Source organism: Rossellomorea sp. RS05 (assembly GCF_039822645.1).
Lineage (GTDB): Bacteria > Bacillota > Bacilli > Bacillales > Bacillaceae_B > Rossellomorea > Rossellomorea marisflavi_B.
Genome location: NZ_JBDKWY010000001.1, coordinates 1 through 57,671 on the forward strand (window position 1 = coordinate 1; position 57,671 = coordinate 57,671).

At 47.7% G+C, this 57,671-nt stretch carries 53 protein-coding genes, 16 tRNA genes, 2 rRNA genes and 1 other annotated feature (1 of these 72 running past the window's edge); of the genes, 60 read left to right on the top strand and 11 right to left on the bottom strand.

The window, feature by feature from the left end; all coding sequences use genetic code 11:
• From ABJ225_RS00005 to ABJ225_RS00140, 28 genes are all read left to right on the top strand, one after another.
• Window positions 1–110, top strand: a 23S ribosomal RNA gene (locus ABJ225_RS00005); the annotation flags it as partial.
• Between the two features lie 296 nt (window positions 111–406).
• Window positions 407–523: ribosomal RNA gene (gene rrf / locus ABJ225_RS00010) — 5S ribosomal RNA — on the top strand.
• Window positions 524–530: 7 nt separating this feature from the next.
• Window positions 531–605, top strand: a tRNA-Asn gene (locus ABJ225_RS00015).
• Between the two features lie 6 nt (window positions 606–611).
• Window positions 612–704 (top strand) — tRNA-Ser (locus ABJ225_RS00020).
• A gap of 5 nt (window positions 705–709) precedes the next feature.
• Window positions 710–784, top strand: a tRNA-Glu gene (locus tag ABJ225_RS00025).
• Between the two features lie 22 nt (window positions 785–806).
• Window positions 807–882 (top strand) — tRNA-Val (locus ABJ225_RS00030).
• A gap of 91 nt (window positions 883–973) precedes the next feature.
• Window positions 974–1,047 (top strand) — tRNA-Met (locus ABJ225_RS00035).
• Window positions 1,048–1,147: 100 nt separating this feature from the next.
• Window positions 1,148–1,224, top strand: a tRNA-Asp gene (locus ABJ225_RS00040).
• Between the two features lie 28 nt (window positions 1,225–1,252).
• Window positions 1,253–1,328 (top strand) — tRNA-Phe (locus tag ABJ225_RS00045).
• Between the two features lie 9 nt (window positions 1,329–1,337).
• Window positions 1,338–1,413: transfer RNA gene (locus ABJ225_RS00050), tRNA-Thr, on the top strand.
• Window positions 1,414–1,428: 15 nt separating this feature from the next.
• Window positions 1,429–1,512 (top strand) — tRNA-Tyr (locus tag ABJ225_RS00055).
• 8 nt (window positions 1,513–1,520) lie between these two features.
• A tRNA-Trp gene (locus tag ABJ225_RS00060) sits at window positions 1,521–1,594 on the top strand.
• Between the two features lie 2 nt (window positions 1,595–1,596).
• Window positions 1,597–1,672: transfer RNA gene (locus ABJ225_RS00065), tRNA-His, on the top strand.
• A gap of 41 nt (window positions 1,673–1,713) precedes the next feature.
• Window positions 1,714–1,785, top strand: a tRNA-Gln gene (locus ABJ225_RS00070).
• A gap of 4 nt (window positions 1,786–1,789) precedes the next feature.
• A tRNA-Gly gene (locus ABJ225_RS00075) sits at window positions 1,790–1,864 on the top strand.
• Between the two features lie 9 nt (window positions 1,865–1,873).
• A tRNA-Cys gene (locus tag ABJ225_RS00080) sits at window positions 1,874–1,947 on the top strand.
• A gap of 18 nt (window positions 1,948–1,965) precedes the next feature.
• Window positions 1,966–2,050, top strand: a tRNA-Leu gene (locus tag ABJ225_RS00085).
• 3 nt (window positions 2,051–2,053) lie between these two features.
• Window positions 2,054–2,127: transfer RNA gene (locus ABJ225_RS00090), tRNA-Gly, on the top strand.
• A 129-nt stretch (window positions 2,128–2,256) separates the two neighbouring features.
• Entirely contained in the window at window positions 2,257–3,009 is a 753-nt protein-coding gene (locus ABJ225_RS00095) for an alpha/beta hydrolase (protein WP_347317821.1), read from the top strand.
• Between the two features lie 155 nt (window positions 3,010–3,164).
• On the top strand, window positions 3,165–4,106 hold the full coding sequence (locus ABJ225_RS00100; RefSeq protein ID WP_056538318.1) for a carbohydrate ABC transporter permease: 942 nt from the start codon (window positions 3,165–3,167) through the stop codon (window positions 4,104–4,106).
• On the top strand, window positions 4,106–4,933 hold the full coding sequence (locus tag ABJ225_RS00105; RefSeq protein WP_218247873.1) for a carbohydrate ABC transporter permease: 828 nt from the start codon (window positions 4,106–4,108) through the stop codon (window positions 4,931–4,933). Before ABJ225_RS00100 ends, ABJ225_RS00105 begins: the two co-directional genes overlap by 1 nt.
• A 96-nt stretch (window positions 4,934–5,029) precedes the next feature.
• Complete coding sequence (locus tag ABJ225_RS00110; protein ID WP_347317823.1) at window positions 5,030–6,274, top strand: ABC transporter substrate-binding protein; 1,245 nt, start codon at window positions 5,030–5,032, stop codon at window positions 6,272–6,274.
• A 148-nt stretch (window positions 6,275–6,422) separates the two neighbouring features.
• Window positions 6,423–8,219, top strand: coding sequence for a cache domain-containing sensor histidine kinase (locus tag ABJ225_RS00115; protein WP_056538312.1), 1,797 nt, complete (start codon window positions 6,423–6,425; stop codon window positions 8,217–8,219).
• Entirely contained in the window at window positions 8,197–9,774 is a 1,578-nt protein-coding gene (locus tag ABJ225_RS00120) for a response regulator transcription factor (protein WP_347317825.1), read from the top strand. The genes ABJ225_RS00115 and ABJ225_RS00120 overlap by 23 nt, the downstream gene beginning before the upstream one ends.
• Window positions 9,771–10,502 (top strand): ThuA domain-containing protein, encoded by a 732-nt coding sequence (locus ABJ225_RS00125; RefSeq protein ID WP_347319266.1) that lies wholly within the window; start codon window positions 9,771–9,773, stop codon window positions 10,500–10,502. The genes ABJ225_RS00120 and ABJ225_RS00125 overlap by 4 nt, the downstream gene beginning before the upstream one ends.
• Window positions 10,499–11,521 carry a Gfo/Idh/MocA family protein gene (locus ABJ225_RS00130; protein WP_347317827.1) on the top strand — a complete coding sequence of 341 codons (1,023 nt, stop codon included), beginning with the start codon at window positions 10,499–10,501 and terminating at the stop codon, window positions 11,519–11,521. Before ABJ225_RS00125 ends, ABJ225_RS00130 begins: the two co-directional genes overlap by 4 nt.
• A 17-nt stretch (window positions 11,522–11,538) precedes the next feature.
• Window positions 11,539–12,579 carry a Gfo/Idh/MocA family protein gene (locus tag ABJ225_RS00135; RefSeq protein WP_079515703.1) on the top strand — a complete coding sequence of 347 codons (1,041 nt, stop codon included), beginning with the start codon at window positions 11,539–11,541 and terminating at the stop codon, window positions 12,577–12,579.
• Window positions 12,580–12,591: 12 nt separating this feature from the next.
• A complete protein-coding gene (locus tag ABJ225_RS00140) occupies window positions 12,592–13,560 on the top strand; it encodes a sugar phosphate isomerase/epimerase family protein (protein ID WP_347317829.1) in 969 nt (322 codons plus the stop codon).
• 484 nt (window positions 13,561–14,044) lie between these two features.
• Here the strand turns inward: ABJ225_RS00140 and ABJ225_RS00145 are convergent, their stop codons facing one another.
• Window positions 14,045–14,722, bottom strand: a complete 678-nt coding sequence (locus tag ABJ225_RS00145) for a B3/B4 domain-containing protein (protein ID WP_347317831.1) — start codon at window positions 14,720–14,722, stop codon at window positions 14,045–14,047.
• Window positions 14,723–14,805: 83 nt separating this feature from the next.
• On the opposite strand from ABJ225_RS00145, the gene queG reads away from it, so the two are divergent.
• The 13 genes from queG to ABJ225_RS00210 all read left to right on the top strand — a co-directional run bounded on the left by queG (window position 14,806) and on the right by ABJ225_RS00210 (window position 26,900).
• The gene (gene queG / locus ABJ225_RS00150) at window positions 14,806–15,939 is read left to right on the top strand and encodes a tRNA epoxyqueuosine(34) reductase QueG (protein WP_347317833.1); all 1,134 of its coding nucleotides are present in this window, start codon (window positions 14,806–14,808) and stop codon (window positions 15,937–15,939) included.
• A 70-nt stretch (window positions 15,940–16,009) separates the two neighbouring features.
• Complete coding sequence (locus tag ABJ225_RS00155) at window positions 16,010–16,873, top strand: amidase domain-containing protein (protein ID WP_347317835.1); 864 nt, start codon at window positions 16,010–16,012, stop codon at window positions 16,871–16,873.
• Window positions 16,874–16,933: 60 nt separating this feature from the next.
• The gene (trmL, locus tag ABJ225_RS00160) at window positions 16,934–17,407 is read left to right on the top strand and encodes a tRNA (uridine(34)/cytosine(34)/5-carboxymethylaminomethyluridine(34)-2'-O)-methyltransferase TrmL (RefSeq protein ID WP_347317837.1); all 474 of its coding nucleotides are present in this window, start codon (window positions 16,934–16,936) and stop codon (window positions 17,405–17,407) included.
• Window positions 17,408–17,494: 87 nt separating this feature from the next.
• Window positions 17,495–18,244: an oxygen-insensitive NADPH nitroreductase gene (gene nfsA / locus ABJ225_RS00165; protein WP_053427697.1), complete on the top strand. Its 750-nt coding sequence runs from the start codon at window positions 17,495–17,497 to the stop codon at window positions 18,242–18,244.
• A 329-nt stretch (window positions 18,245–18,573) separates the two neighbouring features.
• Entirely contained in the window at window positions 18,574–20,469 is a 1,896-nt protein-coding gene (locus ABJ225_RS00170; protein ID WP_056538275.1) for a PrkA family serine protein kinase, read from the top strand.
• Between the two features lie 109 nt (window positions 20,470–20,578).
• On the top strand, window positions 20,579–20,746 hold the full coding sequence (locus tag ABJ225_RS00175; protein WP_201303138.1) for a hypothetical protein: 168 nt from the start codon (window positions 20,579–20,581) through the stop codon (window positions 20,744–20,746).
• Window positions 20,747–20,809: 63 nt separating this feature from the next.
• Window positions 20,810–20,980: a hypothetical protein gene (locus tag ABJ225_RS00180; protein ID WP_156183351.1), complete on the top strand. Its 171-nt coding sequence runs from the start codon at window positions 20,810–20,812 to the stop codon at window positions 20,978–20,980.
• 662 nt (window positions 20,981–21,642) lie between these two features.
• Complete coding sequence (gene yhbH / locus ABJ225_RS00185; protein WP_481900600.1) at window positions 21,643–22,803, top strand: sporulation protein YhbH; 1,161 nt, start codon at window positions 21,643–21,645, stop codon at window positions 22,801–22,803.
• A 167-nt stretch (window positions 22,804–22,970) separates the two neighbouring features.
• Window positions 22,971–23,456 (top strand): STAS domain-containing protein, encoded by a 486-nt coding sequence (locus tag ABJ225_RS00190; RefSeq protein WP_347317842.1) that lies wholly within the window; start codon window positions 22,971–22,973, stop codon window positions 23,454–23,456.
• Window positions 23,457–23,542: 86 nt separating this feature from the next.
• The gene (locus ABJ225_RS00195) at window positions 23,543–24,274 is read left to right on the top strand and encodes an alpha/beta fold hydrolase (protein ID WP_347317844.1); all 732 of its coding nucleotides are present in this window, start codon (window positions 23,543–23,545) and stop codon (window positions 24,272–24,274) included.
• Between the two features lie 87 nt (window positions 24,275–24,361).
• Entirely contained in the window at window positions 24,362–25,381 is a 1,020-nt protein-coding gene (locus ABJ225_RS00200; RefSeq protein WP_347317846.1) for a phosphotransferase enzyme family protein, read from the top strand.
• A gap of 185 nt (window positions 25,382–25,566) precedes the next feature.
• On the top strand, window positions 25,567–26,379 hold the full coding sequence (gene proC, locus ABJ225_RS00205) for a pyrroline-5-carboxylate reductase (RefSeq protein ID WP_252266327.1): 813 nt from the start codon (window positions 25,567–25,569) through the stop codon (window positions 26,377–26,379).
• 2 nt (window positions 26,380–26,381) lie between these two features.
• Window positions 26,382–26,900, top strand: a complete 519-nt coding sequence (locus ABJ225_RS00210) for an NAD(P)H-dependent oxidoreductase (RefSeq protein ID WP_218247867.1) — start codon at window positions 26,382–26,384, stop codon at window positions 26,898–26,900.
• 38 nt (window positions 26,901–26,938) lie between these two features.
• Here the strand turns inward: ABJ225_RS00210 and ABJ225_RS00215 are convergent, their stop codons facing one another.
• The 3 genes from ABJ225_RS00215 to ABJ225_RS00225 form a co-directional block, all read right to left on the bottom strand.
• The gene (locus ABJ225_RS00215; protein WP_159129514.1) at window positions 26,939–27,571 is read right to left on the bottom strand and encodes an SIMPL domain-containing protein; all 633 of its coding nucleotides are present in this window, start codon (window positions 27,569–27,571) and stop codon (window positions 26,939–26,941) included.
• 4 nt (window positions 27,572–27,575) lie between these two features.
• Entirely contained in the window at window positions 27,576–28,013 is a 438-nt protein-coding gene (locus ABJ225_RS00220; protein ID WP_048004482.1) for a hypothetical protein, read from the bottom strand.
• A 62-nt stretch (window positions 28,014–28,075) separates the two neighbouring features.
• A complete protein-coding gene (locus tag ABJ225_RS00225) occupies window positions 28,076–29,023 on the bottom strand; it encodes an L-lactate dehydrogenase (RefSeq protein WP_218247869.1) in 948 nt (315 codons plus the stop codon).
• A gap of 176 nt (window positions 29,024–29,199) precedes the next feature.
• Here ABJ225_RS00225 and ABJ225_RS00230 point away from each other — a divergent pair, with 176 nt between their 5' ends.
• Together ABJ225_RS00230 and ABJ225_RS00235 are read left to right on the top strand one after the other, a co-directional pair.
• Complete coding sequence (locus tag ABJ225_RS00230) at window positions 29,200–29,739, top strand: GNAT family N-acetyltransferase (protein WP_347317850.1); 540 nt, start codon at window positions 29,200–29,202, stop codon at window positions 29,737–29,739.
• A 15-nt stretch (window positions 29,740–29,754) separates the two neighbouring features.
• Window positions 29,755–30,234, top strand: coding sequence for a tetratricopeptide repeat protein (locus ABJ225_RS00235; RefSeq protein WP_218247871.1), 480 nt, complete (start codon window positions 29,755–29,757; stop codon window positions 30,232–30,234).
• A gap of 53 nt (window positions 30,235–30,287) precedes the next feature.
• On the opposite strand, the gene ABJ225_RS00240 is transcribed toward ABJ225_RS00235, so the two are convergent.
• Both ABJ225_RS00240 and ABJ225_RS00245 read right to left on the bottom strand, forming a co-directional pair.
• Entirely contained in the window at window positions 30,288–31,589 is a 1,302-nt protein-coding gene (locus ABJ225_RS00240; RefSeq protein WP_053427686.1) for an NCS2 family permease, read from the bottom strand.
• A 931-nt stretch (window positions 31,590–32,520) separates the two neighbouring features.
• A complete protein-coding gene (locus ABJ225_RS00245; RefSeq protein ID WP_218245661.1) occupies window positions 32,521–32,958 on the bottom strand; it encodes an Lrp/AsnC family transcriptional regulator in 438 nt (145 codons plus the stop codon).
• A gap of 121 nt (window positions 32,959–33,079) precedes the next feature.
• On the opposite strand from ABJ225_RS00245, the gene ABJ225_RS00250 reads away from it, so the two are divergent.
• From ABJ225_RS00250 to cydC, 7 genes are all read left to right on the top strand, one after another.
• A complete protein-coding gene (locus ABJ225_RS00250; protein ID WP_218245662.1) occupies window positions 33,080–33,496 on the top strand; it encodes a carboxymuconolactone decarboxylase family protein in 417 nt (138 codons plus the stop codon).
• 47 nt (window positions 33,497–33,543) lie between these two features.
• Window positions 33,544–33,749 (top strand) — a binding site (T-box leader).
• 57 nt (window positions 33,750–33,806) lie between these two features.
• Window positions 33,807–35,048 (top strand): tyrosine--tRNA ligase, encoded by a 1,242-nt coding sequence (tyrS, locus tag ABJ225_RS00255; RefSeq protein ID WP_347317853.1) that lies wholly within the window; start codon window positions 33,807–33,809, stop codon window positions 35,046–35,048.
• Window positions 35,045–35,845 (top strand): MerR family transcriptional regulator, encoded by an 801-nt coding sequence (locus tag ABJ225_RS00260; protein WP_347317855.1) that lies wholly within the window; start codon window positions 35,045–35,047, stop codon window positions 35,843–35,845. Before tyrS ends, ABJ225_RS00260 begins: the two co-directional genes overlap by 4 nt.
• Before the next feature lie 71 nt (window positions 35,846–35,916).
• The gene (locus ABJ225_RS00265) at window positions 35,917–37,119 is read left to right on the top strand and encodes a multidrug effflux MFS transporter (protein ID WP_347317857.1); all 1,203 of its coding nucleotides are present in this window, start codon (window positions 35,917–35,919) and stop codon (window positions 37,117–37,119) included.
• Window positions 37,120–37,255: 136 nt separating this feature from the next.
• On the top strand, window positions 37,256–37,780 hold the full coding sequence (locus ABJ225_RS00270) for a DinB family protein (RefSeq protein ID WP_347317859.1): 525 nt from the start codon (window positions 37,256–37,258) through the stop codon (window positions 37,778–37,780).
• 233 nt (window positions 37,781–38,013) lie between these two features.
• Entirely contained in the window at window positions 38,014–39,699 is a 1,686-nt protein-coding gene (gene cydD / locus ABJ225_RS00275) for a thiol reductant ABC exporter subunit CydD (protein WP_347317861.1), read from the top strand.
• Entirely contained in the window at window positions 39,696–41,399 is a 1,704-nt protein-coding gene (cydC, locus tag ABJ225_RS00280; protein WP_347317863.1) for a thiol reductant ABC exporter subunit CydC, read from the top strand. The genes cydD and cydC overlap by 4 nt, the downstream gene beginning before the upstream one ends.
• 101 nt (window positions 41,400–41,500) lie before the next feature.
• Here the strand turns inward: cydC and ABJ225_RS00285 are convergent, their stop codons facing one another.
• Entirely contained in the window at window positions 41,501–42,112 is a 612-nt protein-coding gene (locus ABJ225_RS00285; RefSeq protein ID WP_079515724.1) for a nitroreductase family protein, read from the bottom strand.
• 307 nt (window positions 42,113–42,419) lie between these two features.
• Between ABJ225_RS00285 and ABJ225_RS00290 the strand changes: the two genes are divergently transcribed.
• The 4 genes from ABJ225_RS00290 (at window position 42,420) to ABJ225_RS00305 (ending at window position 45,987) form a co-directional block, all read left to right on the top strand.
• A complete protein-coding gene (locus tag ABJ225_RS00290) occupies window positions 42,420–43,373 on the top strand; it encodes a LacI family DNA-binding transcriptional regulator (protein WP_347317865.1) in 954 nt (317 codons plus the stop codon).
• Window positions 43,374–43,438: 65 nt separating this feature from the next.
• Entirely contained in the window at window positions 43,439–43,636 is a 198-nt protein-coding gene (locus tag ABJ225_RS00295) for a hypothetical protein (RefSeq protein ID WP_347317867.1), read from the top strand.
• 66 nt (window positions 43,637–43,702) lie between these two features.
• Window positions 43,703–44,626, top strand: a complete 924-nt coding sequence (locus ABJ225_RS00300) for an ATP-grasp domain-containing protein (protein ID WP_347317869.1) — start codon at window positions 43,703–43,705, stop codon at window positions 44,624–44,626.
• Window positions 44,627–44,739: 113 nt separating this feature from the next.
• Window positions 44,740–45,987, top strand: coding sequence for an ATP-binding protein (locus ABJ225_RS00305; RefSeq protein WP_347317871.1), 1,248 nt, complete (start codon window positions 44,740–44,742; stop codon window positions 45,985–45,987).
• A 29-nt stretch (window positions 45,988–46,016) separates the two neighbouring features.
• On the opposite strand, the gene ABJ225_RS00310 is transcribed toward ABJ225_RS00305, so the two are convergent.
• On the bottom strand, window positions 46,017–46,640 hold the full coding sequence (locus ABJ225_RS00310) for an HAD-IA family hydrolase (RefSeq protein ID WP_347317873.1): 624 nt from the start codon (window positions 46,638–46,640) through the stop codon (window positions 46,017–46,019).
• 242 nt (window positions 46,641–46,882) lie between these two features.
• Between ABJ225_RS00310 and helD the strand changes: the two genes are divergently transcribed.
• Both helD and ABJ225_RS00320 read left to right on the top strand, forming a co-directional pair.
• Window positions 46,883–49,141, top strand: a complete 2,259-nt coding sequence (gene helD, locus ABJ225_RS00315; protein WP_347317875.1) for an RNA polymerase recycling motor HelD — start codon at window positions 46,883–46,885, stop codon at window positions 49,139–49,141.
• Window positions 49,142–49,208: 67 nt separating this feature from the next.
• Window positions 49,209–50,039: an aldo/keto reductase gene (locus ABJ225_RS00320; protein WP_347317877.1), complete on the top strand. Its 831-nt coding sequence runs from the start codon at window positions 49,209–49,211 to the stop codon at window positions 50,037–50,039.
• 278 nt (window positions 50,040–50,317) lie between these two features.
• Here ABJ225_RS00320 and ABJ225_RS00325 read toward each other — a convergent pair whose 3' ends face one another.
• Window positions 50,318–51,214: an RluA family pseudouridine synthase gene (locus tag ABJ225_RS00325; protein WP_347317879.1), complete on the bottom strand. Its 897-nt coding sequence runs from the start codon at window positions 51,212–51,214 to the stop codon at window positions 50,318–50,320.
• A 179-nt stretch (window positions 51,215–51,393) separates the two neighbouring features.
• Here ABJ225_RS00325 and ABJ225_RS00330 point away from each other — a divergent pair, with 179 nt between their 5' ends.
• Window positions 51,394–51,789, top strand: a complete 396-nt coding sequence (locus ABJ225_RS00330; protein ID WP_056538186.1) for a YhcU family protein — start codon at window positions 51,394–51,396, stop codon at window positions 51,787–51,789.
• A gap of 150 nt (window positions 51,790–51,939) precedes the next feature.
• Here the strand turns inward: ABJ225_RS00330 and ABJ225_RS00335 are convergent, their stop codons facing one another.
• Both ABJ225_RS00335 and ABJ225_RS00340 read right to left on the bottom strand, forming a co-directional pair.
• Window positions 51,940–52,410, bottom strand: a complete 471-nt coding sequence (locus ABJ225_RS00335) for a thioredoxin family protein (protein ID WP_056538181.1) — start codon at window positions 52,408–52,410, stop codon at window positions 51,940–51,942.
• Window positions 52,411–52,836, bottom strand: a complete 426-nt coding sequence (locus ABJ225_RS00340; protein ID WP_056538178.1) for a disulfide formation protein C — start codon at window positions 52,834–52,836, stop codon at window positions 52,411–52,413.
• A 247-nt stretch (window positions 52,837–53,083) separates the two neighbouring features.
• Here ABJ225_RS00340 and ABJ225_RS00345 point away from each other — a divergent pair, with 247 nt between their 5' ends.
• From ABJ225_RS00345 to ABJ225_RS00355, 3 genes are all read left to right on the top strand, one after another.
• A complete protein-coding gene (locus ABJ225_RS00345) occupies window positions 53,084–54,625 on the top strand; it encodes a bifunctional GNAT family N-acetyltransferase/carbon-nitrogen hydrolase family protein (protein ID WP_056538175.1) in 1,542 nt (513 codons plus the stop codon).
• 502 nt (window positions 54,626–55,127) lie between these two features.
• On the top strand, window positions 55,128–56,879 hold the full coding sequence (locus ABJ225_RS00350) for a phospho-sugar mutase (RefSeq protein WP_347317882.1): 1,752 nt from the start codon (window positions 55,128–55,130) through the stop codon (window positions 56,877–56,879).
• Between the two features lie 118 nt (window positions 56,880–56,997).
• A protein-coding gene (locus ABJ225_RS00355) for a GAF domain-containing sensor histidine kinase (protein ID WP_347317884.1) crosses the window boundary here: on the top strand, window positions 56,998–57,671 show its 5' portion. The gene runs 436 nt beyond the window's last position; the window shows 674 of its 1,110 coding nt (coding positions 1–674); it begins with the start codon at window positions 56,998–57,000; its stop codon lies beyond the right edge, outside the window.

Sequence of the window (57,671 nt, forward strand, 5' to 3'; positions counted from 1 at the left end):
TCACTTTATGTGAGTAAGATCCCTGAAAGATGATCAGGTAGATAGGTCAGAGGTGGAAGTGTGGCGACACATGGAGCTGACTGATACTAATCGATCGAGGACTTAACCAAATGAAAAAGCGGAGGCGGCTCGTTCAGAGACGACAAGCATTTCTGAGCCAGCAGTTGACGGTGTTCCTTACCGTCGGCTGATGGATCCGAAATGACCTCGAGTCTCTAGCCGCCGGAGCTGGATTAATAGCGCAGGCGCATCGCGTCTCCCGGACTGGACGATACGCCGGTAATGATTGACTATCAACCCTTTATCTAGTTTTCAGGGAATAAGTATACATAAAGTATAAAAAAACCTTGAAATTACCGCGAAGATGCGGTATAATAATACTTGTCCTTTTGAAGGACGCACATAGTCTGGTGACATTGGCGAAGAGGTCACACCCGTTCCCATGCCGAACACGGAAGTTAAGCTCTTCAGCGCCGATGGTAGTTGGGGGATCTCCCCCTGCGAGAGTAGGACGTCGCCAGGCGGTACATTCCACAGTAGCTCAGTGGTAGAGCTATCGGCTGTTAACCGATCGGTCGCAGGTTCGAGTCCTGCCTGTGGAGCCATTATATGGAGAGCTGTCCGAGTGGCCGAAGGAGCACGATTGGAAATCGTGTAGGCGGTTTATAGCTGTCTCAAGGGTTCAAATCCCTTGCTCTCCGCCATATAAGGCCCGTTGGTCAAGCGGTTAAGACACCGCCCTTTCACGGCGGTAACACGGGTTCGAATCCCGTACGGGTCACCATTTTCAAACAGAAAGAATCAGTGGAGGATTAGCTCAGCTGGGAGAGCATCTGCCTTACAAGCAGAGGGTCGGCGGTTCGATCCCGTCATCCTCCACCATTGTTTTTTCACGAAGCGAAGCGTAGTGAAAATAACGTTCCATGCGTTCTTGAACTTAACAGGTTAAAGAATGGAATCAAACTTTTATTGTCGCGGGGTGGAGCAGTTCGGTAGCTCGTCGGGCTCATAACCCGAAGGTCGCAGGTTCAAATCCTGTCCCCGCAATACCGTTTTGATCCGAGAGGATTGGGATGTAGTGACATTGATAGCATATTTGCTATTAAAAGAACATTGATCTTTATTTTCGCTAATGCGAAAAAAAGTTGGTCCGGTAGTTCAGTTGGTTAGAATGCCTGCCTGTCACGCAGGAGGTCGCGGGTTCGAGTCCCGTCCGGACCGCCATTTTTCATTTTTAATAAAAATATGCAATGGCTCAGTAGCTCAGTTGGTAGAGCAATGGACTGAAAATCCATGTGTCGGCGGTTCGATTCCGTCCTGAGCCACCATTTTTTTGTGCCGGTGTAGCTCAACTGGTAGAGCAACTGACTTGTAATCAGTAGGTTGGGGGTTCAAGTCCTCTTGCCGGCACCACTGATTTTTTTAGCTGGAGGGGTAGCGAAGTGGCTAAACGCGGCGGACTGTAAATCCGCTCCTTCGGGTTCGGCAGTTCGAATCTGCCCCCCTCCACCATTTAGTACAGGGGCATAGTTTAACGGTAGAACGAAGGTCTCCAAAACCTTTGGTGCGGGTTCGATTCCTGCTGCCCCTGCCATGGCGATTGTGGCGAAGTGGTTAACGCACCGGATTGTGGTTCCGGCATTCGTGGGTTCGATTCCCATCAGTCGCCCCATATTTTTGTCACATTTTTCTCTGTGTGTCATATACTAACAGTGGGCTATAGCCAAGCGGTAAGGCATCGCACTTTGACTGCGACATGCGTTGGTTCGAATCCAGCTAGCCCAGTAGTGCGGAAGTAGTTCAGTGGTAGAACACCACCTTGCCAAGGTGGGGGTCGCGGGTTCGAATCCCGTCTTCCGCTCCATAGAAAAATGGCGGCATAGCCAAGTGGTAAGGCAGAGGTCTGCAAAACCTCTATCACCGGTTCAAATCCGGTTGCCGCCTCCATATTGTTTTTAGACGCTTGCCGGTGTGGCGGAATAGGCAGACGCGCACGACTCAAAATCGTGTTCCGTAAGGAGTGCCGGTTCGACCCCGGCCACCGGTACCATAAGCGGGTGTAGTTTAATGGTAAAACCTCAGCCTTCCAAGCTGATGTCGTGGGTTCGATTCCCATCACCCGCTCCATCTTACATATTCAGACTTCCAACAGATTTGTTGGAAGTCTTTTTTTGTAATGCAGGAGAGAATATCTGGAAACCCCATCCGTCTCCTTATATACTGGACATAACGTATAGATCATTAGGGGGAAAACGTATGAACATTCAATCTATCCAGTTGAGCAGCAACCCGCAATCGACGCTTACAGCTTATTTATTGGATACAACCAAGCGTATGAAAAACATTACCACCCGTCCTGCCGTTCTGATCCTGCCGGGAGGAGGGTATTACTATACATCCGACCGGGAGGCAGAGCCTGTAGCCATGGCATACTTGTCAGAAGGCTATCATGCATTCACCCTACGTTATTCGGTAGGAGAAGCCAAGAGGTTTGAAGATTCATTCAGGGATGCTGAGGAAGCTTTAGCTTATATCAGGAATCATGCCTCTGAATTAGGAGTGGATCCTGAGCGTATCGCGGTAGTCGGCTTTTCCGCTGGGGGGCATCTGGCCGCTTCGCTGGGTACCATGGGTACCTACAGACCGAGAGCCCTGATCCTTGGGTATCCTTGTATTCTTTCAAACCTTGAGGATGTGCTGGCATTCTCGGTGCCATCCCTCGAAGAGAAAGTTGATGGGAACACACCTCCTAGCTTTTTGTTTTCAACTTTTGAAGACCGGATTGTACCAGTTGAACATACGGTGGAATTCATAAGGGCCCTCACCCGTGCTGGCGTCCCCTTTGAATCTCATATTTTTCAGCATGGTGTACACGGACTTTCCCTAGGGAAGCCTTTGTCATCGGCTGGACAGCGTTCAATGGTAGACGATGATTTCTCACAGTGGTTCCAGCTCAGCATCTCCTGGCTCCACCGATTGATGGGAGACTTCCCCCTAGACCGTGAATAATAGATATAACTCACTCCCGCTTTACTCAGGCGGGGGTCTTTTTTTTGATCCCTAAAGAGGTCAATATCGTGCCCCATCCATGTCAACTCAGTTGACTATAAAAAGTAAGCGTTTACATTATAATGAAAAAAAGCGCGACCGAAGGGGGAGAAGAGATGGAACCAAAGATAGAGACGGGACCGGTCAGGCCAGAAGCACAGCTGAAGCCTGTTCCTAAAAAAGGACTTAAATGGAAGAACATATTGACCTATAGTGCCTTCGTGGGTCCGGCACTAGTGTTCTTCCTGGTTATTCAGATCATCCCATTCTTGATGGGACTGTATTATTCATTTACATCTTGGAACGGGGTCAGTTCAGCTGTGGAGTGGGTTGGATTCGATAATTATATCCGGATATTCACCGATGATCAGGTGTTCTTCCAATCCTTTATGTTCACAACGAAGTTCATGTTTGCCGCAGTGGTGATCAGCAATGTGATCGGGTTCGGGTTTGCCCTTCTCTTGAATGCCGCCTTGAAGACGAGGAATATCCTGAGGACCGTATTCTTCTTGCCGAATGTCATCGGAGGCCTGCTGCTTGGATTCATCTGGCAGTTCATCTTTGTAAAAGGGTTTGCTTCGTTGGGAAATGCAACCGACCTTTCTCTGTTCAAGATGCCTTGGCTTGGAGATGAGAAGACCGCTTTCTGGGGCATCGTCATCGTCTTCGCTTGGCAGATCAGCGGTTATATGATGGTCATATATGTAGCAGCCCTGCAAGGTGTCGATACATCTTTGTTGGAAGCAGCAAAAATTGATGGTGCATCGAACTGGACGCTGTTGACAAGGATCATTGTTCCCCTCATCCTGCCGGCTTTCACGATTTGCTTCTTCCTGACGATTTCCATGGCATTCAAGATCTTTGATCTGAATATATCCCTGACAGGCGGGGGACCATTCAACTCCACCCAGTCTGTAGCCATCAATATTTATCAAGAAGCATTCCAGAATAACCGGTACGGTCTCGGTACAGCCAAATCGATCCTGTTCTTTGTCATCGTCGCCGTATTCACTACCGTCCAGGTGATGATCACGAAGAGGAAGGAGGTCCAGGCATGATGAACAACCGCTATACAAAAAGGACGTTCCTGCTCGAAATTGTCGCAATCGCACTGGCCATCGTCTTCATGATTCCCTTTTACTTCGTACTGGTGAATTCGGTCAAACCGTTCGCAGCCATCTTGATCGATGCAGCGGCCTGGCCGGAAGAGTTCATGTTTTCAAACTATGCAAGGGTGTGGGAGATCATTCAGTTCCCCCGTGCCTTCATGAACTCCTTCATCATCACCACGATCAGTAACATCGGTCTTGTTCTGATTTCCTCCATGGCCGCATGGAAAATGGTCAGGACTCCGGGGAAGTTCAGTAAGGTCCTATTCATCTTATTTGTATCAGCCATGGTCATTCCTTTCCAAACGGTCATGATTCCCCTGATGAAGGTAGGTGGGACACTGGGTCTGACTAACAGTATACCGGGATTGATCCTCATGTATTTCGGTTTCGGCGTCCCTCTGTCGCTATTCCTGTACCATGGCTTTGTCAAGACGGTGCCGGTAGAGATCGAGGAGTCGGCCATGATGGATGGATGCAGTTCATTCGGTGTCTTCTGGAGGATTGTCTTCCCCCTATTGAAGCCTATCACCGTCACCGTCGTCATTCTGAATACGCTCTGGATATGGAATGATTATCTTCTTCCGCTCCTGGTTCTGCAGGATGCAGAGCTCCGTACGATCCCGCTTGCTGCCAGCTCATTCTTTGCACAGTATACAAAGCAATGGGACATGGGACTTGCCGCTTTGGTCCTCGGGATCACACCGGTCATCATTTTCTTCCTGTTCCTTCAGAAGCATATCATTAAAGGGATTGCATCAGGATCAATCAAGTAGATATAAACTTTCTGTATATTCCATGCAGAAAATTATATAAAATTTATAAGAAGAATGGGGAGGTCGAATCTAGTGAAACGTATTCTGCTGTTAAGCATGTCGTTGATTCTGGTGTTTGGGATCATTGCAGGCTGTTCATCCAAAGGCTCTTCGGGTTCAGGAGGGAAGAGTGACGGGGATGTGGTGACCCTGAATTTCTTCCAATTCAAGGTTGAAATCGCCGATCAACTTCAAGAAATGATCAAGGAATTTGAAGCAGAGCATCCGAATATTAAAATCAAGCTTGAGACGGTAGGAGGAGGTGCGGACTACGGTGCAGCGTTGAAAGCGAAATTCGCTTCCGGAGAGGAACCGGATATTTTCAACAATGGAGGTTTCAAGGAGCTTGATCTCTGGAAAGAGAAGCTTGCAGACCTTTCAGGTGAGCCGTGGGTCGATCATGTTCTTCCAATCGGTAAAGTCCCGATGACTGATGAGGATGGCAAGCTATACGGGATGCCGGTCAACCTAGAAGGGTACGGGTTCATTTATAACAAAGATCTTTTCGAAAAAGCAGGTATAAAGGAAACACCAAAAACTATCGACGAACTGAATGATGCAGCAAAGAAATTGAAAGCCAAGGATATCACGCCGTTTTCAGCCGGTTATGGCGAATGGTGGGTCATCGGACAGCATCTGCTGAATATCCCGTTTGCCCAGCAGGAGGATCCCGATGCGTTCATCAAAGGATTATATGATGGAACAGAAACATTCAAGGATAATGACAAGTTTAAAGAGTTTAAGAGTGTACTGGATGCAGAAATCAAGAATGCCAACGATAATCCACTGACGACGGATTATAACACCCAGGTGACGCTCTTTGCATCAGGGGAAACTGCGATGCTTCAGCAAGGGAACTGGACAGAAAATATGATCACCGAAGTCAATCCTGATATCAACATGGGCTTCCTGCCGATTCCACTGGACAATGATGAGAGTGCCGACCGTCTTCCTGTAGGGGTACCGAACAACTGGGTACTCAATAAAAACTCCAAGCATCTGGATGAAGCGAAGATGTTCCTGGAGTGGATGGTTTCATCTGAAACAGGTAAACGTTATATCACAGAAGAGTTTGCCTTCATTCCGGCTTTCGATAACATCGAACCGAATGGATTGGGAGACCTTGGTGAATCCATCCTGACGTACTCGAAGGATGAGAAGACAATCCCTTGGACATGGTTCCAATGGCCGGATGGAGCGAATAAGGAATTCGCTGCTACCATTCAGGAATATGCTGCAGGCAAGATCGATTATGATACAGTCCTGGATCGATTCCAGAAAACATGGGATAACCTGAAGTAAGAGAGGAATGGAAAGCACTGGTCATGGGTGCTTTCCATTTTTTATCCCCTCTATCAGTATTTTAAAATATTTTTTTAGAAAACCCTTTCAAATAGGAGGAGGGAAGATTTATACTATTTTATAAGCAAGTTTCGGGGGGCCTGGACCGATGTTGAAGGGAAGCATCCGCAATAAGCTCATTTTCTTATTGATGATTACGACGATCCTGCCCTTTGGCTCTTCGATCATTGTCACCTATCTCTATACAAAGGATTCCATGGAAGACCAGGTGGTGAAAGAGAGCAGCAACTTGCTTTACCAGGGGAAGGTGAATCTTGAAGGCTATATCGGAGAATTGAATGATTTGTCCCTCTCCCTCTATAACAATCCAGACTTTATCAATTATATGAAATCCCCCGACAAAGACCATGGCTATCTGACCATCGGGATGGTGAAGAATGTAATGCAGACCATCCTTTACACTGGTGATACGATCAACGGGGTCAAGATTTCTTTTCTTGACGAAGACCGGTTCATCTCGGCAACCAGGCGGACCAATGTCGTATTCTCAAGGGGGATACCCGAAGAAGATGAGGCTTCTTTTCTGAAGGCTGCCCAGAGTCCATTCAATATGTATATTGAACCTGCTTATAGCCAGCAGGAGGAGAAAATCAGGCGCTCAAAGGAAATCGTGACGATCCATCGTGCATTCCGGAACATCCCGGATAATGACGTCCTTGCCTACATATCACTCGATATCGCTCCGGATAAAATCATCGATCTCAGCCGTAATATGTACAATAGTGAATCTGAAGAGTTTTATGTTCTATCACCGCATGGGGATATGATCTACAGTTCCGATGCCGAGATATCGGATAAGCAGCAATGGATTCAAGAGGTCATCGGTGAAGAGAAAGAGGCGGGAACCATCGAGTGGAAGAGGGATGACTTCAATGGGGTGATCATGTACGATCGCCTGTCACCTTCTGCAGGAGGGTGGTTCCTCGTCAAACGTGTTGCTTATGCAGATTTATATGAAAGCGCTTTTAATGTAGCGAAGATCAATATCCTCTTTGGGGTCATCGGGCTTGGGCTGGTGGTCTTGGCCACCCTGTTTGTTTCATTCAGGATCACCTCACCCATCCGTGGGCTCCTGCAGTCCATCCAGCAGGTTGAAAGCGGTAATATGAAGGTGAAGGCCGAGACATATAGCGAGGATGAAATCGGGGTCCTGAGCAGAAGGTTTCATCAAATGGTAGACAGGATCAATCAACTTATCAACCGGGAGTATAAGCTTGAGCTTGAGAACCGCACCAGTCAATTGAAGATGCTCCAGTCACAGATCAATCCGCACTTTCTGTACAATGCACTCCAATCAATCGGTACACTCGGCTTGAAGAATCATGTCCCGCACATTTACTCCCTTGTGACCCATCTTTCTAAAATCATGAGATACGGGATGGATATGCAGGAAGACGTCGTTCCCCTTCATAAGGAAATCACCTATGCGACTGCTTATCTTCTCCTGCAGAAAGAACGCTTCGGAGATCAGCTCAGATACGACATCCTTGTTCATGAAGACGTAAAGGAAGTCTCCGTCCCCAAGATGATCCTGCAGCCCATCATAGAAAACTACTTCAAGCATGGTTTCGACGTGAGAAACGGGGCAGGCGTCATTACCCTGGATTGCCGACGTGAAGAAGATCAGCTGATCATCATGGTGAAGGATAATGGGGGAGGCATTCCGGAACAAAGGCTTGAAGAGATTGAAAAGCAATTGTACGACCCATCAAAAAAGACAGAAGGGCATATCGGATTGAAAAACGTGTATGTTCGATTGGAGCTGTACTATGGCGGGAAGGCTGCTCTTTTGCTGAAGAATCTGGATGAGGAAGGATTCATGGTTAGAATCGAAGTACCGCTGCAATGGGAGGGTGATGCCGATGAAAGCCATCATCGTGGATGATGAGAAGCACGTGCGGGAGGGGTTGATCCTCCTTGCTGATTGGGCAGTCCATGGAATCGATACGGTCATGGAAGCAGAGGATGGGGAGGAAGCCGTCGAACTGATCCAAAAGCACCGTCCGGAAATCATCTTCACTGATATGCGCATGCCCAAGAGAGACGGAATCAGCCTGTTGAAATGGATCCACACGGCAGGTATCCGAAGTAAAACCATCGTCGTAAGCGGACATGATGACTTTGAATTGATGAGGAATGCCATTCATTATAAGAGCTTCGATTATCTCTTGAAGCCCATCGAGCCCGATATACTGAATGAAACCCTCGAGAGGGCTGTGAAGGAATGGAGAGATCATCGTCGTTCGGAAGCGGAGGAGAAGCAGGCCATGAACGAAGTGAAACCCCGGTACTGGGATCACTTGCTTTCGACTCTGTGCCGTCAATCCTTTGTCCCTCCTTCAGCGGAGAAGGAATTTCTCAAGGAGCATGGACGATCGCTGGTGGACTGTGAAAAGCGTATTGCAATCTTTTCAGTGAAACCCATGATCCGACACGTCTTTCAAGGCGATCGCGAACTGACGGTTTTTACAGTGATGAATATTTGCAATGAGTGGCTCAGGAGCAAGGATATCGGTGTCTGTTTCCGCCATACACATTCAGATGATGAGATTGCCATCCTCCTCTGGGATATAGATGATGCAGAGAGCAGGCTCCGTCAATTGACCGAGCGAATCTATCAATATAGCAGTGTGCAGATCACCATGGCCATCGGGATGGTTTCCACCCGAATGCATGATGCCTATCAAGCAGCACTGGCCATCCACTTTGGAAAAGATTTGACCAGGAAGGCGGCGGTTGTATCCAAGATTCAGAGGAAGTCAGAGCTTCCCCACCTTTTCGATTATGCGGCGGAGTTGAAGCTTCTCATCCAAGCTGGAGATAAAGATAAGCTCTCATCCAAAGTACTGATGATCATGGATGCCTTAAATAGGAAAGAGGGACTTACCCTTGCCCGCCTGAAGGAGTGGGATGATCAGTTCAACCTCCTCCGGTCAAATTGGCTCAAAGAGTACGGCATATCCCTCGAAAGAAAATCGGAGGAATCGGACTATTGGGGAAGGGACGGATCTTTTTTGGTTGATCGGTTCAAAGAGGATAAAAGAAAAGACTTTCTTGAACTCATCGACTGTCTGTCGAACATCAGGTATCAGAAAGAAAAGAACCCAATGCAGGAAGTGGAGCAATTCTTGATGAAGCATTACGTGGAAGAAGTAAGCCTTCAGGAAATCGCCGACCGATTCTATCTGAGCAGGGAGTACATCTCCCGCAGATTCAAACAGGAATACGGAGTGACCATTACGGATTATCTGACATCGGTCAGGGTGGAGAAGGCAAAGCAGCTCTTATCCAATCCTTACGTGAGAATCTATCAGGTTGCTCACGATGTGGGATTCCAGAATGAGAAATATTTCAGCAAGGTATTCAAGAAGCATACAGGAGCAACACCGGCACAATTTAGGCAATCGCTTGCACAACAACAAATGGAGGGAATCGAATAATGAATGTTACAGTTTGGAACGAAAACCGTCATGAACAACAGAATCCAGTGGTAAGGGAGATCTACCCTAAAGGAATACACGGAGCAATCGCTTCTTTCCTGGAAGAGGCATTCAATGTGAGGACAGCCACATTGGATGAATCCGAGCATGGCCTGACGCAGGAGGTTCTTGATGGAACAGACGTATTGATCTGGTGGGGGCATCTTGCCCACGGGGAAGTGAGTGACGAAGTAGTAGATAGAGTGAAGCAGCGGGTACTGGATGGAATGGGTCTGATTGTTCTTCACTCCGGTCACTTCTCGAAAATCTTCAAAACTCTCATGGGCACTTCTTGTGATTTGAAATGGCGTGAAGCCGATGAGAAGGAACGAATCTGGATCGTGGATCCATCTCATCCGATTGCAGAAGGGGTCGGGGAAAGCATTGAGCTTGAGAAAGAGGAGATGTACGGCGAACACTTTGACATCCCGGCGCCGGATCAGCTCGTGATGGTGAGCTGGTTTGAAGGAGGAGAAATCTTCAGGAGTGGATGTACGTATCAGCGTGGGAACGGGAAGATCTTCTACTTCCGTCCAGGGCATGAAACGTATCCTACCTATTACCATCAAGACGTTCAAAAGGTGATTGCGAATGCAGTGAAGTGGGCTGCCCCAGTGAACCGGAACCGACCTATCTATGGAAATGCACAACCACTTGAAACGATCAAAGCGAAGGAGGAAGCAAAATGAAACCATTGAAGATTGGTGTGATCGGATGCGGCAGCATTGCGAAACATCGGCATATTCCTGAATATATGGCCAATGAACACGCAGAAATCGTGGCGGTTTGCGATATCGTAAAAGACCGTGCCGAAGAGATGGCAGACCAGGTTGGTGCAAAAGCGTATACGGATTACAAAGACTTGTTGAAGGATGAGTCGATTGAAGCGGTGAGCGTCTGTACGCCGAATGCCCTTCATGCTCCGATATCCGTTGATGCACTGAAGGCAGGGAAGCATGTGCTATGCGAAAAGCCGATGGCCACTTCCACTGAAGAAGCGGAAGCCATGATTGTGGCAGCCAATGAAGCCGGTCGAAAACTGATGATTGGACACAATCAGCGATTTGTCCCATCTCACCAAAAAGCAAAAGAGCTCATTTCCAAAGGAGAAGCCGGAAAGATTTACAGCTTCCGCACCGCATTCGGTCACGGCGGTCCTGAAGGCTGGAGCGTGGATGGAAAGGATAGCTGGTTCTTCAAAAAAGAAGAAGCCTTCATTGGTGCTATGGGTGATCTTGGGGTCCATAAAACGGATCTTATGCGATATATCCTCGGTGAAGAATTCGTGGAAGTAGGCGCATTCGTTGAAACGTCATCCAAAGAAAATGCAGATGTCGATGATACGGCCGTATGCGTGTTGAAAACGGAGAGCGGGACCATCGGGACCCTTGCTGCAAGCTGGTCCTATCAAAAGGAAGATAATTCGACCGTCATTTATGGTGAAAAAGCCGTCCTTCGACTTGAAGAAGATCCTGTCAATTCCCTTGTCGTCCAGTATTCAACGGGTGAGGTCGTCAAATATGAACTGGGCGGGATCCAGACGAACGATGACGGCGGTCAGTCTGCATCGGGAGTCATCGATCGATTCGTGACGTCAGTCGTAGAGGACGTTCCAGCAGCTGTCCCAGGTGAAGAAGCCATGAAATCACTTCAGGTGGTCCTGGGAGCCCTTGAATCAAGTAAAACCAAACAGATCATCAGACTGTAAGATAAGGAGTTTCAGCCATGACAAAGCTCAAAATGGGAATCATCGGCGCCGGGGGAATCGCCCAGGGCCGCCATATTCCTGCTTATAAAAAACTGTCAGATATCGTGACCATTACAGCGGTGAGCGATCTTAACCCGGCAACCGCTGCGGGAGTCGCAAAGGAGCACGCCATTCCCCATGTTTTCAGCGATTATCATGACATGTTCGACGTTGTGGATGCCGTCACCATCTGCACCCCAAATAAGTTCCATGCGGAAATCAGCATAGCCGCGCTGAATGCAGGAGTACATGTTTTCTGTGAAAAGCCCATGGCGATGACCGTGACGGAATGTGAAGCCATGATCGATGCATCCAGAAAATCAGGGAAACTCCTCGGAATTGCATATCATTACCGGTTCATGAAGGATTCCATCGCTGCAAAAAGGGTCATTACTGAAAACGAAATCGGCGAGCCGATCGTAGCAAGGGCGCGTGCAATACGACGTCGCAAAGTACCGGGCTGGGGCGTATTCACCAACCGGGAGCTTCAGGGAGGAGGGAGCCTCATCGATTACGGATGCCATTTCCTCGACCTTTCCTTATGGCTTCTTGGCAATCCGATCCCGGTTGAAGTGACTGGTACTGCTTATAACAAGCTCTCTCGCATGCCTGGACAGGTGAATCAGTGGGGGGACTTCGATCGGGAAAACTTCGAGGTGGATGATCATGTGACAGCCTATATCAAATTTGATAATGGTGCATCCATGTTGTTCGAGACATCCTGGTCGGCCAACGTCAAGTCGGATGAAGAGAGCATGAGCATCTCAGGTGAAATCGGGGGGATCGACCTTTTCCCATTCCAGATGAATCAGATGAAGCACGGCATGCTCCTGAATAGTGAGGCGGATTGGATACCCGGTGACGATGATGCGGGCATCCCCCAGGCGATGAATTTCATCAAGAGCTGCTTAGGCGATGAAGAGCTTATAGTAAAACCGGAAGAAGCACTGCAGGTTTCAGCCATAATCGAAGCCATCTATAAAAGCAGCGAAACGGGGAAAAGCATCACATTAAGATAGGAGGAAACATATATGAAGCTCGGAGTATTTACTGTATTATTTTCTGAAAAGAGTTTTGAAGAGATGTTGGACTATGTGAAGGAAGCGGGGCTCCATTCCGTGGAGATCGGTACGGGCGGTTATCCAGGTAACGCCCACTGTGACCTCGACGCTCTACTCGAGAGTGAAGAGAAACGCAGTGAGTATGCTGAGAAAGTGAAGTCAAGGGGACTGGAAATCAGTGCTTTCAGCTGTCATGGAAACCCACTTACGCCTGACAAATCATTTGCAGAAGAATCCCATAGAGCCCTTGAGAAGACCATCCGTCTTGCCGGTCTGATGAACGTACCTGTTGTGAACTGCTTCTCCGGTACGGCAGGGGATCATGAAGGAGCGAAGCATCCCAACTGGCCCGTCACTCCGTGGCCGAATGAGTACGGCGATATATTGACATGGCAGTGGGAAGAGAAATTGATCCCGTACTGGAAGGAGATGGGGAAACTCGCAGAAGAAAATGGCGTGAAGATCGGTCTTGAGCTTCATGGCGGGTTCCTTGTACACACCCCGTACACCCTTCTGAAACTAAGGGAAGAAACGAGTAAAGCCATCGGTGCCAATCTCGATCCGAGTCATCTGTGGTGGCAGGGGATTGATCCCGTTGCCGCCATCAAGATCCTCGGCCAAAAAGATGCGATCCATCACTTCCATGCAAAAGATACGTACATCGACCAGGACAACGTCAACATGTACGGTCTAACAGATATGCAGCCATACGGAAACGTAAGGAGCAGGGCATGGACGTTCCGTTCAGTCGGATGTGGTCATGGGTTGCAGGAATGGTCCGACATGATGAGCACCCTTCGTACGTATGGGTATGACTACGTTGTCAGCATCGAACATGAAGACCCGATCATGTCGATTGAGGAAGGCTTCCTCCGTGCAGTGAAGAACCTGAAGTCGGTCCTAATCGAGGAGACACCGTCTGATATGTGGTGGGTGTAAGCCCGCGGTGGCTAAGATCACTCTTTGCACGGAAAGTGGCAGACTAAGAATATGTGAGTAAGAAAGAAAACTCCTTTGTGGAACCATTCTACAAAGGAGTTTTTTATTGAAGACTAGTGTCATTCTTGTAGTGGAAAGTTTGCAGTGTATTTTACATATTAGAGAGGATAAGGTAGCAGTGAGGATTGCCTTAACGCAAGTAAATCCTCGGTTGAATAGTAAATGACTGGCTTCCTAACATTGCTCAAATTTCTATAGCCTTTTGCATCACCAAAGAGTGTATTGAAGCGGAAGGGACTTGACTCCTACGGGAAAAGAGGGATGATCGAGACCCCGCAAGAATGAGGAGGCTCGACTTCCTCCCCGTGGAAAGCAAGTCCCTGGAGTGAAAAGGAACGGTCTATGTTCCTCCCAATACCCTATAAAAAAGGACAAAACCAAAAGGCAAAAATCACCTATCATGGTTTTGTCCAATGGAGTACTATCAATAATCCGTCGTGACGACCGTATGTGTGGCTTCACCGCCGTGGATGCCGATGAACATTTCCTCGAGGGAAGAAGTAAGCTGATCGCATTCGTCCGATGACAGTGAAGGTCTCATGTAGATGATCTGAACAGCCTCCGTTGTCTTCTCATCGACAGGCGCACGTGCCGAGTCCACAAACGGACTTCCAAATGGACCCGACCCATCGCAAGCAATGATCAGACCTTCAAGTGAATTGTCCCTGCCGTTCAGCCCTTTGTACGATTCTCCGGGCCCCCCTACGCGCAGGGTGAGGGAGTTGCCGTCCACCTTGTTCCAGTCGTATACTCCGACGGGCACCTGATAGCGGAGGGAAAAGAAATTATTGAGGTCGATAGCCGAATTGATCGTACCTAGATAATTCTGTTTCCCGATTCTCCTGTAGAGCGCCTCAGCTGAATGACGGTAGCGGTTGGGATCTTTTCCGGTCTTCCTGAATACATCTCGCCATTCGCTGATCCCCGGAAAGTCCGTCACGCTTTGATCCTGAAGGTCAAAGTAAATGGACTCTTGAAAAAGCTGAAGACGCCCTTTGAGCATCTGTGGGGATTCCCCGACCTCGATGCCCCTATAGTGAATGATCCCTGCCTTGAAATCGGGGACCTTTTCTTTCAATGTTGAATCAATGATGATTTCCACTTCATTTCCCTCCACATTTCGTTTGAAATAGTTTATCATAGTACAATGCATTCATGCGAACGAGAGAAAGGAGGCAGATGAACATGGACATGGAACAGTTGAAGTCGGATATCATTTCCTATAGTAAAACGATCGGCATCGATAAGATCGGCTTTACTACGGCGGATACATTCACGGAAATGAAGAATCGCCTCATTCGTCAGGAAATGGCGGGGTACCAATCGGGTTTTGAAGAACCGGACATCGAAAAGCGTGTTGACCCGTCCCTCACATTCGATCAACCCCGATCCATCATTGCCATCGCCCTTGCCTACCCTTCAAGGATGAAGGACGCCCCAAGGAGCAAGAGGGGTGAACGTAGGGGGATCTTCTGCAGGGCTTCCTGGGGAACGGACTACCATCATGTCCTAAGGGATCGGTTGAAGAAGCTCGAAGAATACATCGTGTCCCGTATACCTGAGGCACGGTTCAGGTCCATGGTGGACACAGGAGAACTCGTGGACCGAGCAGTATCAGAACGGGCGGGTATTGGATGGAGCGGGAAGAACTGCTCGATCATTACACCTGAATTCGGTTCGTACGTCTACCTTGGGGAGATGATCACCAATCTACCCTTTTCACCGGACAAGCCCATTGAAGACGGCTGCGGCACCTGCAATAAATGTGTGGATGTATGTCCGACTGGCGCCCTGATAGAGGGGGGCAGGCTCGATGCTCAGAAGTGCATTGCATTCCTGACGCAGACAAAGGGATTCCTTAAGGATGAGTACCGGGTCAAGCTGGGTAATCGGATTTACGGATGCGATACATGTCAGACGGTATGTCCTGAGAATAAGGGAAAAGACTTTCACCTCCATGAGGAAATGGAGCCGGATCCTGAAGTGGCCAAACCGCTCTTGAAGCCGCTTCTGACGATTTCAAACCGGGATTTCAAGGAAACATACGGTCACATCTCCGGTTCTTGGAGGGGGAAGAAGCCCATCCAGAGAAACGCCATCATTGCACTTGCACATTACAAAGATGAAACCGCAATCCCTGATCTGATAGGGGTTTTGAAGAATGATGTCCGTCCTGTCATGAGGGGAACCTCGGCCTGGGCCCTCGGGAAAATCGGTGGACAGGAAGTGGAAGAAGCGTTGAAACATCAGATCGAGAAGGAAGCGGACCCCGAAGTACTGGCAGAAATTCAAAAGGGTCTCCATTTGATGACAGAATAGAAGCCGCCCTTAAGGGAGCGGCTTCTTTTTGTTTCCTTCACCGCATACCCATTAGGGAGGAGGGGAGCGTATGATCAGAAGGGTATTAATGGGGAACATCGGGGTCGTGATCAATGATTTCACTTCAAGCAGTCACTCGGAGTTCGAGAAGGTCAATCGCAAGAAGGAGTCCTTCAGGAAGCGTGAGGCATTGCTGCTCAAGGTGGGAGCGACTGGAAGGATCCATACCATCGACAAACAAAGGGACGATACAGAAAAGGTCACTTATTCTGTTCACTATACGTATTTCATCAAGCATGGAGATCACTACTATCTTGAAGAGGAAGTGGAAAACCGGAGAGCTGTTCATTATGGCGGAGTGATCTATGAAGACGTGGAAGAGCCCATTCCTGCCATGGAGCCTGGTGTAGATGAGGAGGTGTCGGGAGAAGGGGAAAGGCTCGAATATCACTATGATCGCCATGCTGCCGTTCAATACGCTGAAAAATGGTGGAACAGCTATAACCCTGCCTTTAAAAAGTTCGAGAACGACTGTACGAATTTCATTTCACAGTGCCTTCATGCAGGGGATGCCCCCATGAGGGGATACCCGACCAAGGGAAAAGGGTGGTGGATGAGGAATCAGAGCTGGAGCTACAGTTGGACCGTCGCCCATTCCCTGCGGCAGTATATCCCGAATTCATCCGTGGGACTCCGAGGGAAGCTGGTGGACTCTCCCGATAAGCTGAAACTTGGGGATGTGATTTGCTATGATTTCGAAGGGGACGGACGGTTCGATCATACGACCATCGTGACGGGGAGGGATGCAGACGGGATGCCACTGGTGAATGCCCACACGTATAATTGCCGCATGAGGTACTGGAACTACGAGGATTCCACCGCTTACACCCCCAACATCAAGTATAAATTCCTGACGATCATGGACGATCGCTGACAACCTTTTTATAATAGTGGTATAATGTCATCTATAGTTTTAAGAATGAGGTGACAACACTTGGGAGTACATGTTGTTTTATATCAACCGGAAATCCCCGCCAATACGGGGAATATCGCACGTACGTGTGCAGCCACTGATACGACGCTCCACCTGATCCGTCCACTTGGTTTTTCCACGGACGATAAGATGCTGAAGCGTGCAGGGTTGGATTATTGGGAATTCGTTGAGATCATCTATTATGATTCCTTGGAGGAATTCTTCGAAAAGAACGCTGATGGGGAGTTCTTTTATCTGACCAAATACGGTAAGATCCCCCATACAACGTTCGACTACAGCGATGTAGAGAAAGATCATTATTTCATCTTTGGAAAAGAGACGACTGGTCTTCCCGATGAGATAATCGAACAGAATATGGACCGTGCGCTGCGGATTCCGATGAATGGGAATGTGCGCTCATTGAACCTGTCCAATACTGCGGCGATCCTCGTGTATGAGGCCCTTCGTCAAAAAGGGTACCCCGGACTCAATTGATGCGGGTTGAATGAAAGGAATGAAAATCAAATGATTTTCATTCCTTTTTTCGTTTGGTTTATACTAATAATCAAGGAGATGATACTAATGAATGAAACAATAGAAACGATACTCAAGCACCGTTCCATCCGACAGTTTACGGATCAAACCTTGACTGATGAGGAAATCCGTACGATTGTAGGCTCTGCTCAGGCTGCAAGCACGTCTAGCTACATACAGGCATATACGATCATCGGGGTGAAGGACCCTGAGAAGAAGAAGAAACTCGCCGAGCTCGCCGGGAATCAATCCTATGTAGAGCATAACGGTCACTTCTTCGTTTTCTGTGCCGACCTCCATCGACATGAAAAGATCGGTGAGTGGGAAGGAGCCGATGTGGTTCCGACACTTGAAAGTACCGAAAAATTCATGGTGGCCCTCATCGATGCGGCATTGGCCGCGCAAAACGCATCGCTTGCGGCAGAATCCATGGGTCTTGGTATCTGCTATATCGGCGGGATCCGCAACGATCTTGAACAAGTAAGTGAAGTACTGAATCTTCCCGACCGGGTCGTTCCGTTGTTCGGTCTTGCAGTGGGACACCCTGCACATGAATCCGACGTGAAACCGAGGCTTCCATTTGAAGCCATCTATCATGAAGATGGATATGAACGGGATGAAGAGAAGATGAAGGATACATTGAAAGAGTACGATGATACCATTTCTTCCTATTACCACGCCCGTACCGCTGGGAAACGATCCGACCGCTGGAGCGGCCAGATGGCCAATATGCTTTCGAACAGACCCCGCATGTATATGAAGGAGTTTGTGGAGAAAAAAGGATTCAATAAGCGATGAAACAAAAAAACTGACCGATGGGGTCAGTTTTTTTGTTTAGTTGGAGCCGGGCTTGTCATTGTAGCCTGCAGTGAAAATTGCAGTCAAGAAAGCCAAGGATACTCCTAAAATCAAAATAAAATTCATTTCAAGACCTCCCAAGATGAACTTGTCATACAGTCTGGTTTTAGTATAGCCTATTTTACAAATGTTGTGAACTTTTTTTTGGAAACGCGTTCAGTAGCATTCCTTAATTCCCCTTGATAAATCCTATCTTCTTAACATGTTCAGAGGAGGATGAGCATAGAGTATATTAATCGTCTCTCAACAAGTGACAAGGGGAGGTCCTTATGGATATCTTAAAAAGAATTGAACATTTTCGAGAAGAAGAAGAAAAGCTGAAATGGGAAGGGACGTTTGCACAGTACCTGGATCTACTGAAAGAAAAACAGTGGGTCGGTCAGTCAGCACATTCACGGGTTTTTAATATGATCAAAGACGCAGGCGTGGAGGATATAGAAGGCAAGCGGAAGTACAATTTCTTCAGTGATCAATTATTTGGTCTAGAGGAAGCACTCGAACGCCTGGTAGAAGAATATTTTCATCCGGCGGCGAAGCGGCTGGATGTCCGTAAGCGGATCCTTCTTCTGATGGGTCCTGTCAGTGGAGGAAAGTCGACCCTGGTGGCGATGTTGAAACGGGGTCTGGAACAATACTCAAGATCCGAACGAGGAGCGGTCTTCTCCATCAAAGGTTGTCCGATGCATGAAGATCCGCTTCATCTCATTCCTCAGCATCTCCGGGAGGAATTCTTTGAAGAATATGGCATCCGGATCGAGGGGAATCTATCCCCGCTTAATACCATGAGGCTCGAGAAGGAGTACCACGGACGCATCGAGGATGTGCAAGTGGAAAGGGTTTTTTTCTCTGAAGATAAACGTGTCGGTATCGGGACATTCAGTCCGTCCGATCCTAAATCCCAGGATATTGCCGATTTGACGGGCAGCATCGATTTCTCGACCATTGCTGAGTATGGATCCGAATCTGATCCGAGGGCGTACCGCTTCGACGGGGAGCTGAACAAAGCAAACCGTGGACTGATGGAGTTCCAGGAGATGCTGAAATGTGATGAAAAGTTCCTGTGGCATTTATTATCCCTGACACAGGAAGGGAATTTTAAAGCCGGACGATTTGCGTTGATTTCTGCAGATGAACTGATTGTGGCCCACACGAATGAAACGGAGTACCGCTCCTTTATTGCGAATAAGAAGAATGAGGCCCTTCACTCAAGGATCATCGTCATGCCGGTTCCGTATAATCTCAAAGTCACACAGGAAGAAAAAATTTATGAAAAAATGATCAATGAGAGCGATGTGAATAATGTCCATGTGGCCCCACATACTCTGAGGGTGGCAGCCATGTTCACGATTCTGACGCGCTTGAAAGAACCGAAACGCGGAGATATCGACCTCATCAAAAAAATGCGCCTGTACGACGGCGAGAGTGTCGAAGGATTCAACTCGGCCGACGTTGATGAAATGAAAAAAGAGTATCAGGATGAAGGAATGAGCGGAATTGATCCACGGTATGTGATCAACAGAATCTCCTCTACCATCATCCGGAAAGAAGTGCCGACGATCAACGCATTGGATGTCCTCCGTGCACTCAAGGAAGGACTGGATCAGCATCCGTCCATCACAGCCGAGCTTCGGGAGAAATACCTGAACTTCATATCACTTGCCCGAAAAGAATACGATGACATTGCGAAGAAAGAAGTACAGAAAGCCTTTGTGTACTCGTATGAAGAATCGGCCAAGACCCTCATGGATAACTATCTCGATAATGTCGAAGCGTATTGCAACAAGGCGAAGCTCCATGATCCGCTCACCGGGGAAGAAATCAATCCGGATGAAAAACTCATGCGCTCCATCGAAGAACAGATCGGGATCTCTGAAAATGCGAAAAAAGCGTTCAGGGAAGAGATCCTCATCAGAATTTCCGCCTATGCACGTAAAGGGAAGCGGTTCGACTACAATTCCCATGATCGCCTGAGGGAAGCCATCCAGAAGAAACTTTTTGCCGATCTGAAAGACGTTGTGAAGATCACGACATCTTCCAAGACGCCTGATGAGCAACAGCTGAAAAAGGTCAATGAAGTCGTGGCGAGACTCATCGATGAGCACGGATATAATTCAACAAGTGCCAATGAGCTCCTTCGCTATGTAGGAAGTCTCCTGAATCGTTAAAAGGTGAGCCGTCGGCCAAGTGCCGTCGGCTTTCTTAATCATTTGAATCTCTAACTCATCGGTTTAGAAACCACCATTACGGGAAATTTAGTAATAGAGGTGAAGACGGATGAAAAAAAATCATGAACAAGAACCTGAGAATGGTTCAATGGCTGGTAACATGGAAGAGATGGAGCAGCTCGGAAAGCAGATGGAACGGCTCCGCACGAATGAGGAACTAAAGGAAGATAATAAGCAGCCCGACCCCGTACAATTTAAAGATAAAGATAAAAGTTGAAAGAATAATCAGAATATAGTAAGCTGAATTCAAAGCTGGTATTCTTCGAAGGAAGGTGAAGGGATGTCCACACATGACAAACCGATCTTGCAGGAAGAACCTTTTAACGGTACGATGGCCAACAATCTGGATGAAGTCATAAGACTGGGAAAACAGATGGAAAAGCTCCGTTCAAGTGAAGAACTCAAGCTGAATAATCGTCAGTCAGACCCGGCTCAATATGAAGAAGGATGAACAGGTGAGAAAGTACGCCTGTTTTTTTGTTGTCCGGTGGTAGGGTTGCTGGGAATAGCATAAGTATGCACTAGGGGTTTGTACGTAGGGCTGGTCAGGTCCTGCCGCCTCCGCATTTCTTGATGTCCAGCTCCAGGGGCTTGAGGCTCGAGGTCATAAGCTGGTCTGGTCAAAAAGGCAAAGGACGCCTTTCCGCCCATTCCATCTTATGCTTGTCGCCTCAGGGCAAGCCCCCTCCGCTTTTCTCGATGTCTAGCTCCGGCGGGTTGACCCTCGAGGTCATAAGCCAAGCAACCCAAAAAGGCAAAGAACGCCTTTCCGGGTCACTCGTCTTATGCTTGTCGGGTCAGATCGACCCGCCTCCGCTTTTCTTGATGTCCAGCTCCAGGGGCTTGAGGCTCGAGGTCATAAGCTGGTCTGGTCAAAAAGGCAAAGGACGCCTTTCCGCCCATTCCATCTTATGCTTGTCGCCTCAAAGCAAGCCCCCTCCGCTTTTCTATCATTGTCGAAATTATTTGTAAATTTATCGATGCTTTTGCATAGGATAGAGTAATCCCCGTTTCTCTTATGACGGGAAAAATGAGTGCGGGCAGCCATCATAGTGTATGCACCGATACTGCTATATGTGATAAAAAGATAAGGAGGGGAAACGTTTGAGCCAGATGGAAAATCATCAATTTGTCATTTCCAAAGAAGATTGGGCCCTCCACCGTAAAGGTCATGACGATCAACAGCGTCATCAGGAAAAAGTACAGGATGCAATCAGGAATAATCTTCCGGATTTGATCACAGAAGAAAACATCGTCATGTCTAATGGAAGAGACGTTGTGAAGATACCGATCCGGTCATTGGATGAATACAAGATCCGCTATAATTATGATAAAAACAAGCACGTCGGCCAGGGTGATGGAGAAAGCCAGGTGGGGGATGTTGTTGCCAGGGATGGGAACCCTCAACAAGGGCCCGGAAAAGGGAAAGGGGCAGGGGACAAAGCCGGTGAAGATTACTACGAAGCCGAGGTCTCCCTCATGGAAATTGAAGATGCTCTTTTTAAACAGCTTGAACTGCCGAACCTGAAGAAAAAGGAGCAGGACGTGCAGACGGTGGAACATATTGAATTCAACGATATCCGCAAGACGGGCCTGATGGGCAATATTGATAAAAAGAAAACCATGATGTCGGCATTCAAAAGGAACGCCATGACGGGGACACCTGGATTCCATCCGATTACACGGGAGGATCTGAAGTTCCGGACGTGGAATGAAGTGCTGAAGCCGGAATCCAAGGCTGTTGTACTGGCCATGATGGATACAAGCGGATCTATGGGGGTTTGGGAAAAGTATATGGCCAGAAGTTTCTTCTTCTGGATGACGCGCTTCCTCAGGACGAAATATGAAACGGTGGAGATTGAGTTCATCGCCCACCACACCGAGGCAAAGGTCGTTTCTGAAGAACACTTCTTTTCAAAGGGGGAAAGCGGAGGGACGATTTGCTCGTCCGCCTACCGGAAGGCTTTGGAGCTCATCGACTACAAATATGCACCGAGCAGGTATAATATTTATCCATTCCACTTCTCCGATGGAGATAATCTCACATCTGATAACGTCAGATGCGTCAAACTGGTGGAGGAGCTTATGAAGGTATCGAGTATGTTCGGGTATGGGGAAGTGAATCAGTATAACCGCCACTCGACCTTGATGTCGGCATATAAAAACATTAAGAACGAAGATTTCCGTTATTATATCTTGAAGCAGAAAGCGGATGTTTTCCATGCGATGAAAAGCTTCTTTCACAACTCAGGTGACAAAGCAGCACTTGCTTGATCGAAGACCAGCCGGGCTGGTCTTCTTTTTTGGTCGAACGTTCAATCATGTATCTTTTCCCAGAGTAGAAATTTTCCAGAGGTCCCGGTACATTTGGATAGAAACTTTACATAGGGTAGTGCTACACTAGTCATAGCGTAAAAAATATGTTCATGTGAGGTTACAGTATGAGTGTGGAGACACAGGAAATCGTTAAGCTAAAAGAAGAGGTCCAGGAATTGAAAAGAAAACTGGAGGAAGCAGAGCGAGAAATCACGGATATTTCGGCACCTGTCATTCCTTCCATCGTTCCTGAAACCATTCTCATCCCAATCATGGGAAGACTGTCCCAGGAAAGGTTTGAGGCCATCATCACGAAAATCCTGGATGTATCCTATAATCAGGACATCAATACGATCATCATTGATTTTTCCGGTATAAGGGATAAGGACATCGGTGAGACTGACGTGTTCGGCATGAATATTCATAATATGGCCAAAGCGGTACAGCTTATGGGAATCGAAATCCTTTTCGTCGGGTTCACCCCGTCCCTTACCCAGATCGTGATTCAATCAGATGTAAGGGAAGTCGGGCAGATCAAAAGCTTTCTTAGTTTCAAAACGGCTCTGCAGTACCTGATGAGTGAAAAGAGTCTTTCCTTCCAAGAAAAATGATGCGAACCAGCCGCGGCTGGTTCTTTTTAGTGGATGGAGTCCTGACAATGTTGGGACAATAAATCTTGAGAAAGAAGGGGTTCAGCATGAAACGATTTTTTAAATGGGCAGGAATTCTTCTGCTCGCTTTGATTGTCATAGGAGGTCTATCCTTTTATGTATGGTCCCAGCAAACCTACTCGGCCACTTCATCGCTTAAGGAAAAAGTGGACCTTCAAAAAGCCGAGGCAAAGGATGGCAAGTGGCTGGTGTTTGAAGGAGAGGGGGATAAGGGTGTGATCCTTTACCCCGGGGCAAAAGTGGAAAAGGAGGCCTACGCCTATATTGGGCAAGAGCTATCTGAGCGGGGGTATACCGTGGTGATTCCGGATGTACCATTGAACCTTGCATTCTTCGGGGTGAACGTACCGGATGAGATCATGAAAGAATATAAGGGTGTGGAGGAATGGTACTTATCGGGACATTCTCTAGGGGGCGTTGCTGCATCAAGCTATGCTGCTGACCACCCGGACAAGGTGAAAGGGATCATTTACCTTGCATCGTACCCTGCCGAGTCCACAGACTTTTCTTCATCCGACCTGTCGTTTCTGAGTATCTGGGCCGAGAATGACGGCCTGGCTACCAAGGAAAAGATCGACAAGAGCAAATCCCTCCTGCCTGCAGATACGGAGTTTCATGAAGTCAAGGGCGGGAATCACGCAGGCTTCGGTGTGTACGGTGCCCAAAAGGGAGACGGGAAAGCAACAAACTCAGTATGGGATCAGCAGGATGAAGTCATTAAAACAATCGATGAATGGATTCAGGGAAGGGCCGGATAATCGGCCCTTTTTCTTTTTGGCAGGAAAAACTCCCCGTGCAGACGAAATAGTAGAGGAAGATCAGTACTGCAAACAGGAGGAAACACAATGGAATCTTGGATAGACGTACAATGGACGAAGGAAGGATTGAACGAAGCGGCAGGAATGTTTGATTGTGATGCTTCAGATGCCCGAAAGCTGGGTGATTTTGAAAACTATGTGTACGAAGTGAAAAAGGAAGGGATTTCTTACATCCTGAGAATCACCCATAGCTCCCACCGCAGGCAAAATGAGTTGGAAGCGGAAATGAAATGGATCAACTTCCTCCATGGGCATGGATTGAACGTCTCCCTCTCTCATCAATCCCGTACAGGCAGCCTTGTGGAAGAACTGGCTGGGGATGACGGATCCTTTTTTGTCAGCTTATTTGATAAAGCACCGGGGGTGGCTGTAAGAGCGAACTCCGATCACTTTGATGAGAGGCTCTTCGAAAAGTGGGGAAGTATTACTGGGAAGATGCATACCATTACAAAACACTATCGAGATCCATCTTCAAAGGCAAGAATGGCCTGGGATGAAGATGAAATCCTGAATTTCGAGCGTTATCTTCCCCAAGAGGAAGAGGATATCATAGAGATTGGAAAAAAGACAATCGATGAAATCAAGACTTTTCCTCGATCCGAGGATACATACGGTTTAATCCACTCTGATATCCATCATGGCAATTTCTTCTACGATCAAAGGGAAGGAGATCTCCACGTATTTGATTTTGATGATAGTATGTGGTTTTACTTCGCAAGTGACATCGCCATCCCCCTATACTATGCAACCTGGTCGAAGCATGGAGGTGATCCCCTTCACGTGCGTTCTGCCTTCGGAGAGGGTTTCCTTCGTTCGTTCCTGAGGGGGTATGAGAGCGAATGCCCGGTTCCGAAAGAATGGTTCCTGCGGATTCCTCAGTTCCTCCTCCTAAGGGATTTGACCCTTTACTCCGTTTTCCACCAGAAGTGGGACCTGGCCACTATTCCTCAGGGAGAAAAAGAGCTCCTCGATGGATTGAGGAAGAGGCTCAGGCAAAAGGAACCAATGGTCGATCTCGATTGGGAGGCAATCTACGACAACCGCTAGAATCGATTGAGGCTGGGACAAATGTGTTTTAGCCATAGTAAAACCCGAACTTCGTTGCCTGCGATCAAGCAACGAAGTTCGGGTTTTTACTTGTTTTTGAATATGTCATTGTGTCCAGATGTGAACCATTTTTCCTTTCAGTGGTTTTTTGATATGATTCATAGGTGGAAGAAGAGGTGTAGAGAATGAAACAATCAATCGGCTTTATCGGCTGTGGAAATATGGCGCAGGCCATCATAGGCGGCATCGTCAGCTCCGGACTGGTGGATAAGACATCTGTCATGGCGAGCGCCAAAACCCGCGGAACCGTCGAGAGAATAGAAGAAAAATACGGAATCAATACCACGTTGGACAATGGAGAGGTAGCGGCATTTTCTGACTTGTTGTTCATCGCAGTCAAACCGGATCAACACCAGGAGATCCTCTCCTCCATCAGGGAGAACTTGAAGCCGGATACCATCGTCATCACGATGGCCGCAGGTATTACGCTTCATTGGATGGAATCGGTTCTATCTCCGGACTCTAAAATCGTCAGGACGATGCCGAATACGCCATCCCTTGTAGGAGAAGGGATGACAGCGTATTGTGTTAATGGCAGGGTAGGAGAAGGCGAGCGTGAGATAGTCCATGCCGTTCTTGAGAGCTTCGGCAAAGCAGAAGAGTTGGACGAAAGCCTCATGGACGCCATTCCTGCCGTCAGCGGCTCGTCACCGGCTTATGCCTTCATGTTCATGGAAGCACTGGCAGACGGTGCGGTGAAAGAGGGCATCCCCAGAAAGCAGGCATATAACCTGGCAGCCCAGGCGCTCCTCGGAGCAGCAAAGATGGTGCTTGAAACGGGCAGCCATCCTGGAGAGCTGAAGGATGCGGTCTGTTCACCGGGAGGGGCTACCATCGAAGCCGTCATTGAACTTGAAAAGAGTGGCTTCAAGGGAAGCATCGTAAGGGCAATGGATGCCTGTACAAAAAAAGCAAAACAGCTGGGAAGGGAAGATTGAACATGAACGTATTGGTAATCGCTGCACATCCGCGAATGGACGAATCAATCGTCAACAAAGCCTGGGTAAAGAGGCTGGAGGAAGAGGGCGATGTGACGGTCCACGACCTTTACCGCGAATATCCGGATTTCCAAATCGACGTAACACGTGAGCAGAAGTTGGTCGAAGAACACGATAGGATCGTCCTGCAGTTCCCTTTCTACTGGTACAGTGCCCCTGCGCTGATGAAGGAATGGATCGATGCCGTGTTGACCTATGGTTGGGCATACGGCAGCCAAGGCACGAAGCTTCATGGCAAAGAACTTCTGATTGCGACGTCAACGGGTTCACCGGCAGAGGCCTACCAGGCTGGAGGAAAGAACCATTATGCCATGAGCGAGCTATTGAAGCCGTTCCAGGCAACATCGAATCTGATCGGAACGACGTTTCTTCCGGCATTCATCGAGCAAGGCGTCAGGATGCTGGATGAAGAAGGAGTGGCCCGGTCTGCCGAGAGGCTTGCGGATTATATTAAAAAGTAATAAAAAAAACGGCTCCTGGAAGCCGTTTTTTGGTGAAATCAATGCGTAGTAAACGTAACGATGAGTGAAGCCTTAACGGATATTTCACCCGGCAGGATGGCAGATTCCTGAACTGCGAGCTTCATAGGGGAAGGGAACTCAACGGATTGACCTTCTTTGATAGAAAGCGGATCAGGCACCAGCTCCTGACCAGACTGCCTGGCAAGGACCGTGGCCTTTGCCAGGGCATCCTGAAACGCTTGTTCAAGGGCATGCTGATAAAGGGCAGTGGAATGGGAGGAGAGGAACTGGATCCCTTCCACCCGGTTTGCTCCGGCCTTCACGGCGTCATCGATGATCTTTCCCGCCCTTTCAATGCTTCTAAGGTGGATGCGCAGAATATTCACGACTTCATATCCGTTAAAGATCTGCTTTCCATCTTCAAAGGAATAGCGGGGGATGATTTGATAGTTTGCCGTCTGTATATCACTTTTTGAAACTCCGTTTGCTTGAAGCGTCCCGACTATGTTCTTTATGTTTTCGTTATTTTCCTGCTGGGCTTTTTGCAGATCGGGGCCTTCAGTCATCACCCCTAATGTGAGCAGGGCTTCATCAGGCGCTCCATAAGAGGTGTGTTCTCCTGATACGGTGATGGTCCCACGGGAATCGGTCACGCGCATGTATGGAAACATCGTGTTATACACATGTGAAGGATTCGATTTTATCGAGATCGATTCCGAAATACACCCATGTGAATCCGATCCATCTCCACCCTGCTATGGACCTTCTGCCGAGGAAGACAGGGTAGAACCAGAAAGCATCCCGGTTGAGCCAGATATAGGTATAGCGGAACAGGCATCTCCGGATGGAACCCGGGTCCACGGCAAACGTCGACGTTCCTCCAGGGCCGCCCTGCATGACGGTCTTCTGAGGCTGGAAGTTAGGTGGAGGTCCAGGTGGCGGCTGATTTTGTCCACCGCCCTGAGAAGGCGATGGGGGCCCGCTGCTGCCCCCTTGCCCAGGTGGCGGGGATGGCGGGAATACATTTGGAAGTCCGGGGATGGAAGGGAAACCACTGCCCCCGGAACCTCCACCGCCGGGAAAGCCGGGTAGGAATTGTCTCTGATCGTACATAATAGAACCTCCTCCATTCATGTTGGTATCATTGTATGAGGAGGAGGTTCGTGTGTGCGTGTCTATAAATCAGAAGGGAAACCGGTACTCATGGCGTGCTTCAATGTATCAATGGATTTTGTGAATTGCTTGTGCTCTGTTTCATCCAGTGGGAGTTCGACGACCTTCCTGATTCCTTGTCGATTGATGATGGCGGGCACTCCGGTATAGACACCGTGCTGCCCATACTCCCCATCCAGGAGGGAAGAGATGGTAAGGATGCTGTTTTCATCATTCAGTATGGCTTTGGTGAGACGGGCCAAACCCATGGCAATCCCGTAGTAGGTGGCTCCTTTTTTCTCGATGATATGGTAGGCTGCATCCCTGACATTTTCAAAAAGGTCCTGCAGGTCGCTCTGGATTTGTGGATCCGTTAGATCGACCAGGTCACCAAGGGAGCTGGCCCCGATGGTGGCATGACTCCAGACCGGAAATTCGGTATCGCCATGTTCACCCATGATATAGGCATGGATGTTTCGCGTATCAAGATGAAAGTATTCACCCAGCAGATAGCGGAGCCTTGCGGTGTCAAGGATCGTCCCTGAGCCGATCACCTTTTCTTTTGGGAGACCGGAGAAAGTCCATGTGGCATAGCTTAATAGATCAACGGGATTAGTGGCTACGATGAAGATGCCATCAAAGCCGCTCTCCATCACCGAATCGACAATGGTCTTAAAAATCCGGACGTTTTTATCAATAAGATCCAACCGCGTTTCACCAGGTTTTTGATTGGCGCCAGCTGTGATCACGACAAGATCTGCATCGCGGCAGTCGCTGTACGCTCCTGCACGTATTTTCATTGGGGATGAGAATGCGAGACCATGATTAAGGTCCATGGCGTCTCCTATAGCTTTTTCGACGTTCATGTCGATCATCACGAGCTCGTGGACAAGATTTTGATTGAGAAGGGCAAAAGCATAGCTTGAACCGACAAAGCCTGTTCCGATCAATACGACTTTACTTGTTTTCATCCGTCATACTCCCTTTTTAATTGGATTTATGAAAGTGGTGGGTTGAAGATAATAATGTGAAGTATTTCACAAACTTATAGTAGCATACTCCAAATCGAATTTCCAACACGAAATTTCGACAACTTTAAAGGGATTCCACTAAGCTGCAAGGAATAAGTCCATAGGAGGGATGCACGATGCGTTATGAGAAAGGTGATATCAAGGTCCGGCCGTTGAAGGATGAAGATGCCGAATTTCTTTATAACTGGCTGAACGATCCGCGGATCCTTGAGTATTACGAAGGAAGGGACAAACCCTTTACCCATGAGATGGTGAAGGAAGCATTTTATAATGACGATAAAGAGAAGGTCGCCTGCATCGTTCAATATAAAGGGGAGAAGGTCGGTTATCTTCAATACTATCCATTGGATGATGAGACCAAGCTTCGCTACGGATATACGAATCTTGATGAGTTCATCTATGGGACCGATCAGTTCATAGGGGATTCACGGTACTGGAATAAAGGCGTGGGCACCCTGATGATCAAGGCCATGGTGGAATATTTTATGCTTGAAAAAGGCCTGCACCGGTTGGTCATGGATCCGATGACATGGAATCGCAGGGCAATTCGTTGCTATGAGAAATGCGGCTACAGCAAAGCACGGATCCTGCCTCAAAATGAGCTCCACGAAGGTGAATGGCACGACTGCTGGCTGATGGAATACATACCGGATTGAAATGGATGGGTGGATATGGAAGATAGAATGAGCGAAGCGATCGAAGCGAGGAAGTCAGGAAATACAGTGGAGTCGATCAGGATATTGAAAGAGCTGATCGCCGAACACCCCGAAAGCGGAAGCCTGCACTATCAATGTGCCTGGAGTCATGATGCATCAGGACTTGAAGAGGAAGCCGTTGAATATTATGAGAAAGCATTGACATACGGGTTGGATGAAGAAGAGTCCATCGGTGCGTATACGGGACTCGGGAGCACCTACCGTGCCCTCGGGAAGTATGAAAAATCAAAAGAAGTGCTTGAGGATGGGCTTAAGAGACACAGGGACAGGGCATTATCAGTATTCTACAGCATGACGCTCTATAACCTCGGAGAGCCGAAGAAGGCCATGGAACTGCTTTTAGGGCAGCTGTGTGATACTTCTTCAGATGAATCGATCCAATCTTATGCAGCTGCTATCAACTATTACAGCCGCGACCTTGATCGTACGTGGTAAAGAAGGACTCATACTAAAAAGGCAGCTCCCACCGTGGGAGCTGCCTTTCCTCTTTAATGAGGGATGAATGCCAGCTGATAGAAGAACAGCACGGCAAAGATATAGACGAGGGGATGGACTTCGCGCCATTTCCCTTTTGCCACTTTCAAAAGTGGGTACGAGATGAATCCGAGTGCGATCCCTGTAGCGATGCTCGACGTAAGAGGCATGCTGAGGATGATGAGGAATGCAGGGAAAGCTTCATCAAGTTCGTCCCATTTGATCTGGGAAATGCTTCCGATCATCAAGCTTCCTACAATGATCAAAGCTGGAGCCGTGATGGCAGATAATCCAGATACGGCACTCACAAGTGGACCGAAGAATGCTGAAACGATGAACAGTACAGCCACGGTAAGGGAGGTCAATCCTGTGCGTCCTCCCGCTGAAACCCCAGCAGATGATTCCACGAAGGCGCTGGTCGGGCTAGTACCGAACATGGCTCCGACAGTCGTCCCAAGTGAATCAGCAAGGAGTGCTTCTCGGGCACGCGGCATTTCATTGTTTTTCAGGAGTCCTGCCTGTTGGGCAACACCGACCATCGTACCGGTTGTATCAAAAATGGTCACAAGCAAGAAGGAGAATACGACAGCGTACAAGCTGTGTTGAATCACATCGGTGAACGCGGTGATCGGGTTCGAGATGATCAGCCCTTCAGGCAGATGAGGCATGGCGACGAAGCCTTCCTTGAACGACAGGTCACCAGTGAAGAATGCAACGATGGCGGTGATGATCATCCCGATGAACAGGGCTCCGTGTACGTTCAGGACCATGAGGACAAGGGTGACGGCCAGCCCGATCAAAGCAAGGATGGCAGATGAAGAATGAAGATCCCCGAGTTTCACGAGATTGGATGGATCAGCTTGAACCAGTCCGGATAAACGAAGACCGATAAAAGCGATGAAGAGACCGATACCGGCTGTGATTCCGTGTTTGAGATTTTGCGGTATGGCTTCAATCAATTTCTTACGGAACGGTGTGAGCGAAAGGATGATGAAGATGATACCGGCTACGAATACTGCTGCAAAGGCAACCGAGTACGAAATATCTTCATGACCTCCGACAACGGAATATGTAAAATAGGCATTCAATCCCATACCTGGTGCGATGGCAATCGGGTAGTTGGCGAACAGTGCCATCCAGAGCGTACCGACAGCTGCCGATATGATGGTGGCCATGAATACCTGGTCGAACGGCACCCCTGCATCGGATAGGATGATCGGATTGACGACGACGATGTAAGCCATTGTGAGGAACGTGGTCAGTCCGGCAAGGATTTCTGTCTTGGTTGACGTGCCGTTTTCCTTTAATTTAAACATTAGTGTAATACCTCCAATAAAAACGAACGATTAAAAAGCACAACTACTATAATATTCGGTAATACATCGTTTTTCAATAGGTATCGACAAATTTTTTATATTTTTGTGTTGGTTCTGTAGGAGTTGGATGATAATTGAATCTGTATATGGTCGTTCCGTTCCGCTGCGGCCGGCCGCTTTCCGTGGGGAGGGAGTCGAGCCTCCTCGTGCCTGCGGGGTCTCCATCATCCCTCTATTCCCATCGGAGTCGTCCGGCCTCCGCTGCACTGCACTTTTGGTGATAGGGAGAACGTCATTTATATACATTTCTCCTTATTGTTTGTGAGAGTGAGTGCTAGTCATCACAGCATTACTTTTTGTGTGTGGATCTGCATATGGACGTTCCGTTCCGCTGCGGCCGGCTGCTTTCCGTGGGGAGGGAGTCGAGCCTCCTCGTGCCTGCGGGGTCTCGATCATCCCTCTATTCCCATTGGAGTCGTCCGGCCTTCGCTGCACTGCACTTTTAGTGATGGGGAGAACGTCTTTTATACACTTTTCTCCTTATTGTTTGTGAGAGTGGGTGCTAGTCATCACATCATTTGATTTTGTATTGTGGTCGGATCTTTACATGGACGTTCCGTTCCTCTGCGGGTGGCTGCTTTCCGGCGGGGAGGGAGCCTAAGCCGCTTCGGCTGCGCCTGCAGGGTCCCAACCTTCCCTCTTTTCCCGCGGGAGTCGGCCACCCTCCGCTGCACTGCACTTTTGGTGATGGGGAGAACGTCATTTATACACATTTTTCCTTATTGTTTGAGGGAGTGAGTTTCAGGCATCACACCATTTTGCAATTGGATTTGGACGTTCCGTTCGGTTTAGTTTGATTCTGCTGATTGAGCTCGATTAGATGCAACGTTAATAGTATCTCCAAGTGTTGGGTATCCATGTAAGTGCTTCATTAATTGGTGAAGAGGGTTTGGGTTTCGACTTCTGAGAAGATGAAATGGGTGACGGTGTGGGCGAAGGGATTGATGTGGTCTATGAAGGCTTCTGCTTCAGCGAATGTTGCAAAGTGGAGCTTGAGCATGAAACAGGCTTGCCCAGCGATCCGATAGCAGAAGTCCACGTTTGGAAGCTCGGCGATTTTTTGCTTGAACCCTTTGTAGTCCCCGTTTTTCACGGTAGCTTCGATGATGCATTGAATGTCGTTTCCGAGTTTTCCATGGTTGATCTTCGTTGTATAGGACTCGATGACACCGTGGGATTCCATCTGCTTCACCCTTTCGGAGACCGATGGAGAAGAGAGGTTGATTCGCCTACCGAGCTCACTCATGGAAAGCCTGCTGTCCTGCATTAATTCGTTTAAAATTTTTCTGTCGATATCATCGATTTTCATATGGAATGATCTCCTTTTAATTTGGGTTAAATTCTTAAATTTAAATTACTAATTGCTTTTAGAATTGAATGTAATATAGTGAATGGGATTGATATGATTATTCTATAAGGAGGAGATGGAAATGACAAGGATTGCTTCAGCTGCAATTGGCGCAACACCGTTCATGCGTTTGCTTGGACATCAAGAAGAAGTAATGGAACGATGGGGGCAGCTCTCAGAAACATTGGAGAGGGACGGTCACTTGACGAAAGAACTAAAAGAACAAGTGAGAAGGGTATTGGCATTCCAAAATGGATGCTTATACTGTCAGGCAAAGGGCAGGCCGGATCCTGAGGTGTTTGATGAAAAAATATCAGTAGCTGTCGGTTTTGCGGAAGTTTTCGGGGTACAGGGGAGCAACGTTCAGGATGGTCTGTTCAATGTGCTGAAGGAATCGTTCAGTGATGAGGAAATCTCAGAGCTTATTGCCTTCATCAGTTTCACCTCCGCTTCCCAGACATTTGGAGCCCTTATGGACCTTCGTCCGCAGAAAAATTAAATTGCAAATATTTTGCTAATCTGGTATGATCAGTTCAATTTAACACATGTAAAGCGATGAGAGGAAATCCAGTAGCGACGATCTCCATGTTTAAGAGAGCCGGTGGGTGGTGCGAACCGGTACAAAGGTCGGGTGAATTACAATCCTTGAGCGTCCCTGCATTCGTGGGGAACGGACGAACCGTTATTCGATTGAGTGGAAGAATCATTGTCTTCAAGAAGGGTGGTACCGCGTGAGCAATCACGTCCCTTTTTGAAGGCAATTTTTTTATTTTTTCATGTGTTAGAAATGATTATTGGAGGTAACGTCAATGCAAAAGCTGACAGATCAACAAGAACAAGAAGTACAGGAGCAACTGGCTGTCTACCGACAAGGTGTACAGGGGATCATTCCTCTCAAAGAACTTGAAAACAAAATCAGAACATCCGTCATTGAAAATAAACCATTAAAAATTAAACTGGGTCTTGATCCATCTGCTCCTGACGTCCATCTCGGGCATACGGTCGTTTTGAATAAGCTTCGCCAGTTCCAGGAGCACGGCCATATCATCCAGCTGATCATCGGTGACTTTACGGGGAAGATAGGGGATCCAACTGGGAAATCCGTTGCCCGTAAGCAGCTAACCGAAGATGAGGTGAAACATAATGCTCAAACTTACTTTGAGCAATTTTCTAAAGTCCTGGACATGGATAAGGTTGAACTTCACTATAATTCCAAATGGTTGAGTGAGATGAAGATGGAGGATGTCATTGGACTTGCGGGGAAAATCACAGTGGCAAGACTGATGGAGCGCGATGACTTCGAGGCGAGGATCAAGGAAGGTAAACCGATCTCCCTTCATGAATTCTTCTACCCGTTGATGCAGGGTTTTGACTCGGTACAGCTGGAATGCGATATCGAGCTTGGGGGGACGGATCAGCATTTCAACGTGCTCATGGGTCGTCATTTCCAGGAGAAATTTAATAAGGAGAAGCAGGTTGTCATTCTTATGCCCCTTCTAGAAGGACTGGATGGTGTCGATAAGATGTCAAAATCGAAACATAATTACATCGGAATCGATGAGAGTCCTGAAGAAATGTTCGGCAAGACGATGTCACTGCCCGATCACCTTATCATGAAGTACTTTGAACTCATCACGGATCTTCCCCTTGAAAAGATCAGTGAAATCAAAGCTTCGTTGTCTGCAGGGCAAATGCACCCCCGTGATGCCAAGATGCTCCTCGGAAGGATAATCGTCAGGATGTACCATGGAATCGGAGCAAGTGAGCGGGCACAAGAGCAGTTCATCTCTGTTTTTCAAAAAGGCAGTATGCCAGATGAGATCCCAGAGCTGCAGTGGAACGGGAATGAAGAGATCAACATACTCGAGCTGCTCGTCAACGTCGATCTTCTTCCTTCCAAAAGTGAAGCGAGGAAGATGATCAAGAATAAGGGCGTAAAGATTGATGGAGCCAAGGTGGAAGATCCAAACCTTATTGTGAAGGTCCAGGAGGGGATGACTATGCAGGTCGGCAAGCGAAAATTCATTAAACTTTTGGTTGAAGGGGAATGAAGAATCAGTTCACCATCGGACAAATGTCAAAGCTTTATGATATACCAGTGAAAACCCTGAGGTATTATGATGAAATCGGGCTATTCACCCCTTATCATACGGATGGGGAAACAGGTTATCGGTATTACCGTGCCGAGCAGTTCCAGCAGCTCGATATGATCAGCTTTTTGAAAGGCTTGGGTGTGCCTCTGAAGGAAATTAAGCAAAAAATGGAGCACAGTACGCTGGACCAGTTCTTGCACACTCTTGAGAAATACGAGGAAACCACGAGAAGGAAAATGGATGAATTGAAAACAACTCATCGGCATCTCTCCCAAAAAATTCAGCAGCTTCAGCTTGCGAAGACAACGGAACGGGGGCCCTTGCTCTCCTCTCTGCCGAAGAGAAGCATTTGGAAAGAAGAGCGTTCATTTTCTTCCCTTGATGATATGGAAGTGCTCTTAAGGGAAATCAAGAAAACCGTCAATCATATGACGCCCATCATGGTCGGTTCTGTCGGCTTGTTTGTATCACCGGATAACATGAGCCGTGAAGAAGGGTTTATCTATGACGGGCTGTATATTCTTCTTGAAGAAGAATCAGGATACGACATCCTTCCGGAAGGAACATATGCCACAGTCTATTCCCTCGAGGATCGTAGGAGGGATTCCTACTATTATAATATGCTCGTGGATTTTGTATCTGGACTGGGAATGGAAACGGAGGGACCTCTATATACAAGACAGATTGTCGATTCCTTCATCTCCCACATGAAGGACGAGCGATTGACAGAGTATCAGATTAAAGTTCGTGGTTGATTCCTATTGACCCTCCGGTTACTGGAGGGTTTAAAATGATGATGGCTATTCAACGTAAAGGAGAGTCATCCATGAAGGAATTAGCACACACGCAATCAAAAACGTATTTATTCATTTTCATCGTGATCATGGGGTGCCTAAGTGCATTCGGGCCACTGACGATCGATATGTACCTTCCGGGTCTGCCTACTCTTGCCTCTGATCTTGGTACGAACGCCTCCACTGCTCAGCTTAGTCTGACGGCCTGCCTGATCGGACTTGCCGCAGGGCAGCTTATCGTAGGTCCTTATTCGGATATGGTGGGAAGGAAAAAGCCGCTTATTGTGGCATTGATCCTCTTCACCATTTCATCGGTTTTGTGTATGTTCACAGGTTCAATCTGGGGACTTATTGTTCTCCGTTTCATTCAGGGTCTCACAGGTGCTGCCGGCATGGTCATTTCAAGGGCTGGCATGCGGGATCGCTTTTCCGGACAGGAATTGACGAAGTACTTTGCCATGCTGATGCTTGTCAATGGGTTGGCACCCATTGTAGCGCCAGTGGCCGGGGGGCAGCTTCTTCAATTCATGTCGTGGAGGGGGATCTTCGGTGTCCTTGCCCTCATCGGGGGAATCATGCTTCTCGCCGTCTGTTTCGGATTGAGTGAAACGCTACCGGAAGAAAGAAGGAAGACCGGGGGGATTTCAGGCGTTTTCAACACCTTCGGCCGCTTGATCAGGAACAGGGTTTTCATGGGTTATGTCCTGGTACAAGGGTTCGCCATGAGTGCCATGTTCGCCTATATTTCAGGCTCCACCTTCGTCCTGCAGGATATTTATGGACTGTCTCCACAAATGTTCAGCCTGATCTTCGCCTTGAACGGCCTCGGTCTCATCATTGCAACCCAGGCAACCGGTAAACTTGCTCCCGTCTTCAGTGAAACATCGTTGCTGAGGTATGGCATCCTTCAAGGACTATCAGCGAGCGTGTTGCTCATTGTCAGCATCTCACTGGAGGCCTCGGTCGTATTCATCTGCATCTTCCTTTTCCTGACGGTATCCACTGTCGGAATCGTGAATACTACCGTATTTTCCCTTGCGATGAGTGATCAAGGAGATAACGCAGGGAGTGCTGCAGCCCTCCTTGGATTATTGCCATTCATTCTGGGTGGTGCGGCGGCACCCCTCGTCGGACTGGGTGACGGGGCTTCAGCGGTCCCCATGGCTGTCGTCATTGCCATTTGTGAAGCCGTGGCTGTAGTAGCCTACTTTATCATGGTAAGGAAAAAGGGTTGAACCGAAAAAGGGATTCAGAGCACATGCTCTGAATCCCTTTCGCTTATACCTTAAGTATAGCATGCCTATATGGAAAATATCAGTCTGTTTTTCCTGAAAAACCCTGTTAAAATGAGCAAGACAAGGGGGCATGACCGTGATTGATTATAGGATTACAAGGAAAGAAGGCTTCGATCATAAGATTGGTGAACTGATATCCATGTTGGAGCATACCAGGAGCGTGACGATGGAAGAAGTAAGTGGAATCAGCCGGGAAGAGCTTGAGTATATGGACGACCCCAGTGGCAATACCATCGCAAGTCTGCTCATGCATATTGCAGCAATTGAATTTGTCCATCAGATCATCTCTTTTGAAGAAAGGGACCTGACTGATGAAGAAGCAGACACATGGGGTAAGACCCTTAACTTGGGGAATCCGGCCAATCTGCACTATCAGGGGTTGGAGGTGGATGAGTACCTTGAAGCGTTACAAAGGATTCGGAGTGTTACTGTCTCCTCTTTCTCTCAGCTTTCAGATCAATGGCTGGATGAAGAAAGAAGGTGGGGAAACGGGGTTTCCTATAACTTCTATTATATCTGGTACCACGTGATGGAGGATGAAATCAATCATCGAGGACAGATACGTCTACTGAGAAGGAAGTTTAGAGAGCGTTCAAACTAGTTGAAGACAATGGATCACAGGCGAGGTTCCTTGCGCGGTCGCAGTGCAGGGAACGTCTTTTCCTTCCTGCGTTCTTTGTCTTGAATTTGTCAAATTCAATTCAGTGAGAAGAAGGGTAAGTGATGGTATAATAGAGATAGAATAATTTGTGAAGTATTTCACTAACTTTCGGAACGGGAGTGAAATCATCTATGAAAGCATTACATTCAATTGTAAAAGCCAGCAGGTCATTCATGATGACTTTATATAGTTCTTCCATTCTTTTGGGTCTCGCCATTGTCGCTCAGGCGTACTTGATTGCGGGGATCGTTGACAGGGTTTTTCTGAAGGGAGCCTCCTTGACAGAAGTATGGCCTCTATTGACAGCACTGCTTTTGGCTTTCGCATCCAGGGCGATTTTCAGCTGGCTGAACGGCAGAACAGGAATCCGGCTTGCATCATCTGTGAAAGGGGAGGTCAGGAAAAAACTCTTGAACAAATGGGCTCATCAGCCCCTTACTGCTTCTGTCGGCAGTCAGGCGGGAAGGAAGGTATCCGTCCTGATGGAAGCGGTGGACGGGCTTGATGGCTACTATAGCAAGTATGTGCCTCAACGAATTGAAACAACGCTCGTCCCACTGATGATTTTGGTGGTCCTATTCAAGGAACACTGGTTTACAGGACTGATCATTCTAATTACGGCTCCCTTCATTCCGATCTTCATGGCACTCATCGGGGTTAAAACGAAGGAAAAGTCAGAAGACCAGATGGAGAAGCTTGAATCATTCTCCGGTACTTTTCTTGATGTCCTTCAAGGGTTGACGACATTGAAGCTATTCGGGAAAGGAAAGACGAAGAGTTCAGAGATCATGGAGAGCTCGCTGAACTTCCGCGAGTCCACAATGGAGGTGCTGAAGACTGCCTTCCTATCCTCCTTGATGCTCGAGTTCATCTCCATGCTGAGCATCGGCCTGATCGCCCTCGAAGTCGGTCTGCGTCTGATCGTATTCGACAGCATCTCATTTTACACTGCCTTCTTTGTCCTTATCCTGGCACCTGAATTCTATCTTTCCATGAAGCAGTTGGGGAGTGCCTTCCATACAGGAAGGGGTAGTTCAGGTTCCGTTAAAGCGGTGAAGGATGAGCTTGAACGGGATGACGGGGAGATCTTCTGGGGAGATAGTCTCGTTCATGCGGAGGATGGACCGCCCTCAATCGATCTGAAAGGGGTCGGTCACGCCTATTCACAAGGTGCTTTTCGTCTTAAGCCCATGTCTGTCCATATTGAACCGTTCAGCAAGGTGGCCATCATCGGTGAAAGTGGATCCGGAAAAACGACCCTCCTGCATATCCTTTCAGGATTGATCGATCCAGCCGAGGGAGAAGTGATGGTGAATGGCCAATCTAGAAGACAGTTTACAGAACGTTCGTGGTTCGGGCTCATTGCATATATCTCGCAGAACCCATATATTTTTGCCGGGACGATTGAAGAGAACATGGCAGCCGGGTCCCATCATACAGCAAAGGAACTGGAGGAGGCAGCTGAAAAAGCCGGGCTGACGGATCTGATCTCCAGTCTGAAGGAAGGATTCCAGACCGTGATCGGTGAAGGGGGCAGGGGACTGTCGGGTGGAGAGAAGCAACGGATCGCCCTTTCAAGGGCCTTTTTACGGAAGCCATCCATTGTCTTGCTTGATGAACCGACCACCGGACTCGACCTGAAGACAGAGTCGATTCTTCAACAGTCGATCCAGGAGCTATCCCGGTCTTCCACCATCGTCACGGTTGCCCATAGATTGCACACCATCCGCCATTCCGATCAGATCCTTGTATTGAAAGAGGGAGCACTCATCGGAGAAGGTACTCACGAGGAACTGCTCAAGGATCTGCCTGCATACGAGCGCATGATTGCGGTACAAAAAGGAGTGAACATCATATGAGAGAGTTGACTGAGATCATTCGATTGACTGTAAAAGAGAAAAAAGATGTTGTTCTTTCTGCTGTCTTCGGTGCGGTGGCCGGTCTTACATCCGTCGGGGTTTTCGCTTTGAGTGGATATATGATTTCCCAAGCGGCACTTGAAGTGCCCCTTTATGTTCTGACCATCATGATTGCTTTAATGAAGCTGTTCGGCATCCTGAAGGCAGTGACAAGGTATGCAGAGCGCTATTATTCCCACCGGGCGACGTTCACGATCCTTGCCAACTTGAGGGCATCGATCTTTGACCGGTTGGAAACCATTGCGCCGACGATTTTTCAGCGATACAAAAGCGGTGATCTCCTGGCTCGGATTGTGGGAGATGTAGAGAGCCTTCAAAACTTCTTCTTGAGGGTCTTCTATCCGCCTCTGGTTATGATGGTTGTTTTTATCGCCACCATACTTTTTACTCTCTTCTATTCTTTGGCGACTGGAGTATTGCTGATTGTGGGGATGCTGCTCACCGGTTTCTTGATTCCCTCCCTCGTCAGCCTGAAACAAAGGAAAATTGAATCACGTGTGAGAGAGCGTCGCAGTGAGCTATCGTCCGGTACTACAGAATTCCTGTATGGCTTCAGGGAACTGAAGATTCATCAGCAATTATCCCATCAAGAAGAGACACTCGGCGGTTCTTCCTCTGCGTATGTGAAAGAGCAGGATCTGGAAAGCCGTCACTCCTTATTCAGCCATACCATCAACCTGCTCGTCTCACTGCTGATCACATGGCTGGTATTGGTTCTCGGTGTGTATGCCGTCGGGGAAGGGACCCTAGATGGTGTCCTCCTTGCCATGCTCGTCATGATTTCACTGACTGTCTTTGATGAAGCAATACCGATGGCGACCCTTCCTTACCATTTAGAAGATTCAAGGAAGGCATCCAAACGCCTTGGTGAAATTCAAGGTGGGGAGCTTAAGGGCCGAAGGAGTGAAGAGGCTCCCGATCATGCGCCCTCCTTTACGCTGGAAAAGGTGGGGTTCACCTTTGAGGGAGGGGGGAGGTCCTCGATCTCTGACGTCGATCTTTATATACCGGAAGGGTCGAAGACGGCTGTCATCGGTGCATCGGGTTCCGGAAAATCGACGTTATTCAATCTGCTTCTAACTTTTTATTCACCGGATGAGGGACAGATTCTAATGGATTCCCGTCCCATTGATGCCTTCAAGCGGGAAAGCCTGTGGCAAAAAGCTGCCGTCATCCTTCAGGAAAACCACTTCTTTCATGGATCAATCAGAGATAATTTGCTGATTGCCGGTGAGTTCGGTGATGAAGAGTTGCAAAGGGTCCTCTCAAAAGTGAAGCTTCCATTCAGGTTGGAGGACACCGTGACTGAAAAGGGCGGGAACCTGTCAGGAGGAGAGAAGCAGAGGATGGCCATTGCCCGGGCGATCTTGAAAGGCGGTCCACTTTGGATCCTGGACGAGCCGACTTCTTCCATCGATCCCATGCTTGAAGCCGAACTGATGGACGTTATCCGGAAAGAGTCGGAGAATAGTACGCTTCTTCTCATCAGTCATCGATTGACCGGGCTTGAAGAAATGGATCAAATTGTAGTGATGGAGGAAGGGAAGATTGTTGAAATCGGCAACTATCAGGAGCTGATGGACCTTAAAGGGTATTTCTATCACATGAAGGAAATTGAAAAGAACGTGATTTTCCAATAGAAGCAATGGCGAAAGAAAGAAAAAATCCGAACGATCAGTCGATTTCCATGGAGGAATCGCGATCGTTCGGATTTTTTATGGTACGGTTTGCGCCTACATGATCACTCAGCCCACTGAATCAAATTCATAGGCTCGAGACGATCAGATTTTCTCGCTTCTTGGAGAGGCTTGCCGACAGTGATCAGCATGATTGGAATGTATCGTTGTGATACATTGAATTCTTTTGCAAGGGCTGCAGGATCGAATCCACCAATCGGACATGTATCCCAGCCTTTTGCCTTTGCCGTCAGCATTAGCTGCATCGCAGCAAGGGATGCATTACTGAACGCGGCATCACGTGCGTACCCGGGACGAGTATAGGCACCGTCAATCTGCCCTTTTAAAACGTCTTTGATTTCTTGTGTCATTTCACCTTTGGCAACAGACGGATCGAATACTGGATCTACATTGCGGTTGGCTTCCAAGTCACCAAGGACAGCAATGACGGCAGAAGCATCAAGAACCTGTTGCTGGTTGAATGCAATCGGAAGAAGTCTCTTTTGGACCTCTTTGGAGTCGAAGACAAGGAAATTCCAGTGCTGCAGATTCCATGCAGATGGAGCCTTTCCTGTTGTTTCTACTAGGTGAAGAAGTTCTTCACGAGGAATTTCTACTGTCGGGTCATATACTTTAACTGAGCGTCGCTCTTCAATAATCTGAAAGAATGAGTCCATGTTTATCCTCCTTGATGTAAATCATCTATAGTATGATAGAAAGCAATACTGCTACTATATCGAACAAACGCTCAGCTAGTCAAGATAAGGACTGCTACAAGGATTTTCAAGAAGGTGTCGGCCCAATGTTCTTACGTTCCTCCTTATCTAGCGCGAAGTATGAGCAGCAAATGATGATAACGCATAAGAGTGGCAAATACAGGATTCCAAGCATGCAATCAGCTCCTTTTGAGTGGCGATGAATTCAATGTATGTGATGAAACGCGTTTCAGAGCAAGTGTTTATTTTCATGAAAGGGTGAAAACCTTTGACCAATATTCGCAAAGTGGCCGAGACTGCCGGCGTATCTGTATCTACCGTATCACGCGTGCTGAATGGGCATCCGTATGTAAGGGAAGACAAACGCCAAATCGTCCTTGAAACCATCAAAGCACTCAACTATACACAAAACGCCAATGCGGTCCATCTTTCAAGGGGGAAGACGAACAGCGTCGGCGTCGTCCTTCCGTATCTGAATCTTCCATATTATGGTGATATCCTTCAGGGTATTGCTGAAGAAGCCCTCAAAGCCGGCTATCATCTGCGCATCTATCAGACGAATTATGATTCGCCTGCCGAAATTGATGCGTTTGAGGCACTGCGGATGAAGGAAGTCGACGGTTTGATCGTTGCATCAAGGACGAATGGCCTTGAAGAATTAAAGGACTTCATGGGGGGAGATCGTCCGATTGTCCTTTGTGAAAATCTCGAATCGGATTCCCTCCGAAGTGTATATATCGATCACTATCAGGCGATGGGCAGGGCCCTGTCCTATCTTCAGGAAAAAGGCTACCGAAAGATCGGTCTATGCATCCACCGTTTAAGTGGTAAGAATAGCGAAGACAGGATGCGTGCCTTCCGGGAGTATCGGGGAATCGAGATAAGGAATGAATGGATCTTTACGGGTTGCTATCACATGGAGGATGGCTGCAGGGCCATGGGGGAATGGATGAATCTCAAGGAGCGTCCGGAGACCCTCGTGGTCACGAGCGATCAAGTGGCGGCCGGTCTTCTCAGTGAGGCAGGGAGAAGGGGCGTGAGCATCCCTCAAGATCTCGCTCTCCTTTCATTTGATAATCATCCAATCAGCGAGCTAATGGGGATTACCTCGATTGAAGTTCCTTCCCGATCCCTCGGGAGAGAGGCGTTCCGGATGTTTCTGGAGGAAGGAAGGCATCGGTCCGTTTTACAAACGACTCTCTTTGAACGTGACACGGTTTAAAAGGAATGTGACCATAACCTATCTGATGCCATATGTTATAGATAGGACGCAAGAGGGGGATGAACATGATACGGGTGGTTAAACTGCTTATGGAGCTCGTGGTGGTAGCTGTGGGTGTAGGGCTTGTGATGACCATGCTTTCAACGGAAAGGACCCGGACGCAAGCTCCGAAGGCAGGAAGGGAAGCAACCCGATTTCCTGTTACACGGTTTGGAATGAAAGTGTGGATGAGAAAATCGCATGAATCAAGCATGGAACGTTAAATCCTACTTTATCGGTAGGATTTTCTGTGTTACATTGAAGCTAATCGAAAAATTGAGGTGAAGGAAATGGGAAAGATACATATCATTCATGAAAACAGCGAATGGACAGATCATTTGATTAAGAGGATGGACGAGCTTGGATTGGACTATGAAGAGTGGTTCTTAGATAAGGGAATGGTTGATTTGACTACAGCCCCACCTGAAGGGATCTTCTACAATCGGATCAGCGCTTCTTCCCACACGCGTGATCACCGCTATGCACCGGAGCTGACGGAAAGTGTGCTTGCGTGGCTCGAGCTTCACGGACGGAAGGTGTTGAATGGAACCAGGGCCATCCGCCTTGAAGTCAGCAAGGTCAATCAGTACACCGCTTTGAAGAAAGCAGGGATTGCTGTGCCGGCTACCATTGCGGCGGTAGGAAAAGAGGCCATCGTGGATGCCGCCCACCGTCTGGGTGCTCCTTCATTCATTACGAAGCATAACAGGGCAGGAAAGGGCCTTGGAGTTCAGTTATTCCACTCCATAGAAGCATTGGACAGCTATGTGAACAGTGAAGAGTTCGATGAGCCACTGGACGGGATCACGCTCATTCAGGAATATATCAAGTCCCCGGACTCCAGCATCACACGCTGCGAATTCATTGGGGGAGAATTCATCTATGCAGTGAGGGTCGATACGTCCGAAGGCTTCGAGTTATGCCCGGCCGATGCGTGCCGCATCGAGGATCTTGCATGCCCGGTTGGGGAGAGGCCAAAGTTTGAAATTATCAAGGACTTTGATGAAGACATCATTGACGCATATAAGACTTTCTTAAAAGAGAATGAAATTGCCATCGCCGGTATTGAATTCATTCGTGATGGAGATGGAAATTTATATACGTATGATGTGAACACCAATACGAACTATAACCGTGATGCAGAAGAGAAGGAAGGGGTGTTCGGGATGCTCGAACTTGCCTCATACCTTGGTAGGGAGCTTCACCAATCATAAGGGGTCCATTTTTTTGATAGGGTCATATGATTCCATAATAGAGTAACCATGATGATGTGGTTGTGGTAAAATTCTCATATACGATACCATTTGAAAGGGAACAAGATATTCATATGATTATCTTCAATCAAGACGTGGTCAATAATTTTTTCTATATCCTTCTTAGCATCTTCCTTGTCTTTTTTCTTGTAGAAAAGCGATTCATCCGGGGAATCTGTACGAAGATGATCACGTTCCTATCATTGAGCGGTGCGATGATCCTTTGCATGCTGTCACCGATCTATATGAAACCTTACTGCATACATGACCTCAGGATGATCCCATTCGTACTCGGGATCATGTATGCCGGGCCATACATGGGCCTTGCCCTTTTTCTCTCCATCCTGGCAGGGAGAACATTCATTTACCAGTGGAGCTGGACATCGTTTGTCATCTATGGAGTGATTTATATCCTGACCGTTGCAGCGTTGAAGCTTTTCCGTTTTGATGCAATGAAAAGCCGGAAACGGATCTTTTTTTCTGTATGCCTGTTCACGATCCATTCCATCGCTGCAGCTTCCATTGCCACGGTGATGACGGAATTCAGGGTGGACGGGTCATACATCTTGAACTTTATCCTGTTGCCTTCAGTCGGGATGCTCTTTTTTACATACATTTGTGAGATCCTGGTCAAGCAGGTACAGGTGAAGCATACCCTCATGAAGATTGAAAAGATGGAAGTCCTTTCTCAGCTTGCCGCCAGCATTTCACATGAGGTGAAAAATCCCTTGACCGTCATCAAGGGGTTCCTCCGCCTTCTGCATCAGGAGCATCTGTCATCTGAGAAGAAGCTGGAATATTTAAGCATTGCTTCATCCGAACTGAACCGTGCGGAAGATATTATCAATGATTACCTTACCTTTGCCAAACCTTACCCCGAAGTCATCGAAGAGATCCCCGTCGGTGCCCATCTGCAGAAGCTGATGGAAATTATCGGACCCATGAGCCACCAGCATTCGATTAAGATCGAGGCAGGGATAGAAGAAGCGGTGATTAAGGGGAATGCACGGACCTTTCAGCAGGCTTTCCTTAATCTCATGAAAAATGCCGTGGAGGCCATGCCGAAGGGGGGAACCTTGACAATCAGGACGGTGAGGGAGAGGGGACATGTATGCATTAGCATCTCTGATACAGGGGTGGGCATGACAAAATCTCAGAAGCGGAGACTGGGTGAGCCCTACTTCTCCACAAAAGAGTCAGGCACCGGACTCGGTCTCCTCATTTCCTATCGGATCATTGAAGCCATGAATGGGAAGATCAGTGTCACAAGTTCGGTTGGACAAGGTACAGAATTCAGGATCACGTTTCCGACAGCAGACTAAAAAAACGCCATCAGGCGTTTTTTTGTCTATCAGCCCCGTATGTTCAGGATGGGGCGAAGCTCTTGAATCTCACGAATGACGTAATCCGCTTGACTGTCGGATGACGGCTTGTCAGTAAACAGACAGGCATCGATCCCGGCGTTCTTTCCTGCCATGATATCAAGGTCACGGTCGCCGATCATGATTGCTTTTTCAGGAGCGATGTCATGCTTGGATAAAAGGTGAAGGATGGCATCAGGACTTGGCTTTCGGTCAAATCCATGTTCTTCGGTGATGAAATCTGTAAAGAATTCAGCCAAACCGAATGTCTCAAGCATGGCGATAGCCGATTCCCCGCGATGAGTATAAAGGTAGTTATGTCTTCCGGTTTTCTCGATCAGCCCGCATAGATCGGCGATCCCTTCGAATGGTTTCGCATCACGCTCCCTTGATTTGCGTTCCGCATGATAGTCATTCAGGAAGGCTTCATCAAACCTGTATAGCCCCTGATAATGCTGGATGGCCGTAGACATGGAGATGCGCATGAGACCCATGATCTCTTCAAGCGGCTCGCTGATCCCGTTTTTCTCTAAAGTGACTCTGAATGAATCGGCCATGACCGGATATGTATCGAATAAGGTGCCGTCAAAATCCCACATGATATGTTGATACATCTGTTTTCCCTCCTCCGCAATATGCGTTGATTCCAGCGTATCACAGTGCATCCCTTTCTTCCATAAAATAGGTCAGTCTCAGGCTTGGAGTGAAAATAGGTATTGTGCCGGAATGAATGTTCTGATAATATATACTTCTGCTCCCAACGCCCTACATATATTTCCAGTGTCGGTATGCAGAGAGTCGTTACCTCTGCAGCACCATTTCTCCATTGCGGATCATAATTTGGAAGGAGATCGCCATGACAAAGGAAAAACCACTTCATCCCGATTTTACAATCGAACAAGAACGACTCGACTTCACTAGAAGGTACATTGACGTAGTCATCGAGACCTCACAAACAAGCAAAGAACAGTATAAAGAGAATATGGAAAAAGCCTTCGGTGACATTGACTGGGGTGAATCCAGTGCTGCTTACATCGACCTACTCACGAATGCAAGCTTTTTTGAAATGTCCAAGGAGGAGCTCGATTCCCTTGAGAAGGCCAGAAGCAAACCTTATTTTGCCCGGATTGATTTCCGCCATGATCGTGCCCTTGAGTTGGAAAAGCACTATATCGGTAAAACCTCGCTGTACCAAAGGGATAATCAGGAACAGATCATTGTGGACTGGAGATCCCCGATTGCAAACCTCTACTATGAGGGCAGGATCGGTGACGTTTCCTATGAAGCAGAAGGAGAAACATACAGTGGCGATCTTTCACTGAAGCGACAGTACATGATTGAGGAAGGCAAGCTCGAAGAAGTCCGCGACATCGACCTGACGACAACGGATGAACTGCTTCAGGACTCTCTTGCCAAAAGCTCAAGCAACCGGCTCACTGAAATCATTTCCACCATTCAGGAGGAACAGAACCGGATCATCCGTGCCGATCTCAATAAACCCATCATCGTGCAGGGGGCGGCTGGAAGCGGCAAGACGACGATCGCCCTCCACCGGATTTCATACTTCATCTACAACTATAAACAATTCTTCGATCCATCCCAGCTTATGATCCTTGCACCAAGCAATCTGTTCATCGATTACATTTCAGAGGCCCTTCCTGATCTAGGGGTTGAGAATGTACGGCAGACGACGTTCACCGACTATGTACAGACGTGTCTTGAGCGGGAGTTGAAACTCGCACCGGATAATAAACTCATACGGTTCATCGAATCGGATTCTCCCGGCAAGGAGGACCTTGCGTGGATCTCAGGATTCAAGGGCTCGAGGACGTTCAGGAAGATCCTTGAACAGTACGTGGAGGAAATCGAAGAGAGATTCTATACGCCCAAGGATTTCTATGTGGATAAATACAAGCTGTTCACGGCGAAGCGTTTCACCCATCTATTCAAAGAGGAGTATACGTATCTGCCGATCTATCGACGGATTACGAAACTCAAGTCCCTTCTTCAGAATGTTGTCAGGTCGAACAAGGCCGAGATGATCACAAAAGTGGAGGACTTCTTCGACGCCCGCATTGAAGCGGCTTTATCCAGAAGGAGCGAGAATCGGAAGGCTTATGTCACAAAAGCCCTCGATACGAAGCTTGAACGTCTTGAAGAACTGAAAAAAGCCATCAGAACAAGCGTCACAGGCTATATGAAGCAATTCGAGCGAAAGCAGCTGGATCACTATTTCAAGGAATTATTTTCAGATCCCGGGCGCTTGGTATCCTATTCAGGCGGTGAGCTTTCCCATGAGAGAGCCGAACGATTATGTGCCTATTCGTTAAAGCTGGCCAATAAGAAATATTACGAGTCAGAAGATCTGGCCATCCTTTTGTTCCTGCAAACCCAACTGTATGGCATTGATAAATATGTGAAAGCGAAAAATATCGTCATCGATGAAGCCCAGGATTATAGCTATCTGCAGCTCTATGCGCTGAAAAAAGCCCTTGGAACCGATATGTTCACCCTTGTAGGGGACCTCGCACAGGGGATCCATTCGTATAGGGGGCTTCAATCCTGGGAGCCGGTCTACCGGGAAATCTTTCCCCGGGCAACGTACACAGAACTTCAGAAAAGCTATCGGACTACGGTGGAAATCATGGAAGAAGCCAATAGGCTGCTCACACTTCTCCCGTACGAATTCCCAAAGGTGAATCCCGTCGTTCGCCACGGAGAAGCTCCAGTAAGAAAGGTTGCAGGATCAAAGGAAGAAATTGGCGATGAAGTGGGAAGACTTGTCGCTTCCGGAAAAGCACAGGGATTTCAAACGTTTGCTGTGATCTGTAAGAGTATGAAGGACTGCCAAGCGGTCGCTTCTATCTTGGAGGAGCGGACGGACTTGGTGGTGAAGCTTTTGGAAGAACAGGAATCAATCCCGAAAGACCGGGTCGTTGTCGTTCCTTCCTATCTCTCAAAGGGACTGGAATTCGATGCCGTAATGCTTGTCGCCATTGAAGAAAGCTATGACCCTTCCAATGAACTGGATATCAAGCTGCAGTATGTGGGCATGACCCGTCCGCTTCACCAACTGTCCTTTCTGAGTACATCATCCGAGAATTTCATAGGATGACTGACAAGTCGAAATATTCGCTTTCCGAAATAGAGATTTTGTACAATGGAATCAGGAGGGATCACTCATGATTAAAAACCTTGCAAGTACGAAGACGTTACATAATGGCTTAGAAATTCCGTTTGTAGGTCTTGGAGTCTATCAAATGAAAAACCCGGAAGAAACAGTCAACGCCGTGCGGACGGCGATTGAAACCGGCTACCGTTCCGTCGATACGGCTGCTGTTTACGGAAATGAAGAAGAAGTCGGGCAGGGAGTAAGGGATTCCGGTGTCAATCGGGAAGATCTTTTTATCACATCGAAGGTATGGAATGCCGATCAAGGCTATGACTCGACACTAAGTGCATTCGATGGGAGCCTGAAGAAGCTCCAGATGGACTACCTCGACCTTTACCTGATCCACTGGCCGGTGGAAGGGAAATACAAAGATACGTGGAAAGCACTTGAGCGTCTTCATGGGGAAGGATTGATCAAGTCGATCGGGGTAAGCAACTTCCATCAGCATCATCTTGAAGATCTGTTAGCCGGAAGCAATGAAAAACCGGTCCTCAATCAGATCGAAACACATCCGCGCTTGAGTCAGGAACCATTGAGGGAGTTCTGTTCGTCCCATTCCATTGCCGTCGAGGCGTGGTCACCGATTGCACAGGGGCGTGTGCTTCACGAACCGACGCTGAATCACATCGCCAAGAAGCATGGTAAGTCAGCGGCTCAGATTGTTCTAAGATGGCATCTTCAAAATGATGTGATCATCATTCCAAAATCGGTACATGCCGAGCGAATCGAAGAGAATGCAAATCTGTTTGACTTTGAACTGTCATTGGATGAAATGAACCAGATCAACAGTCTCAATCAGAATGAACGGTTCGGACCGGACCCTGATCATTTTGATTTTTAATAGTAGATTGAGATAAAAGCCTAATGAAGAGCATGCTAGTAGTAGGTTCTAAATACCGCTCATGATTACCATGCAAGATTCCGCTTCAAGCAGGATTCTTCTTCGTGCACTCCAATCAACCGATAGAAACAATCGCAATGATCATGAAACAAATAAAACCCGAATGGATATGTCTTATCGTAGACAAATCCATTCGGGTTTTGCTATGACTAAATCAATTTTGTCTTAGCCTCTCGTTCCTGTTATTCCTTTTTATCCTTATGAGCCCGTCTGCTGACTCAATCCTCCCAGTTCAGCTCGGCAATGTCCGAACACGATGCACGGCATGAAATCGTTTCCCCGGTCAGTGGGTGGGGGAAGACGATGGAGGAGGCGTGAAGGGCCTGTCTCTTGTAAACGGGGGTACCTTCATAGAGGAGATCGCCCGCCAGAGGATGTCCGAGTGAACTCATATGGACCCTGATCTGATGGGTCCTTCCAGTTTTTAGCTGGAGAGTCAGGAATGTCTTGTCTTTTTGTTTGGAGACGACTTTAAAGTGAGTGATAGCCTCCTGCCCGCTGGCGGACACCCTTCTCCTCGTTGGATGGTGACGATCCCTTCCGATGGGATCGGTGATGGATCCTTTGTTTTTTTTAAGTGAGCCCTGGGCTACTGCATGATAAGTCCTTTTGACTTTTCTCTCTGAAAGGAGGCGGTCCAGGATGGCCTTGCTTAATGGATCCTTCGCAAATAGCACGGCACCGGACGTATCTTTGTCGAGACGATGGACATGAAGCACATTCGCTGATTTGCCTGAAGCCTGGATATGGAAGGCCACCAGATTCGCCAGGGTGTCAGTGTCATCAGGACCATTCGGATGGGTATCGATGCCGGCGGGCTTATTGACGACAATTACATGTTCATCCTCATATAGAACGTCAAGCTCCCCGTATGTCGGATTCACATTCAATTCCAAGTCTTTAAATAGAGGAAGCTGCAGGCGATCTCCTCCTTTAAGGGGCTCATCCCATCCGGCAACCTCACCATTGATTTTTACTTCCTTGCTCATTCGCATGGAGTGGATCCACTTTTTAGGGGAATTCCATTTTTCTTTCAAAATTATTTCAATCGTTACATTTTTCCAGTTTTCAGGAATGGTTAGTTCAAATTGATCACCTATACGTCTTGTTTTCATCAAAAAGCTCCTTTAGACGACAAAATTCATGGTTTGAATCATGTAATTCAGCCTATATCTTTGTATTTAACGATGTTGCCGTGGGTATAATTACCACCTGAGCACTCATAGAACTATGTTATCCTTAATATAATCCATTACATAAAGATTACAATCATGACAAAAAAGGTGGGCTACAGGTGAAAATCTTAATCGCGTCGACTCCCGAACAAGAAGAGAAGATTCAGGAGCTAATCGAGTATATGTATTGTACCGTGTTTCCTGATTATTTCACAGACGATGAAATTAGACAAATGGATGACTTGAAGGTTTTACATACCCATGTGCATGAAGTGGAATATGTAGGGACGCTGAAAGAAGCGTTTCAGATCATCTCAAGTCTTCAAACACTGATTGCTATCATTGAAACAGGTAGCGAAGAAAAGGTATACAGGGAAATGTTCGCTCATAATGCCGGGATCCTTCGGGGATTTGGTATATCCTTTCCTTTCTCGTTTGATCAATTCTCGGAAGGTCATGACTGTGATAATCATATCAGCCTGTATGCAAAGCCGGCTAATCAACTTTTAATTTGATTTTATCTGAATAATCAATTAAATAGGTTTAGCATCATCAATGAGGGGTATACATCTACTACCAGTAATCTTGAGAATTCCTCATATTCTCGATCAGAAATTCCTCCTCATTGAAAGGAGCTGACCCGTGAAGGGCCAGCTCCTCTTTTTTTATTCTTTTGCATATTCATTAAAGAATGCTTCGAAATCTTCCTTCGACTGTTCCCCGACGAGCCTTGCTTCTTCTTTTCCGTTCTTGAACTGGACAAGGGTCGGAGTTGCTTCGATATTGTAATCATTCCAACCTTGCTGGAATTCCAATAGATTATATTGAACCATGTCGACATCCATATCCTTGGCCAATGGAGCAAGGGTTGGAGTGGTGCGTTTGCAATGCACGCAATCGGAAGCATAGAAGTACACGGTCACATCTTCTTTGTTATCGAGTTTTTCTTTCAAATCATCGGGCAGGATGACGTTTTGATAGTTCGGGTCGTCGAGGAGATCCACTGTCGCAGGTTTTAGTTTATCTTTCTTGAACATATTTCCTTCGGCTTTCTGACTGTTTTGCATGCTTGTAATGATAGCGATCCCTCCGAAGAGTAGAACGATGACGGCAAGAAAAATGATGACTTTCTTCAATTAGTGATCCTCCTTCAGTGTTTTCAGAACCAGCAGGCTCATGATGAAAATGATGATGAATCCAGTTAATGCAAGGAATGGAATCGTGACGAATCCCATCCAGTTGATGTATTCACCCGTGCACGGTACCCTGCCGCAGGCCGGGGCACTATCGGACAGGAAGCTTACTTTTTGAATTGAATAGTGATAAAGGGAAACCAGTGTACCGATGCCGGATAAAATCATGGAATATAATGCCATTTTGAAGTCTTTCCGTACATAGGCAATCCCGAGTATGATCACCATGGGATACATGAGGATCCGTTGATACCAGCAAAGCTCACACGGCTCGTACTTCATGATTTCAGAGAAGTACAAACTGCCTAGCATGGCAATCAGGGAAGTGGCCCATGCGGTGAAGAATAGAGAATCCGCTTTTTTATTCATCCCTTTCTCCTTTCTTCAAGTATTCTATCAAATTATAGTATGGGTTTATTATAAATGTAAAATGCGAAATTTTTGTGTGGGATGATAAAAAAATCATGTCAATTACATGAATGATCGCATTATGCATATGCAGTAAGGTATTTTTCTTCTCCTTCAATCATGGTATTTGATAGAATAAACATGAAGTTCGTTTAAAACGAGCAGGATATGTGGTATATAGGAAAGATGAAGAAGGAGTCGATCATGAATGGCAGAAAAGCTCGATTTATCCCAATTTGAGAAGAAAATGATTATCCGTCCCATGGAGTACGGAGACATTGAACATATCATCAAGATGCAGGAGGTCTGCTTCCCAGGCATGGATCCGTGGAAAGTGGAACATCTAGAAAGCCATCTGGATATCTTCCAGGAAGGGCAGCTTGTTGCGGTACTCGATGGAGAAATCATCGGTTCCTGCTCAAGTCTCATCATCAACTTCGATGAGTACGACGACCGTCATACATGGGACGACGTGACGGACAACGGGTACATCACAAACCATAACCCGGAAGGTTATAACCTTTATGGAATCGAGGTCATGGTTCATCCTGAATATCGACGGATGAAGGTCGGTCACCGTTTGTACGAGGCAAGGAAGGAGCTTGCACGTCAGTTGAATCTGAAGAGTATCATCATCGGGGGGCGCATCCCGAACTTCTATAAGCACTCGGATGAAATGTCCCCGAGGGATTACGTAGATGCGGTCAGCCTCCATAAAATCTACGACCCGGTGCTTTCCTTCCAGCTTCTGAACGGGTTCACCCTCATGCGGATCAACCCTAATTATCTTCCGGATGACAAGCGTTCGCAGAAGTATGCCACCCTCATGGAATGGAACAACGTAGACTATCGTCCGTTGAGTAAGCGACACTTCAAGACGAGCCATCCGGTCAGGATCTGTGTGGTCCAATACATGATGAGGAAGATTTCATCCTTTGAAGAGTTTGCCAACCAGGTTGAATACTTTACCGATGTAGCAAGCGATGCAAAGTCTGATTTTGTCGTCTTCCCTGAAATCTTCACTACGGAGTTGATGTCATTCCTGAACATCAAGTCCCCGAGTCTTGCCGTCCGGAAGCTTACAGATTTTACTGAGGAGTATATTGAACTCTTCACGGATCTTGCGGTACGCTATAATGTGAACATCATCGGAGGATCCCACTTCGTGAAAGAAGAGAATGATGAAATATACAATATCGCTTACCTTTTCAGACGCGATGGAACAATTGAAAAGCAATACAAGATCCATATCACACCGAATGAGCGCAAATGGTGGGGAATCAGTGCTGGTGACACGGTGCGTGTATTCGATACGGACTGTGGCAAGATCGCCATCCAGATCTGTTACGATATTGAATTCCCCGAGCTTGCCAGGATCGCGACGGATAAAGGGGCCAAGATCATCTTCACCCCGTTCTGTACCGAAGACCGTCAAGGATACCTCAGGGTGCGCTACTGTTCACAGGCACGTGCGGTTGAGAACCAGATCTATACCGTCATTTCCGGTACGGTCGGCAATCTTCCACAAACGGAAAACATGGATATCCAATACGCCCAGTCCGGCATCTTCGCTCCATCCGATTTCGAATTTGCACGTGACGGGATCGTAGGTGAAACCAACCCGAACATCGAGATGGTCATGATTGGGGATGTGGACCTCGAAGTCCTTCGCCGCCAGCGGCAATCAGGAACGGTCCGTCAGCTGAAAGACCGCCGTCATGATGTGTACGGTATCTCTTATAAAAAATGAATGATCGAGGCTGAGACAAACATGTTTTAGTCATAGTAAAACCCGAATCCTTTGCCTACGATAAAGCAAATGAATCGGGTTTTAAATTCGTTTAATGAACATTCAAATTTCATCGTTTCCAGCGGTTGATCGGAGTGCAAGACGAAGACTCCAGCGGGAAGAGTAGCTGATGTGAGACCCCGCAGGCGTGCCGAGGAGGCTCACGGGCTACCCGCGGAAAGCGAAGTCTTGCACGGAGATCATGAGCGGTAGTAAGATCCTATACTGATCGTGTTCGGCTTTAATGGTGCCTTTTTTAGTTTTGCTCCACCCTCTTCCATCGTGTAGGATCTTATCATAATAAAAAAGGCATCAGCTCATAGACTTTTTGAAAAATATCCCACTGAACCGGGCCGAAAGTATGCTACTATAGAAAAGCAAACCCTGCTCCTCCATTTAAGGAGGATTTACGGGTGAAGGGCTAGAATAATACAAACACAAAGCCTATTAGGAGGGGATTCAGATGAGTTGGAAAGCAGCATGGGAAAAGTGGAGTGGATTCTCTGGACTGGATGAAGAGATGGGGAATGCCCTTCTTTCGATTAATGATGATGAGAAGGCCCTCGAAGATGCGTTCTATAAAGACCTTGAGTTCGGTACAGGGGGCATGCGAGGGGAAATAGGCCCGGGAACGAACCGGATGAATGTCTACACTGTCAGGAAAGCGTCTGAAGGACTTGCCCGTTACATAGAAGATCAAGGAGAGGAAGCCAAGGGGCGCGGTGTGGTGATCGCCTATGATTCACGGCATAAGTCGCCTGAATTCGCCATGGAGTCTGCCAAGACCTTGGCGACTCACGGAATCCAGACATATGTGTTCGATGAATTGGCTCCGACACCGGAGTTATCTTTTGCCCTCAGGACGCTGAATGCTTTCTCGGGAATCGTCGTCACGGCGAGTCATAATCCCCCTGAATATAATGGCTACAAAGTATATGGCGAAGACGGAGCCCAGCTTCCGCCTCTTGAAGCAGATGAAGTGATCAGAAGGGTCAATGAAGTAGAGGATGAGCTAGTGATCAAGGTGCTTCCTGAAGAAGAATTGAAGCAAAAAGGTCTGATCAAGATGATCGGGGATGAAATTGATCAATCTTACCTTGAGCATCTTCTTACGATTTCGGAAAAACCACAGATCGCTACGGAAGTCGATCTCAAGATCGTCTTCACCCCCCTTCATGGAACCGGTCTGAAAATGGCAGAACGCGGCCTTAAGGCCCTAGGCTACCAGCATGTCCATATCGTAAAGGAGCAGGCTGTTCCGGATCCGGAATTTACGACGGTTGCTTCGCCTAATCCGGAAGAAAGGAAAGCCTTTGAATATGCCATCCGTCTAGGGAAAGAGATCGATGCTGATATCCTGATCGCCACCGACCCCGATGCTGATCGCTTGGGAGTCGCAGTGAAAGGTGGAGGCGGGGAATATATCCTCCTTACGGGTAATCAGACTGGCGCGATCCTGATGGACTATGTACTGGCAAGGAAGCAGGAGAAGAATCAGCTCCCTGCGAACGGAAGGGTATTCAAAACGATCGTAACGTCCGAACTTGGGCGGAAGGTAGCCGAGCACTACGGCGCTTCTGTCGAGGATGTCTTGACGGGTTTCAAGTTCATCGGCGAAAAGATCAAAGCATACGAACAATCGGGTGAACATACCTTCCTCTTCGGATATGAAGAAAGCTACGGGTATTTGATCGGTGATTTTGCCCGCGATAAAGATGCCATCCAGGCCGTCCTCATGGCAGCGGAAGCAGCGGCCTACTACAAGGCGCAGGGACAAACGCTCCAAGATGTACTGAATGAACTGTATGAGCGTCACGGGTATTACCAGGAGGGACTGCAAAGCATGACCCTTAAAGGGAAAGAGGGAGCCGAACAGATCCAGGGTATCCTCAAGGATTTCCGTGCTGATCCCCTTAAGGAAATTGCAGGAAGAAAGGTAGTCACTGCTGAAGATTATGCGAGCGGTGAGAGGACCAATCTCCTGACAGGTGAAAAAGAAACCATCGATCTCCCTTCTTCAAATGTGTTGAAGTATTTCTTGGATAATGGATCATGGGTATGTCTCCGTCCATCGGGGACCGAACCGAAAATCAAGTTTTATTTCAGCGTGGTCGGTGAGACAAAGCAGGAGAGCGACGAATTGCTGCATGTCATCCAGGAAGACTTCATGGTGAACGTTGAAGGGAAGATGCAAGCGAAAGCAGGGAAGGCTTGATGCCTTCCTTCTTTTTTTGTGGAAAGTCAGACAAAAGTCGTAGCGGGCATGGGACCTTCAGCGAATGCTCATGGGCTGAAAGGAGTTATACTAGAGAGGAGAAGAAAGGACGAATACGATGAACGAAGGATCAAATATCGAGCTTTTAAAAGAAATTGCCGAATTGTTGAACACCGAGACTGAGATGGAGTCCATGATGAGCGAGGCGTTGAATAAGTTGATCAACGGGACGGTATTCACGAGCGGATGGATCTTTTTCATTGATGATCAAGGGAAACATGAGATGGTCTCTCAACAGAACCTTCCCGCATCTTTGACAGAGCGGGGCTGTGAACGTATGAAAGAAGGCGGTTGCTGGTGCGTCAACCGGTTCATCAAAGGGAAGCTTACCAAGGCGACGAATATCATTGAATGCCTGCGAATTGAAAAAGCAATCGAAGAAGATCCCAATGCGACAAACGATATCCTTTATCATGCAACGGTTCCCCTTCAGTCCGGGCAGGAATCGTTTGGTTTATTGAATATGGCAGCACCCCATAAGACCCATTACTCCCATGAGGAGCTAGCTCTATTGGAGTCGGTCGCTTTCCAAATCGGTTCCGCGATCAAGAGGATCACGTTGACAAAGAAAGAGCAGGAACTTGCCCTGATCGGCGAAAGGAACCGGTTGGCAAGGGACCTCCATGATTCCGTGAATCAGCTCCTCTTTTCCCTCACATTGACGGCAAGGGGCGGTTCGGCTATGACGGATGATCAGGATGTCAAGGATACGTTCCAGACGATCCAGGGCAT

Coding starts and splice junctions, on each gene's coding strand:
- ABJ225_RS00095 (WP_347317821.1), top strand. CDS start 2,257: ATGAACATTCAATCTATCCAGTTGAGCAGCAACCCGCAATCGACGCTT.
- ABJ225_RS00100 (WP_056538318.1), top strand. CDS start 3,165: ATGGAACCAAAGATAGAGACGGGACCGGTCAGGCCAGAAGCACAGCTG.
- ABJ225_RS00105 (WP_218247873.1), top strand. CDS start 4,106: ATGAACAACCGCTATACAAAAAGGACGTTCCTGCTCGAAATTGTCGCA.
- ABJ225_RS00110 (WP_347317823.1), top strand. CDS start 5,030: ATGTCGTTGATTCTGGTGTTTGGGATCATTGCAGGCTGTTCATCCAAA.
- ABJ225_RS00115 (WP_056538312.1), top strand. CDS start 6,423: ATGTTGAAGGGAAGCATCCGCAATAAGCTCATTTTCTTATTGATGATT.
- ABJ225_RS00120 (WP_347317825.1), top strand. CDS start 8,197: ATGAAAGCCATCATCGTGGATGATGAGAAGCACGTGCGGGAGGGGTTG.
- ABJ225_RS00130 (WP_347317827.1), top strand. CDS start 10,499: ATGAAACCATTGAAGATTGGTGTGATCGGATGCGGCAGCATTGCGAAA.
- ABJ225_RS00135 (WP_079515703.1), top strand. CDS start 11,539: ATGACAAAGCTCAAAATGGGAATCATCGGCGCCGGGGGAATCGCCCAG.
- ABJ225_RS00140 (WP_347317829.1), top strand. CDS start 12,592: ATGAAGCTCGGAGTATTTACTGTATTATTTTCTGAAAAGAGTTTTGAA.
- queG (WP_347317833.1), top strand. CDS start 14,806: ATGGACATGGAACAGTTGAAGTCGGATATCATTTCCTATAGTAAAACG.
- ABJ225_RS00155 (WP_347317835.1), top strand. CDS start 16,010: ATGATCAGAAGGGTATTAATGGGGAACATCGGGGTCGTGATCAATGAT.
- nfsA (WP_053427697.1), top strand. CDS start 17,495: ATGAATGAAACAATAGAAACGATACTCAAGCACCGTTCCATCCGACAG.
- ABJ225_RS00170 (WP_056538275.1), top strand. CDS start 18,574: ATGGATATCTTAAAAAGAATTGAACATTTTCGAGAAGAAGAAGAAAAG.
- ABJ225_RS00175 (WP_201303138.1), top strand. CDS start 20,579: ATGAAAAAAAATCATGAACAAGAACCTGAGAATGGTTCAATGGCTGGT.
- ABJ225_RS00180 (WP_156183351.1), top strand. CDS start 20,810: ATGTCCACACATGACAAACCGATCTTGCAGGAAGAACCTTTTAACGGT.
- yhbH (WP_481900600.1), top strand. CDS start 21,643: ATGGAAAATCATCAATTTGTCATTTCCAAAGAAGATTGGGCCCTCCAC.
- ABJ225_RS00190 (WP_347317842.1), top strand. CDS start 22,971: ATGAGTGTGGAGACACAGGAAATCGTTAAGCTAAAAGAAGAGGTCCAG.
- ABJ225_RS00195 (WP_347317844.1), top strand. CDS start 23,543: ATGAAACGATTTTTTAAATGGGCAGGAATTCTTCTGCTCGCTTTGATT.
- ABJ225_RS00200 (WP_347317846.1), top strand. CDS start 24,362: ATGGAATCTTGGATAGACGTACAATGGACGAAGGAAGGATTGAACGAA.
- proC (WP_252266327.1), top strand. CDS start 25,567: ATGAAACAATCAATCGGCTTTATCGGCTGTGGAAATATGGCGCAGGCC.
- ABJ225_RS00210 (WP_218247867.1), top strand. CDS start 26,382: ATGAACGTATTGGTAATCGCTGCACATCCGCGAATGGACGAATCAATC.
- ABJ225_RS00215 (WP_159129514.1), bottom strand. CDS start 27,571: ATGTTTCCATACATGCGCGTGACCGATTCCCGTGGGACCATCACCGTA.
- ABJ225_RS00220 (WP_048004482.1), bottom strand. CDS start 28,013: ATGTACGATCAGAGACAATTCCTACCCGGCTTTCCCGGCGGTGGAGGT.
- ABJ225_RS00225 (WP_218247869.1), bottom strand. CDS start 29,023: ATGAAAACAAGTAAAGTCGTATTGATCGGAACAGGCTTTGTCGGTTCA.
- ABJ225_RS00230 (WP_347317850.1), top strand. CDS start 29,200: ATGCGTTATGAGAAAGGTGATATCAAGGTCCGGCCGTTGAAGGATGAA.
- ABJ225_RS00235 (WP_218247871.1), top strand. CDS start 29,755: ATGGAAGATAGAATGAGCGAAGCGATCGAAGCGAGGAAGTCAGGAAAT.
- ABJ225_RS00240 (WP_053427686.1), bottom strand. CDS start 31,589: ATGTTTAAATTAAAGGAAAACGGCACGTCAACCAAGACAGAAATCCTT.
- ABJ225_RS00245 (WP_218245661.1), bottom strand. CDS start 32,958: ATGAAAATCGATGATATCGACAGAAAAATTTTAAACGAATTAATGCAG.
- ABJ225_RS00250 (WP_218245662.1), top strand. CDS start 33,080: ATGACAAGGATTGCTTCAGCTGCAATTGGCGCAACACCGTTCATGCGT.
- tyrS (WP_347317853.1), top strand. CDS start 33,807: ATGCAAAAGCTGACAGATCAACAAGAACAAGAAGTACAGGAGCAACTG.
- ABJ225_RS00260 (WP_347317855.1), top strand. CDS start 35,045: ATGAAGAATCAGTTCACCATCGGACAAATGTCAAAGCTTTATGATATA.
- ABJ225_RS00265 (WP_347317857.1), top strand. CDS start 35,917: ATGAAGGAATTAGCACACACGCAATCAAAAACGTATTTATTCATTTTC.
- cydD (WP_347317861.1), top strand. CDS start 38,014: ATGATGACTTTATATAGTTCTTCCATTCTTTTGGGTCTCGCCATTGTC.
- cydC (WP_347317863.1), top strand. CDS start 39,696: ATGAGAGAGTTGACTGAGATCATTCGATTGACTGTAAAAGAGAAAAAA.
- ABJ225_RS00285 (WP_079515724.1), bottom strand. CDS start 42,112: ATGGACTCATTCTTTCAGATTATTGAAGAGCGACGCTCAGTTAAAGTA.
- ABJ225_RS00295 (WP_347317867.1), top strand. CDS start 43,439: ATGATACGGGTGGTTAAACTGCTTATGGAGCTCGTGGTGGTAGCTGTG.
- ABJ225_RS00300 (WP_347317869.1), top strand. CDS start 43,703: ATGGGAAAGATACATATCATTCATGAAAACAGCGAATGGACAGATCAT.
- ABJ225_RS00305 (WP_347317871.1), top strand. CDS start 44,740: ATGATTATCTTCAATCAAGACGTGGTCAATAATTTTTTCTATATCCTT.
- ABJ225_RS00310 (WP_347317873.1), bottom strand. CDS start 46,640: ATGTATCAACATATCATGTGGGATTTTGACGGCACCTTATTCGATACA.
- helD (WP_347317875.1), top strand. CDS start 46,883: ATGACAAAGGAAAAACCACTTCATCCCGATTTTACAATCGAACAAGAA.
- ABJ225_RS00320 (WP_347317877.1), top strand. CDS start 49,209: ATGATTAAAAACCTTGCAAGTACGAAGACGTTACATAATGGCTTAGAA.
- ABJ225_RS00325 (WP_347317879.1), bottom strand. CDS start 51,214: ATGAAAACAAGACGTATAGGTGATCAATTTGAACTAACCATTCCTGAA.
- ABJ225_RS00340 (WP_056538178.1), bottom strand. CDS start 52,836: ATGAATAAAAAAGCGGATTCTCTATTCTTCACCGCATGGGCCACTTCC.
- ABJ225_RS00345 (WP_056538175.1), top strand. CDS start 53,084: ATGGCAGAAAAGCTCGATTTATCCCAATTTGAGAAGAAAATGATTATC.
- ABJ225_RS00350 (WP_347317882.1), top strand. CDS start 55,128: ATGAGTTGGAAAGCAGCATGGGAAAAGTGGAGTGGATTCTCTGGACTG.